This is a genomic window from Falsiroseomonas sp. (genome assembly GCF_051859025.1).
In the GTDB taxonomy this organism is placed as follows: Bacteria; Pseudomonadota; Alphaproteobacteria; order Acetobacterales; family Acetobacteraceae; genus Falsiroseomonas.
Window position 1 is genome coordinate 1 of record NZ_JBHYGL010000024.1, and the last position, 41,342, is coordinate 41,342.

General features: G+C 70.6%; 36 protein-coding genes and 2 pseudogenes. 19 read left to right on the forward strand and 19 right to left on the reverse strand.

The features are described from left to right. Positions 1-75 precede the first annotated feature (75 nt). From ACTIE5_RS19995 to ACTIE5_RS20005, 3 genes are all read right to left on the reverse strand, one after another. Entirely contained in the window at positions 76-1,698 is a 1,623-nt protein-coding gene (locus ACTIE5_RS19995) for a carboxyl transferase domain-containing protein (protein WP_439551516.1), read from the reverse strand. A gap of 178 nt (positions 1,699-1,876) precedes the next feature. Beyond that, a complete protein-coding gene (locus tag ACTIE5_RS20000) occupies positions 1,877-3,013 on the reverse strand; it encodes an OmpA family protein (RefSeq protein ID WP_439551482.1) in 1,137 nt (378 codons plus the stop codon). 118 nt (positions 3,014-3,131) lie between these two features. Next, positions 3,132-3,944: an HpcH/HpaI aldolase family protein gene (locus tag ACTIE5_RS20005; protein WP_439551483.1), complete on the reverse strand. Its 813-nt coding sequence runs from the start codon at positions 3,942-3,944 to the stop codon at positions 3,132-3,134. Positions 3,945-4,286: 342 nt separating this feature from the next. On the opposite strand from ACTIE5_RS20005, the pseudogene ACTIE5_RS20010 reads away from it, so the two are divergent. Continuing rightward, positions 4,287-4,526: pseudogene (locus ACTIE5_RS20010) on the forward strand (IS21 family transposase); the annotation flags it as partial. Between the two features lie 153 nt (positions 4,527-4,679). Here the strand turns inward: ACTIE5_RS20010 and ACTIE5_RS20015 are convergent. The 8 genes and pseudogenes from ACTIE5_RS20015 to ACTIE5_RS20050 form a co-directional block, all read right to left on the reverse strand. Further along, positions 4,680-5,063 (reverse strand): hypothetical protein, encoded by a 384-nt coding sequence (locus ACTIE5_RS20015; protein ID WP_439551484.1) that lies wholly within the window; start codon positions 5,061-5,063, stop codon positions 4,680-4,682. Positions 5,064-5,218: 155 nt separating this feature from the next. Next, the gene (locus ACTIE5_RS20020) at positions 5,219-6,097 is read right to left on the reverse strand and encodes an NAD(P)-dependent oxidoreductase (protein WP_439551485.1); all 879 of its coding nucleotides are present in this window, start codon (positions 6,095-6,097) and stop codon (positions 5,219-5,221) included. Continuing rightward, positions 6,094-8,463, reverse strand: a complete 2,370-nt coding sequence (locus tag ACTIE5_RS20025) for a xanthine dehydrogenase family protein molybdopterin-binding subunit (protein ID WP_439551486.1) — start codon at positions 8,461-8,463, stop codon at positions 6,094-6,096. Before ACTIE5_RS20025 ends, ACTIE5_RS20020 begins: the two co-directional genes overlap by 4 nt. Continuing rightward, the gene (locus ACTIE5_RS20030) at positions 8,460-9,536 is read right to left on the reverse strand and encodes an ABC transporter ATP-binding protein (RefSeq protein WP_439551487.1); all 1,077 of its coding nucleotides are present in this window, start codon (positions 9,534-9,536) and stop codon (positions 8,460-8,462) included. The genes ACTIE5_RS20025 and ACTIE5_RS20030 overlap by 4 nt, the downstream gene beginning before the upstream one ends. Before the next feature lie 2 nt (positions 9,537-9,538). Next, positions 9,539-10,459, reverse strand: coding sequence for a carbohydrate ABC transporter permease (locus ACTIE5_RS20035; protein WP_439551488.1), 921 nt, complete (start codon positions 10,457-10,459; stop codon positions 9,539-9,541). Beyond that, complete coding sequence (locus tag ACTIE5_RS20040) at positions 10,459-11,367, reverse strand: carbohydrate ABC transporter permease (protein WP_439551489.1); 909 nt, start codon at positions 11,365-11,367, stop codon at positions 10,459-10,461. Before ACTIE5_RS20040 ends, ACTIE5_RS20035 begins: the two co-directional genes overlap by 1 nt. A 1-nt stretch (position 11,368) precedes the next feature. Next, the gene (locus ACTIE5_RS20045; protein WP_439551490.1) at positions 11,369-12,709 is read right to left on the reverse strand and encodes an ABC transporter substrate-binding protein; all 1,341 of its coding nucleotides are present in this window, start codon (positions 12,707-12,709) and stop codon (positions 11,369-11,371) included. A gap of 355 nt (positions 12,710-13,064) precedes the next feature. After that, a pseudogene (locus tag ACTIE5_RS20050) lies at positions 13,065-13,225 on the reverse strand (IS481 family transposase); the annotation flags it as partial. Positions 13,226-13,515: 290 nt separating this feature from the next. Here ACTIE5_RS20050 and ACTIE5_RS20055 point away from each other — a divergent pair. From ACTIE5_RS20055 to ACTIE5_RS20100, 10 genes are read left to right on the forward strand one after another with little or no spacing between them, the layout of a single operon-like run. After that, complete coding sequence (locus tag ACTIE5_RS20055; RefSeq protein ID WP_439551491.1) at positions 13,516-14,184, forward strand: GntR family transcriptional regulator; 669 nt, start codon at positions 13,516-13,518, stop codon at positions 14,182-14,184. Between the two features lie 35 nt (positions 14,185-14,219). Further along, positions 14,220-15,539 carry an amidase gene (locus ACTIE5_RS20060; protein ID WP_439551492.1) on the forward strand — a complete coding sequence of 440 codons (1,320 nt, stop codon included), beginning with the start codon at positions 14,220-14,222 and terminating at the stop codon, positions 15,537-15,539. Next, positions 15,536-15,691, forward strand: coding sequence for a hypothetical protein (locus ACTIE5_RS20065; RefSeq protein WP_439551493.1), 156 nt, complete (start codon positions 15,536-15,538; stop codon positions 15,689-15,691). The genes ACTIE5_RS20060 and ACTIE5_RS20065 overlap by 4 nt, the downstream gene beginning before the upstream one ends. Beyond that, positions 15,684-17,240, forward strand: coding sequence for an ABC transporter substrate-binding protein (locus ACTIE5_RS20070; protein ID WP_439551494.1), 1,557 nt, complete (start codon positions 15,684-15,686; stop codon positions 17,238-17,240). Before ACTIE5_RS20065 ends, ACTIE5_RS20070 begins: the two co-directional genes overlap by 8 nt. Beyond that, complete coding sequence (locus tag ACTIE5_RS20075; RefSeq protein WP_439551495.1) at positions 17,240-18,181, forward strand: ABC transporter permease; 942 nt, start codon at positions 17,240-17,242, stop codon at positions 18,179-18,181. The genes ACTIE5_RS20070 and ACTIE5_RS20075 overlap by 1 nt, the downstream gene beginning before the upstream one ends. Then, positions 18,178-19,077, forward strand: a complete 900-nt coding sequence (locus ACTIE5_RS20080) for an ABC transporter permease (RefSeq protein ID WP_439551496.1) — start codon at positions 18,178-18,180, stop codon at positions 19,075-19,077. Before ACTIE5_RS20075 ends, ACTIE5_RS20080 begins: the two co-directional genes overlap by 4 nt. Beyond that, positions 19,074-20,057, forward strand: coding sequence for an ABC transporter ATP-binding protein (locus ACTIE5_RS20085; RefSeq protein WP_439551497.1), 984 nt, complete (start codon positions 19,074-19,076; stop codon positions 20,055-20,057). The genes ACTIE5_RS20080 and ACTIE5_RS20085 overlap by 4 nt, the downstream gene beginning before the upstream one ends. Continuing rightward, on the forward strand, positions 20,054-21,085 hold the full coding sequence (locus tag ACTIE5_RS20090) for an ABC transporter ATP-binding protein (protein ID WP_439551498.1): 1,032 nt from the start codon (positions 20,054-20,056) through the stop codon (positions 21,083-21,085). Before ACTIE5_RS20085 ends, ACTIE5_RS20090 begins: the two co-directional genes overlap by 4 nt. A 12-nt stretch (positions 21,086-21,097) precedes the next feature. After that, a complete protein-coding gene (locus ACTIE5_RS20095) occupies positions 21,098-21,739 on the forward strand; it encodes an N-carbamoylsarcosine amidohydrolase (RefSeq protein WP_439551499.1) in 642 nt (213 codons plus the stop codon). A 17-nt stretch (positions 21,740-21,756) separates the two neighbouring features. After that, positions 21,757-22,563 carry a DinB family protein gene (locus tag ACTIE5_RS20100; RefSeq protein ID WP_439551500.1) on the forward strand — a complete coding sequence of 269 codons (807 nt, stop codon included), beginning with the start codon at positions 21,757-21,759 and terminating at the stop codon, positions 22,561-22,563. Between the two features lie 111 nt (positions 22,564-22,674). Here ACTIE5_RS20100 and ACTIE5_RS20105 read toward each other — a convergent pair whose 3' ends face one another. Continuing rightward, a complete protein-coding gene (locus ACTIE5_RS20105) occupies positions 22,675-23,418 on the reverse strand; it encodes a maleate cis-trans isomerase family protein (RefSeq protein WP_439551501.1) in 744 nt (247 codons plus the stop codon). A 262-nt stretch (positions 23,419-23,680) separates the two neighbouring features. On the opposite strand from ACTIE5_RS20105, the gene ACTIE5_RS20110 reads away from it, so the two are divergent. After that, the gene (locus ACTIE5_RS20110; protein WP_439551502.1) at positions 23,681-23,866 is read left to right on the forward strand and encodes a hypothetical protein; all 186 of its coding nucleotides are present in this window, start codon (positions 23,681-23,683) and stop codon (positions 23,864-23,866) included. Positions 23,867-23,883: 17 nt separating this feature from the next. Here the strand turns inward: ACTIE5_RS20110 and ACTIE5_RS20115 are convergent, their stop codons facing one another. Continuing rightward, positions 23,884-24,285 (reverse strand): winged helix-turn-helix transcriptional regulator, encoded by a 402-nt coding sequence (locus ACTIE5_RS20115; RefSeq protein ID WP_439551503.1) that lies wholly within the window; start codon positions 24,283-24,285, stop codon positions 23,884-23,886. 149 nt (positions 24,286-24,434) lie between these two features. Between ACTIE5_RS20115 and ACTIE5_RS20120 the strand changes: the two genes are divergently transcribed. Beyond that, positions 24,435-25,322, forward strand: coding sequence for an NAD(P)H-binding protein (locus tag ACTIE5_RS20120; protein WP_439551504.1), 888 nt, complete (start codon positions 24,435-24,437; stop codon positions 25,320-25,322). 145 nt (positions 25,323-25,467) lie between these two features. Here the strand turns inward: ACTIE5_RS20120 and ACTIE5_RS20125 are convergent, their stop codons facing one another. Together ACTIE5_RS20125 and ACTIE5_RS20130 are read right to left on the reverse strand one after the other, a co-directional pair. Next, positions 25,468-27,420, reverse strand: a complete 1,953-nt coding sequence (locus tag ACTIE5_RS20125; RefSeq protein WP_439551505.1) for a lysylphosphatidylglycerol synthase domain-containing protein — start codon at positions 27,418-27,420, stop codon at positions 25,468-25,470. After that, positions 27,417-29,072: a lysine--tRNA ligase gene (locus ACTIE5_RS20130; RefSeq protein WP_439551506.1), complete on the reverse strand. Its 1,656-nt coding sequence runs from the start codon at positions 29,070-29,072 to the stop codon at positions 27,417-27,419. The genes ACTIE5_RS20125 and ACTIE5_RS20130 overlap by 4 nt, the downstream gene beginning before the upstream one ends. 165 nt (positions 29,073-29,237) lie before the next feature. Between ACTIE5_RS20130 and ACTIE5_RS20135 the strand changes: the two genes are divergently transcribed. From ACTIE5_RS20135 to ACTIE5_RS20155, 5 genes are all read left to right on the forward strand, one after another. After that, entirely contained in the window at positions 29,238-29,948 is a 711-nt protein-coding gene (locus tag ACTIE5_RS20135) for a carbonic anhydrase (protein ID WP_439551507.1), read from the forward strand. Between the two features lie 103 nt (positions 29,949-30,051). Beyond that, a complete protein-coding gene (locus tag ACTIE5_RS20140; protein WP_439551508.1) occupies positions 30,052-31,062 on the forward strand; it encodes an aspartate-semialdehyde dehydrogenase in 1,011 nt (336 codons plus the stop codon). 112 nt (positions 31,063-31,174) lie between these two features. Next, entirely contained in the window at positions 31,175-33,970 is a 2,796-nt protein-coding gene (locus ACTIE5_RS20145) for an ATP-dependent DNA helicase (RefSeq protein WP_439551509.1), read from the forward strand. 10 nt (positions 33,971-33,980) lie between these two features. Next, the gene (locus ACTIE5_RS20150) at positions 33,981-36,044 is read left to right on the forward strand and encodes a prolyl oligopeptidase family serine peptidase (RefSeq protein ID WP_439551510.1); all 2,064 of its coding nucleotides are present in this window, start codon (positions 33,981-33,983) and stop codon (positions 36,042-36,044) included. 74 nt (positions 36,045-36,118) lie between these two features. Continuing rightward, positions 36,119-36,553: a tellurite resistance TerB family protein gene (locus ACTIE5_RS20155; protein ID WP_439551511.1), complete on the forward strand. Its 435-nt coding sequence runs from the start codon at positions 36,119-36,121 to the stop codon at positions 36,551-36,553. Between the two features lie 27 nt (positions 36,554-36,580). On the opposite strand, the gene ACTIE5_RS20160 is transcribed toward ACTIE5_RS20155, so the two are convergent. Both ACTIE5_RS20160 and ACTIE5_RS20165 read right to left on the reverse strand, forming a co-directional pair. After that, positions 36,581-37,765 (reverse strand): amidohydrolase family protein, encoded by a 1,185-nt coding sequence (locus ACTIE5_RS20160; protein WP_439551512.1) that lies wholly within the window; start codon positions 37,763-37,765, stop codon positions 36,581-36,583. After that, a complete protein-coding gene (locus tag ACTIE5_RS20165) occupies positions 37,762-38,715 on the reverse strand; it encodes a threonine dehydratase (protein WP_439551513.1) in 954 nt (317 codons plus the stop codon). Before ACTIE5_RS20165 ends, ACTIE5_RS20160 begins: the two co-directional genes overlap by 4 nt. Positions 38,716-38,787: 72 nt before the next feature. On the opposite strand from ACTIE5_RS20165, the gene ACTIE5_RS20170 reads away from it, so the two are divergent. Next, positions 38,788-39,342: a hypothetical protein gene (locus ACTIE5_RS20170; RefSeq protein WP_439551514.1), complete on the forward strand. Its 555-nt coding sequence runs from the start codon at positions 38,788-38,790 to the stop codon at positions 39,340-39,342. A 142-nt stretch (positions 39,343-39,484) separates the two neighbouring features. Here ACTIE5_RS20170 and ACTIE5_RS20175 read toward each other — a convergent pair whose 3' ends face one another. Together ACTIE5_RS20175 and groL are read right to left on the reverse strand one after the other, a co-directional pair. Next, positions 39,485-39,688: a cold-shock protein gene (locus tag ACTIE5_RS20175; protein WP_092955136.1), complete on the reverse strand. Its 204-nt coding sequence runs from the start codon at positions 39,686-39,688 to the stop codon at positions 39,485-39,487. Between the two features lie 330 nt (positions 39,689-40,018). Further along, positions 40,019-41,342 (reverse strand): chaperonin GroEL (gene groL, locus ACTIE5_RS20180; RefSeq protein WP_439551515.1); only part of this gene is annotated, 1,324 nt, incomplete at its 5' end.

The following is a 41,342-nucleotide window of genomic DNA, read 5'->3' on the forward strand; positions in this document are numbered from 1 at the left end:
GCCGACGGTCCAGGGGCGGTTCGCCCCTGGCAGGGGGTGCAGGGGGACGGCGTCCCCCTGCAATGACATGACCCCTCACGTCCGGAACACGCCGAACCGCGCCTCCCCCTGCCAGCCCGGCACCGGGTTGTTGCGGGCCGCCGAGAGGCACAGCGCCAGCACCATCCGCGTATCCTCCGGCGCGATCACGCCGTCATCCCAGAGCCGCGCGCTGGCGTAGGTCGGGTTGCCCTGGGTCTCGTACTGCGCCTCGATCGGGGCCTTGAAGCGCGCCTCCTCCTCCGCCGGCCAGGTGCCGCCCTTGGCCTCGATCGCGTCGCGCCGGAGGGTGGAGAGCACGCTGGCGGCCTGGGGGCCGCCCATCACGCCGATCCGGGCATTGGGCCACATGAAGAGGAAGCGCGGGCCGTAGGCGCGGCCGCACATGCCGTAATTCCCGGCGCCGAAGCTGCCGCCGATGATGACGGTGAATTTCGGCACGCGGGCGGTGGCGACGGCGGTCACCATCTTGGCGCCGTCCTTGGCGATGCCCCCGGCTTCGTATTTCCGGCCGACCATGAAGCCAGTGATGTTCTGGAGAAACACCAGCGGGATGCCGCGCTGGTCGCAAAGCTCGATGAAATGCGCGCCCTTCTGCGCGGATTCGCCGAACAGCACGCCGTTATTGGCGACGATGCCGACGCGGTAGCCCCAGAGGCGGGCGAAGCCGGTGACGAGGGTGGTGCCGTAGAGCGGCTTGAACTCCTCGAACTCGCTGCCATCGACCAGGCGGGCGATGACCTCCCGAACATCATAGGGCTCCCGGAGGTCGGCGGGGATGACGCCGCCGATCTCGGATTCGGGATGCAGCGGCGGGCGGGGTTCGGCGATGTCGTCATGGCCCGCCGGCTTGGCGCGGTTCAGGCCGGCGACGATGCGGCGCGCCAGGCCCAGCGCATGGGCATCGCTGTCCGCCATATGGTCCGTGACGCCGGAGGTGCGGCTGTGGAGGTCGGCGCCGCCGAGGTCCTCGGCCGAGACCACCTCCCCCGTCGCGGCCTTCACCAAGGGCGGGCCGGCCAGGAAGATGGTGCCCTGGTTGCGGACAATGATCGCCTCATCCGACATGGCGGGGACGTAGGCGCCGCCGGCGGTGCAACTGCCCATCACCACCGCGATCTGCGGGATGCCGGCCGAGGACATGCGGGCCTGGTTGAAGAAGATGCGGCCGAAATGGTCGCGGTCCGGGAAGACCTCGTCCTGGTTCGGCAGGTTGGCGCCGCCGCTGTCCACGAGATACAGGCAGGGCAGGCGGTTCGCCTCCGCGATCTCCTGCGCCCGCAAATGCTTCTTGACCGTCACGGGGTAGTAGGTGCCGCCCTTCACCGTGGCGTCGTTCGCCACGATGACGCATTCGCGCCCCGACACGCGGCCGATGCCGGTGATGAGGCCGGCGGCCGGTATCTCCCCGCCATACATCCCCTGCGCCGCGAGTTGGCTGAATTCGAGGAAGGGGGAAGCCGGATCGATCAGGGTGCGGATGCGGTCGCGCGGGAGGAGTTTTCCGCGGTCCGTGTGGCGCTTGCGGGCGACGTCCCCGCCGCCGAGGCGGATGCGCTCCACCGCCGCGCGCAGATCGGCGACGAGGGCGGCCATGCGGGTGGCGTTGGCGCGGAAGCTGTCGCTGCGCGGGTCGGCGCTGGTCGGGATCACGCCCATGGCGGGCTCGCCCGGAATCCCCCGCACCTTGCCACGCCGCGCCTCCCCTTTGGTTTCGGGGCGCTAGTGCCGCACGGCGGGCCGCAGGCCGTCAATCCTGCAGGGTAGTCCACAAAAGGAAAGGGGCGCCTTTCGGCGCCCCCAACCCGTAGCCTTGTTCGCGAAGGTCGCGCGCTGATCAGCGCAGGACGATCTCGACGCGGCGGTTCTGCGGCTCGCGCACGCCGTCCGCGGTCGGGACGAGCGGGCGGCTCTCGCCGAAGGCCTGGATGGCCATGGCGGATCGGGCAACGCCACGGCGCTCGAGTTCCGCGGCCACCGCGGCGGCGCGGCGCTCGGACAGGCGCTGGTTGTACTGCGGCGTACCGGAACGGTCGGCGTGGCCGGAGACTTCGATCCGGGTCGTGCCGGTGCGGCTGTTGGTCGCGGCCTCGCCGATGATCTGGCGAGCACGATCCGTCAGGTCGGCGCGGTCGAAGTCGAAGAACACCAGGTAGGTGCGGGCGGCGACCGGCGCGGCGGCCGGCGTCGGGGCGACGATCGGGGCCGGCGGCGGCGTCACGCCGAAGGCGTAGCGCAGGCCGATGAGCAGGCTGTGGTTGTAGTTGTCCACATCCGTCGAACCGCGGGTCGTGCCAGAGGAGCTGGCGCGGGCGTCGATGTTCGCCTGCAGCGTGCCCATGAAGCGGTATTCGGCGGTGATCGCCAGGCCGGGGGCCGCGGCAATCGGGAAGGCCGCGCCGACGATCGCCTGGTAGGCGAACTGGCCGTCGTCACCGTCGATCGTCACGGACGCGCCGTTGGAGGCGCGGGCGCGGACGCCGTCATAGGAATGCCACTGGTAGCCGGCACCGACGCCGACATACGGGGTCATGAAGGAGCCGGCGCCCAGGTCGAAGTCGTACAGGGCGTTCGCCATGATGCCGTAGGACGTGGCCGTGCCGCTGGAGCGCAGCGGGCGGGTGTTGAAGCCCGTGATGCTGTCGACTTCGTTGGTGCGGTAGCTGCCCTCGATTTCCGCGCGGACGCCGTTGCCGAAGCCGTAGCCGAGGCTGACGACGCCAACCCAGCCATAGCTGAACTCGACGGTGGCCGAGCGGTCAGCGCGGGTCAGGCCAGCGGCCAGCGGGCCGCTGAGGGAAACGTCCGACTCCTGCAGCAGGTTCACGCCGGCGCCGGCGCCGACATAGAGGCCGCTGATCGGCTGGGCCTGGGCCGCCAGCGGCAGCGCCAGGAAGGTCGCCGCCAGAAGGGCGTTGCGAATACGCATCATCATCGCTCCTTTGTCCCCGACTTCGCCGGGGGGGTCGGTCATTACCGCTTGCGCGGTTGCCGGATCGACACCTGTCTAGAACGGCGCGGCGCGCAAAGCGAGAGGGACGTGCCGAGAAGCTCGCGGGTCACGTGTGCCTGTGGCGCATGGGACACAGTCCTTAAGCGCCCTTGTCACACAAGGCCTTCACCTCCCGCGCCTTCGCCGCGCAGGTCGCCACGAGGAAGCCCAGATCCGTGCCGGTGGAGACGTAGCGCGCGCCCATGCCGACGATCTCCGCCACCAGATCGGGGCGGGAGGCGAGCCCCCCGACCCCCACATGCTTGCCCCGCCCCCGGGCGGCATCGATGATCCGGCGATAGGCGTCGCGGACCCGCGGATCGTCGTAGCGGCCCGGGATGCCCATTTCCGCCGTCAGGTCGTTGGTGCCGACCAGCACCATGTCCACCCCCTCCACCGCCACGATCTCCTCCACCCGGTCCAGCGCCTCCAGCGTCTCGACCATCGGGATCACCATGGTGGCGGCGTCCAGCACCGGGTTGGCCAGGCTGGCCGGGAAGGACCGGAAGCCGAAATGCGGCAGCGGCGCGGCGGCGGAACGCGTGCCGAGCGGGGCGAATCGGGCCATGGCGACCACGGCCTTCGCATCCTCCGCCGACCGGACATGGGGGGCGATGATGCCGAGCGAGCCGGCATCCAGCACGCGGCCGACATACTCCGGCGTCAGCGCGGGCACCCTGACGAAGGGGGTGATGCCCGCCGCCAGCGCCGCCATGCAGACCTGCCCCGTCATGTCGAGCGTCAGCGGGCTGTGCTCCATGTCCACATAAAGGCTGTCGAAGCCCGCGCTGGCGGCGATCTGGGCGATCTCGACCCCACGCACCAGGCGCACGGTCATGGAGGCGACGACCTCGTCCCGGGCCAGCTTCTCCCGCACCAGGTTGCGCAGGATGTCGGCGGGCTGGACGGTCATGCGGCGGGCTCCGGGATGGCGGGCGGGGCCGGGCGGCCGGATGGCGGCGGCCGCGGGCGATCCCTCCCCTTGTTGGCGGAAGCCTAGGCCCCGGTCCTCATGCGCCGCAATCCGCGCGGGCGATGCGATCGGTGGCATCACCGGGATCGCATATCGATCCGTGAGATTGAGCGGCGGAAGAGCCTGTCGCGGAACACGATCCGCAGTTACCTGCGGCCGGACATCGTGGAGGCAAGGTTCAAGGTTCCCGAGCGACCGAGCCGCCTGGACCCGTTCGCCGACAAGCTGTCGGAATGGCTCCGGGTGGAGGCGGGTAAGGGCCGCAAGGGGCGCCGGACGGTGCGGCGGGTCTGGCAGGGCATGCCATCGTTCGAGGATCTGCCCTCCCTGAACACGTGGCTGGAGGCCCGCTGCATCGAGCGCTGGAGCGAACTCCAGCACGGGGTACTCCCGGGCAGCGTTGCCGGGGTGCATGCCTTGGAGCAGGCGAGCCTGATGCCGGTAGGGCGGGCATTCGACGGCTTCGTCGAGCATGCCAAGCGGGTGTCGCCGACCTGCCTCGTGCACTTCGAGAGTAAGAGACCGTTCGAGAACACCGGCGGGTCGGTTTCGCTGGGCTTTTCCGCGCTGGGGTCGTGCCGGAGGCACGCCTGCGGCGCGTCTCCGGACTGGCCGATGCAACCAGCATCGGCTGCGTCCGGCTCCTACCCAGCACAAAAAATCCCTCGCGCACCCTCAGCCGCCGGCATTCTCAAACGGACTCGAACCGCTACAGCGTTCCGGCCTCATTCGCCAATCGGCCGGCCATGCGGACGAAGGCGGCAGCGATGCGGCAGTGCCGCTCGAAGTCGCGGGCGAGACGGAAATTGCGGCTGCTCGAAGCGCTGCTTCGAGGCCGATGCTTCGCTCCACGATCCAAGGCTTCGGCAGCACGACGATTTTTGTGTCGGTCGCAGCGGCGGACGATGTCGATCCCCGATAGCCTGCATCGTCGATGATGCGCTCGACGAAGGGGAACAGCCGCCGCGCGTGCCGCAGCAGCGGCTCGGCACCGGCGCGGTCTTGCACGCTGGCGGGATGCACGATCACCGCAAGCCGCAAGCCGGTGGTGTCGGTCAACAGGTGCCCATTCTGCATCGGTCAGGCCAGACGGATGGCGCAGGCCACGCCGACCGGTCGCTCATCGGTGCTCTGCCGTCCACGCCACACGCCTGCGCCCGCGGATCACATCTGATCCCGGCGATTCCCTTTCTTTCCGGATGGGCTCTCCGGGACTACCGGTATGCTTCGATGATGGCTTGTGTGCCAACATCACCGCCGAGTTCCGCGGCAATGCGCTCAAACAGCCGGCGCGATTGCGCGATGCCGGGTAGCGCGAGGTCCATGGCCTCCGCTTCCGCCACGGCGATGCCGAGGTCCTTCAGGAAGTGCTTCACCATGAAGCCTGGTGCGAAATCGCCAGCCAGCATCTTCGGCCCAAGCGCCGTGAGCTGGATCGACCCGGCCGCGCCAGGCGCGAGCGCCGCCACAAGCGCTTCGCCGTCGAGCCCCGCACGCCGGCCATAGGACAGCGCCTCCGCCACGCCCATCACGGCGGAGGCGATGGCGATCTGGTTCGCCATCTTCGTGTGCTGGCCGGCCCCCGCGCCGCCCATATGGCGGATAGCCTTGCCCATCCGCGCGAAGACCGGCTGCGCGCGATCGAAGCTGGCGGCATCGCCGCCCACCATGATGGAGAGTGCGGCGTTGCGGGCGCCCATCTCCCCGCCGGAGACCGGCGCATCCAGCGCGGCACAGCCCCGCGCCGCGGCTGCCTCCGCCAGCCGAACGGCGAGGCGCGGCGAGGAGGTGGTCATGTCGATCAGCAGCGTGCCGGGCTTCGCCCCGGCCAGCAGCCCATCCGTTCCAAGCCAGACCTGTTCCACATCCTGCGGGAAGCCGAGGACCGTGATGACGATGTCGCTCTCGGCGGCCAGCGCGGCCGGCGTGTCCGCCCAGGTCGCGCCAACCGCGAGCAACGCGTCGACACGCGGGCCGCGGCTGCGGTTGGCGATGGTCAGCTTGTGGCCCGCGGCCTGCAGATGCCCGGCCATGGACCCGCCCATGATGCCGATGCCCATGAAGCCGATACGGGGAAGCGGAGTCTCGTTCATGCGGTGTCCTTCGCGGCCTGCAGGGCGGCCCAGATGCGGGCGGGCGTGGCGGGCCCGCTGTCGAGATGCGCGCCGGCCCGCGCCAACGCGTCGTTGACGGCGTTCATCAGCGCGCCGATGCCGCCCATCGTCCCGCCCTCCGCCATGCCCTTGATGCCGGCCGGCGTGGAAGGGCTGGGCGTGTCGTGGTGGGAAAGCTCGAAGGCCGGCAGGTCATCCGCCCGCGCGATGGCGTAGTCCATGAAGCTGCCGGCGACGGCCTGGCCATCCTCGGCATAGGCGGCGTGCTCCATCATCGCACCGGACAATCCCATGGCCGTAGCTCCATGCGTCTGCCCCGCGACGATCAGCGGATTGATGCGGGTGCCGCAATCCTCCGCGACGACATGGCGCAGGATCCGCAATGCGCCGGTCGCCGGATCGATATCCACCGCGCAGGCATGGGTGCTGTTGGCGTAGGTCATCGCCGGCGGGTCATAGGCAAGGACGGCGTGCAACCCCGGCTCCATGCCCGGCGGCAGGCGCAGCGGATCGAGATGCGCAGTGCGCGCCACCTGCGCCAGGCTCAGCCCGGTCTCGACCCAGGCGCCCTCCACCAGGCGCAGCACGACACCATCGCGCAGGTCGAGCCCGGCCGCGCTGTTCAAATCCAGCATCGCCGCCGCGATCGCCAGCACCTTCGCCTTCAGCCTTTGTCCCGCCATGTACAGCGCGCCGCCGCCCGCCGCCGCGCCGCGGCTGCCGCGGCTGCCCATGCCGTAGGGCGCGATGTCGCTGTGGCCGATCTGGATCACCAGATCGTCGAAGGCGGCGCCAAGCCCCGCGGCGGCGGCCTGCGCCAGCGATGTCTCATAGCCCTGGCCCGATCCCATGAGGCCGCAGGATGCGATGACAGCGCCGGAAGGCTCCACGCGCATCGTCGCGACCTCATGCCCCGAGCCCGGGATGCCGGCGGCGCGGTAGAAGGCGGAGCCATAGGTGGTGCTCTCCACCACCGTGCAGAGGCCGATGCCGAGCAGCCTTTCGCGCCGCTCCGCCTGCCCTGCCCGCAGCGCGTCGTAGCCGATGGCGGTGGCCGCCGCATCCAGCGTGGCGCGCGGCGTCAGCGCGTCGTAGCGCTCCCCGGTCGCGGTGGTGAAGGGCAGGTCGGCATCCCCGATGGAGTTGATCCGCCGCACCGCCAGCGGATCGAGGCCGAGTTCGCGCGCCACCGCATCCATCGTGCCCTCCATGACCCAGGAGGTGACGGCCATCGGCGCGCGCATGGGGCCGGAGGGGCATTTGTTGGTCAGCCAGACCTGTACATCGTAGCCGTAGTCCCGCAGCCGGTACGGCCCGGGCAGGATCATCGCGACGACGCGGGCCATGTAGTTCGCGGGAAAGAACGACCAGGCGCCGAAATCCACCTCCATCGCGCAGGCCAGCCCGAGCAGGCGGCCATCGGCGGCGACGGCGGCGCGGGTGACGATGCTCTCCTCCCGCGCCATCATCGCGGTCATCAGGTTCTCTGCCCGCGTCTCTCGCCACCGCACGGGGCGGTTCAGCAGCCGCGATGCGGCAGCGATGCACAGATCCTCGCGCAGCGGGATGATCTTCTGGCCGAAGCCGCCGCCCATCTCCGGGCTCTCGACCGTGACCTGGAACTCCTTCAGCCCCAGCCGCGCCGCGACGGCGCTGCGATAGGGGTGCGGCGCCTGGGTTCCGACGCGCATGGTCAGGTGTTCCCGCCCCGCATCCCAGATCGCCAGCACGCCGCGCGGTTCCAGCGGCACATGCGTCTGCCGCTGCTGCACGAAGCGGGTTTCCACTACGCGGTCCGCCCGGGCGAAGGCAGCATCCAGGCCCGGCGTCGCGAAGCCCTGGCGGGAGACGCGGTTGCCCGGCACGGCGGGATCCACCAGGGCAGCGGCCTGCTTCGCCTGGCCGATGCCCGCGATGGCGGGCAGCGGGTCCCACGCCACCTGGACCAGCTCCGCCGCATCCTCCGCCGCGCTCCGCGATGCGGCCAGCACCAGCGCGACGGGATCGCCCACGAAGCGCGCAATGTCCGTGGGCAGGACCGGCATGTCCATTGGCAGCAGGCCCTCGATGGGCGGCGCCATGCGAAGGGGCGCGACGAGGGCACCGAGTTCCCGCCCGGTCAGCACCGCGGCCACGCCCGGCACCGCGCGGGCCGCCGCCGTATCGATGGCGCCGATCCGCGCATGCGGGTGCGGGCTGCGGACGAACACCGCGTGCAGGCAGCCCGGCGGCGCGGCGATGTCGTCGAGGAAGCGGCCCTGGCCCTTCAGCAGGCGCCGGTCCTCCCGCCGCCGCAGCGCCTTGCCGAGCGGGCCGCCCGGTTCGGGGGGCGGCGGGACGATCACAGTCGCGCTTCCGTCTGCCGGTCGAACAAATGCAGCCGCGCGGGATCGATGCCGAAGGTCATGCTGTCGCCACTGCGCACGCGCCATTCCTTGGGCACCCGCAGCGTGAGCGCGACGTCGCCGGGTGCCACCACTTCCAGCAGCGTCTCCGACCCGAGCGGGGAGACGAGGCCGACCCGGGCTTCGAGGCTGGCCAGCCCCGGCGCGGGCGCGCCGACATCCTCCGGCCGCAGGCCGAGCGTGACGGCACGGCCCGTTTCAAGGCCGCCGGGCGCGGCGGCGCCTTGGGGCAGGTCCAGCCGCAGCGCGCCATGAACGAAACTGCCATCGGGCGCGACCTCGCCCTCGACCAGATTGATCGGCGGACTGCCGAGGAAGCTGGCGACGAAGGTGTTGGCCGGGCGGCTGTAGATGCCGTCGGGCGTGTCGAGCTGCTGGATCAGCCCGCCGCGCATCACCGCGATCCGATCGGCCAGCGTCATCGCCTCCGCCTGGTCATGCGTGACATAGACGAAGGTGGCCTGCAGGCGCTGGTGCAGGTGCTTGATGAGGCTGCGCATGGAAAGCCGCAGCGCGGCATCGAGGTTCGACAGCGGCTCATCCATCAGGAAGACGCTGGGCTTGCGCACGATGGCGCGGCCGAGTGCCACGCGCTGCCGCTGCCCACCCGAAAGCTGGGACGGATGGCGGTCCAGCAGATGCGCGATCTCCAGCTGCTCCGAGACATCGGCCACGGCGCGCTCGACCTCCGCGCGCGGGGTCCGGCGGAGTTGCAGGGGGAAGGCGATGTTCTCCCGCACGGTCTTGTTCGGATAGAGCGCGTAGGATTGGAACACCATCGCGACCTCCCGCTTGTGCGGGGGCTGCCAGGTGACGTCGGTGGCGTCGAAGCGCAGCGTGCCGTCGCTGATCTCCTCCAGCCCCGCGATCATGTTCAGCGTCGTCGTCTTGCCGCAGCCGGATGGGCCCAGCAGCACCATGAACTCGCCATGGCCGATGGCCAGGTCCAGCCGGTCCACGGCGGTGACGCTGCCGTAGCGCTTGGTCAGTTTCTCGCAGGTGATGGCAGCCATGGTTATCCCTTCACCGCGCCGGCGGTGAGGCCGGAGACGATGTAGCGCTGGAACAGCACCGCCATCAGCACCGGCGGGATGATCGCGATGACCCCCGCCGCATTGACGAAGGAGAAGCTGGTGGTGAAGTCCATCACGAAGCCGGAGATGACGATCGGCAGCGTCTGCGCCGCGACATTCTGCGTCAGCACCAGCGCGAAGACGAATTCGTTCCAGGAGGTGAGGAAGGCGAAGGTCAGCGATGCCACCAGCGCGGGCAGTGACAGCGGCAGGTAGACATGCCGCAGCGCCCCCCAATGGCCGCAGCCATCGATCCGCGCGGCGCGGTACAGGTCGCGCGGGATGCCCTCGAAGTAGGAGATCAGGATGAAGATCGTGAAGGGCACCGTGATCGCGAGATAGGTGACGACCAGCGCGCCCAGCGTGTTGATCAGCCCGAGGTTCCGGATCACCAGGAAAAGCGGCACGATCAGCGCGATATCCGGCACCACGCGGGTTGCCAGCACGGTGTAGAGCGTCGCGCGCCGGCCGCGGAAATCGATCACCGCGATCGCGTAGGCCGCAGTGACCGAAAGCAGGAGGTTGAGCGCCGCGACCCACAGCCCGACCGTCAGGCTGTTCCAGAGCGACGGGATCAGGTTCGCCGCGCCGGAGGGCAGGAAACCGCCGGTGGCCGGGTCGCCCTGGCGCCTCGTTTCATAGGTCACCTGCCGTTCCGCAGCGTTCAGGATGGCGTCGAAATTGCCGAGATTGACCTCCGGCGGCAGCCAGTTCGGCGGGATGGCCGTGATCTGCGCCTCGGTCTGCAGGGAGGAGGAAACGAGCCACGCCACCGGCCCCGCGACATACAGCACGAACAGCGCGGAGAAGAACGCCAGCATCAGCGACCGGCCGATGCGGGGTGCGAGAGGACGACCGGCCATCAGATGCGCTTCCCCAGCCAGCGGATCACGGCCCAGGACAGCAGGAAGGTCGCCATCGCCAGCACGTAGCTCATCGCCGCGCCCGTGCCGAAGCGAAGCGACCGGAAGGTCTCGACGTAGATGAGCCAGGACAGGGTGAAGCTGGCATCGCCCGGCCCGCCCTGGGTCATGATCAGGAACAGGTCGAAATGGCGGATGCTGATCATCGTCTCATACACCAGGACCAGCATCAGCCCCGGCCGGAGCGCGGGCAGCGTCACATGCAGGAAGCGCTGGACGACATTGGCGCCATCCACCTTGGCGGCGCGGTAGAGATCGTCCGGAATGGCCTTCATGGTGACGATCAGCAGCAGCGCGGCCAGCGGCATCTGCTTCCAGATTGCGGCATTGGCGATCAGCATCAGGGTCAGGTCGGGATCGCCGAGCCAGGCACGGTACCGCTCGATCAGGCCGACCTTCAGCAGCAGTGCGTTCAGCAGCCCATAGGTCGGATCGTAGATCCACTTCCACATCAGGCCGTTGACGACGGAAGGCGTTGCCCAGGGCACCAGCAGAAGCGCGGAGAGGAAGCGCTGGCCCGGAAAGCTCTCGTTCAGCAGCAGCGCGACCAGCATGGCGAGCAGCGTGGTCACGGCAACCGTCGCCACCGTGTAGACGGTGGTGCGCGACACGGCCAGCCAGAAGCGCTCATCCCCGAAGATGCGGAGATAGTTGTCGCCACCCACGAAGGGCCGGCGCAGGGGGCGCGTCAGGACGATGTCGTGCAGGCTGACCCAGAAGGAATACAGGATCGGGTAGGCCGCCACGACCAGCAGCACCGCCACCACCGGGAAGACCAGGATGGCGGCGCTGCGCTCGTCGTAGCCGAACCTCCGGTTCAGTCGGGCCAGCACGTCAGCGGCCGGCACGTCAGCGGAAGGCGCGACGGAGTTCCGTCCACTTCGCCGCGGCGGTGCGCATCGCCGCTTCCGGCTCCGCACGGCCGAGGCAGACGGCCTGCCAGGCCTGGTTCGACGTCTCGACCCATTCGCCGAACCAGGGCGCGATGGTGTCCTTCTTCTTCGCCAGCATCGCCTGCTGCGCGATCACCGCGCCGCCGCCGGCCCAGCGGTCCCAGAATACCTTCACATCGGCATCCTCGTTCACCGGCAGGGCGCAGCTGGGCAGGCCGACATCGGTCAGCAGCAGCTTCTGCATGGAGTAGTTGCCGCCGGTGTCGCGGCCGCCGAAGAATTCCATGAAGCGCACGGCCCGCTCCCGCCGCGCGCGGTCCGCCTTCGCGGCCGGCGTCATGCCGTAGAAGCGGATCCAGCCGAGCGTGTTGTTCGTGCCATCCGGCCCGCCCTTCGGCATCAGCGCGATGCGGATCTTGCCAGCGGCCGATGCCTGGGACGGATCATTCAGCGCACGGATGCGATAGGTCGGCACGATGGCGAAGGCGTGCTGCCCGCTGCCCATCGCGCGCAGGCCGTTGATCTCCCCCGTCTCCACCGCGCCGGGCGACAGGATGCGATGCGTCGCGATCGCCTCGCGGATGAAGCGGGCGGCGCGGACCGAGCCACGATTCGCATCGGCCATCACGGCATTGCCGGCATCGTCCACCATGCGCCCGCCGAAGGCGTAGGTCAGCGCCGAGACGAATTCGATCAACCAGGTATCGGCGGCGAGGGAGAGCAGCAGCGGGAAATCCACGATCCCCTGCTGCTTGATGCGCAGCGACTGCTGCACAACCTCCTCCCAGGTCGTCGGCGGGGTGGTGATGCCGGCGCGCTGCAGGATCTCCGTATTGTACATGAAGCTCATGTGGTCGCCGTAATAGGCAAGGCCGTACTGCTTGCCGCGATAGACCATCGATTGCGTGCAGTAATCCGCCGCATCCGTGTTGTAGCGCATGAGCTGCGGGACATCGTTGATGTCCGCCAGCCACCCGGCCTCGACGAATTCAGGAAGCCAGGCGTCGGAAATCCAGGACACGTCGATCGGCGCATTCCCGACCAGGCGCGTGACCAGCGCGGTGCGGAACTGCGCCCAGGGAAAGTTCTCGTAGTTCACACGGACATTGGTCGCCCGCTCGAAGGCGGAGATCTGGGCGCGCACCTGGTCCACCGCGGCGGACCAACCGATGAAGTTCACCGTGCCGCCGGACTGGGCGGCGGCGTCCCCGCCCGACAGCCCGGCCAGCAGCGCGGGCGCGCCAACGGCGCCCGCGAGCAGGCGGCGACGGGAAAACGGGGATGCGATGGTCTGCATGGCTCGGCCTTCAGTTTGCGGCTCTTCACTATTCGCGCGCGTCAAGGACGTGTCCAGCGTGCGCGGCCGGAACCTTGCGCGTGCACGGGGACTGCCGTCAATCAGCCTTGCGGAAACGGGTATGGCGACGGGACCCGGCAGCATCCAGGGCGGACTTCGCGAATGATGTCCAGGTGTTTGGCCCCGGGATGAGTGGGCGCGGGTTGATCTTGAAGGTGCACGGGATCTTGGACCAGGCGTCGCCGATGGCCTGGAACGGAGTTCTCCACGTCAGCGCCTTGCGGTGCCTGGCGACGGTGAATGCTCGCACGAGAACAAGAGCGTGCGGTTCATCCGCTCTGCCTGGCCATTCGTCCATGGGATCGTCTGCGGTGCCGACCCGGCGCCGCCACGTGACGACGGTTTGTGGTTCATCCCGCAGCGGGCGGCCAGGGCGCGGGTCGGCGCTTTCGTCGCTTGGCGCTCGGCTCGAACGCGCGGCGTCGGTCGGGCTGAGCCGTGAAGACCTGCTGCCATGGGGCGTCCTCCTGTTCGCGAGCGAACGCACCATCACACACCGGGACCGCACATCCAGGACGCGGCCAGCAAGTGCCTGGAGCGTATGAAACCGGCCGGAGCAGCGGTCGGAAACGAGAGCTGGCTTTCTCCGGGCGAAGCGCCTGGTGACCTCATGGAACCCGGAGACAGATCAGGGTTGCGGCCGGTCATGGGTCGGCTTGCGCCGGCGCTCCACGTTGCATACAATTAATGGGTGGATGCACGGGGTAGGAGGGCCTTGGCGGTCTTCTCCCCGGTCGGGAGACAGGATGGCGACCGCCTGGGAGCAGGCCTATCTGACGCTGCGCCGGCGGCTGGCCGACGGCACCTACCCGCCCGGGTCGCACCTGCGGGAGGAAGACCTGGCCGCGCAGCTCGGCGTCAGTCGCACCCCGGTGCGGGAGGCGTTGCGGCGCCTCGACGCGGAGGGTTGGTTGCGCGTCGTGCCGAACCAGGGCGCCTTCGCCGCCGATTGGTCGCAACGCGACATCGAGGAGATCTTCGACCTCCGCGCGCTGCTGGAGACGCATGCCGCCGAACGCGCCGCGACCGCGCCCGACCGCAGCGCCCTGGCCGTCATGGAAGCGGCCTGCGACGAGGCCGAAGCCTCCCTGCCCGGCGGTGACCTTGGGAGGCTGGAGGTGATCTCCGACGCCAATGTCCGCTTCCACCAGACACTCTGGGAGATGAGCGGCCAGACCCGCTGCCGCGCCATCCTGGCGAGCCTGGCGGTCGCGCCGATGGTGCTGAAGAACTTCCAGAACTTCGACAAGGCGGGCCTGCGCCGGAGCCTCGACCAGCACCGGGAGATGGTGGCGGCGATCGCCGCCGGCGACACCGCCTGGGCGGGCGCGGTGATGCGGGCGCATGTGCGGGCCGGGCGCGCCGTCTTCCTCGCTGCCATGGCGCAGCGCGGCATCGGCAGGCGCGCGGCATGAGTGCCAATCCGGCTGCTCGTTGCATACAATCGGGCTTGACCAGCCTGGCCGATGCGCTGGCCGCGATGGAGGCCGGGCGCCTGACCCCTGCCGCCCTTCTCGACCGGTGCCTGGACGCCATCGGCCGGCGCAACGGCGAATTGCACGCCGTCCTGCACCTGGATGAGGCCGCGGCCCGACAAGCCTCCTCCATGCCGCGCCGCGGCGCGCTCGGCGGCATTCCCTGGGGCATCAAGGACACCTTCGACGTCGCTGGCCTGCCCGCCACGGCGAATTCGCGCCTGCGCGCGGGGCGGATCGCGCCGGCCGATGCCGCGCTCGTCGGCCGGCTGCGCAGAACGGGCGCGGTGCTGCTCGGCAAGCTCGCCACCTGGGAATTCGGCACCGGGACGGGCGCGGAGCATTTCGACCTGCCTGCCCCGCCCGCGCGCAATCCGTGGGACACCACGCGCTTCACCGGCGGCTCCTCCACCGGCGCCGGTGTCGCGGTCGCGACGGGCATGGCGCTGTTCGCGATCGGGTCCGACACCACCGGCTCCGTCCGCCTGCCCGCGGCCGCCACGGGCTGCTGCGGCGTGGTGATGACGCCGGGGCGGCTGCCGCTGGATGGCGCGCTGCCCAACACCTTCTCGATGGACCGCCCCGGGCCGATCGCCTGGACGGCCGAGGATGTGGCGATCGTGATGGATGCGGTCTGCGGCACCAGCCTTCGCCTGGCCGGCGCCGCCGGCGTGGCGGGCCTGCGCGTGGGCGTGCTGCGCGACCCCGGCCCCGGCTTCCCCGCCCCCGATGGCGAATTGGCCACGGCGCTGGAGGATGGCCTCGCCATCCTGTCGCGGCTCGGCGCGCGGATCCGCGACGCGGCGCTGCCCTGGCCGGCGGCCATGTGCCTGGACGCCGCGCGGCTGATCGGCGCGGCGGAATCTGCTGCGATCCATGAGCGTGAATTGCGCGAGAGCCCTGACGTGATGGGCGCCGCGCTCCGCGACAAGCTGCTGGCCGGCAGCGGCGTGCGCGCGGTGGACTACCTCGCCGCGCAACGCTTCCGCCGCGCCTTCACGGATGCGGTCGAGGCGCTGTGGGAGGAGCATGACGTGATCCTGAGCCTCGGCGCCCTGCACCTGCCGCCGCTTCTCGGCGTGGAGCCGGAAAGCACCGCCTATACTAGCGAGACGATGCTGACGCCGGCGAGCCTCGCCGGCCTGCCGGCACTCGTGCAGTGCAACGGCTTCTCGGGCGGCGGGCTGCCGCTTCACTGGCATGCGATGGCGCGCGCCGGGGGAGAGGCCGCGCTGTTCCGCCTGGCCATGGCCTATGAGGCCGCGACCCCCTGGCGCGAGCGGCGGCCCGCATGATCCCCGATCACCACGCCGCGCGCGCGGCCGAGCTGGCACGCGCGATGGCCGCGGCCGGCGCACGCCTGCCGCGCGACTGGCCCAAGGAACTCCGGCCGGCCGACCCGGCCGCCGAGCCAATGCAGAACAAGGGAGAATTCAGGGATGGTTGAGATGCGGACGCCGCCCGGCTTCGGCCGGCGCGGATTGCTGGCGGGCGGGGCGGGCATCGCGCTCGGCGGCGCCTTCGGGATGCCGGTGATGGCGCAGGGCGCGCGCACGCTGCGCGTGCGCTTCGGCTCCGACATCTCCCAGCTGGATCCGGCACGGATCTTCCAGAACGAGAACCAGTCCATCGCCAGCCACATCTACAGTGGCCTGGTGCAGTACGACCAGGCGACGAACGCCATCGTGCCGGACATCGCCACGGGCTACGAGGTTTCGGCCGACGGCACGACCTGGACCTTCCGCCTGCGTCCCAACGTCACCTGGCACAAGGGCTACGGCGCCTTCACCTCCGACGACGTCAAGTTCTCCTTCGAACGCGTGCTCGACCCCGCGACGGGCAGCCTCTATCGCGGCCAGCTGGCCGGGCTGCGGGAGGTCCAGGCGCCCGATCCACTGACCGTGCGCTTCGTGCTGGAGGCGGCGAATTCCGGCTTCCTGCACAAGCTCTGTGCCTTCAACCAGGGCTGGCTCGTCTCCCGCCGCGCGGTGACGGAACTCGGCGAACGCTACAGCATGAACCCGATCGGCACGGGCCCCTTCGTGTTCGAGCGCTGGACCACGGGCAACGAGGTGCGGCTGTCGGCCAACCCCGACTATTTCGGCGGCCCCTCCACCCTGTCCGAGGTCATCTTCCGCATCGTGCGCGACGAGACGGCGGCGGCCATCGCGCTCGAGAACCGCGAGCTCGACATCTTCTACGCGCTGCAGACGCCTGAAGTGATCGAGCGCCTGCGCCGCGTCCAGGGCGTCTCGGTGCTCGACCGCCCGGCGAACAACACGGTCAACCTGGTGCTGAACACCACCGCCGGGCCGCTGCGCGACCCGCGCGTGCGCCGCGCCATGATGCACGCCATCAACCGCCGCGCGCTGATCGACGGCTTCTTCCGCGGCACGAAGTTCGAGGCGACGAGCGTGCTGACCTCCACCTTCCAGGAGTTCAGCGAGGAAGGCGTGCCGCGCTACGCCTTCGACCCCGACCGCGCCCGCGCCCTGCTGCGGGAGGCCAATGTCTCCAACTTCCGGTTCGAGATCACGACGGTCGGCCTGAACCCCTTCGACCGCTTTCCCGTCGCCGTGGCGAACGACCTGCAGCAGGTCGGCATCCAGGCGACGGTGCGCGTGCTGGAGCGCGGCGCCTATGTGCAGGCGCGCAGCAGCGGCAATGTGCAATCCTGCATCACCGCCGTCGTCGGCCCGCCCGACCCCGACAGCCCGCTGGTCACGCTGTACCACACGCGCAGCCATCCGCCGGGGCTCAACACGTCCCGCTACGACCGCGCGGACGACCTGCTGGCGGAAGCCGCGCGCGCGCCCGATGCCGCGGCCCGGCGCGGCGTTTATGGCCGCCTGCTGCGGCAGACCATGGAAGACCTGCCCGTGATCCCGCTCTACGCGGACCGGCTGTTCATCGCGCATGGCCCGACGGTGGCGGGCTTCGTGCAGAACAGCCTGTTCACGGTGAACGTGGCGCCGGTTTCGCTGCGCGGCGCCTGATGCTGTTCCACATCGCCCGTTGCGCCGGCCAACTGGCGGTGGCGCTGGTCGGGATCGTCACGGTGGCCTTCTTCCTGATGAGGGCCATTCCGGGCGATCCCGCCCTGTACATGCTGGGCGACTTCGCGACGGTCGAGGCGCTCGCGACGTTGCGCGCGCGCCTCGGCCTCGACCTGCCGGTGTGGCAGCAATACTTCGTCTTCCTGGCCGGCGCGGTGCAGGGGAATCTCGGCACCTCCGTCGTCACCGGGCAGCCGGCGCTGACGGAGATCTGGGCGGCGGTGCCGCCCTCCGCCGCGCTCGCCGTCTCGGGCATGCTCGTCGCGGTGGTGGTGGGCGTTCCGCTCGGCGTGGTCGCCGCGGTGCGGCAGGGCAGCGCGGTGGATGTCGCCGTGATGCTGGTCGCGCTCGGCGGCATCTCCTTCCCGGTCTTCTGGGTCGGGCTGGTGGCGATCCTCACCTTCTCCCACGCGCTTGGCCTGTTCCCGGCACTCGGCGCACCGAGCGGCGCGGGGTTCTGGACGGCGCTGCACCACATGGTGCTGCCGGCGAGCGTGCTCGGCCTGTCGGTTTCGGCATACATCGCACGCCTGACGCGATCGGCGATGCTGGAAGTCCTCGGGCTCGATCATATCCGCGTCGCGCGCGCCATGGGCGTGCCGGAACGGCGCATCATCTGGAAGCTGGCCTTCCGCAACGCGCTGATCCCGGTGCTGGCGGTGATCGGCGTGACCTTCGCCTGGTCGCTCGGCAACGCGATCCTGGTGGAGGCGGTGTTCAGCCGCCCTGGCCTCGGCTCCACCATCCTCAAGGCCATCCTGGCACGCGACTACCAGCTGGTGCAGGCCGGCGTGCTGGTGCTGGCCGCGGCCGTCGTGCTGCTGAACACCGCGCTCGACCTGCTCTATGGCGCGATCGACCCGAGGCTGCGCCAGGGATGAGCACCGCCGCCGAACTGATCGACGCAGAAGCCGAGGCCGCCGCGCGCCGCCGCGCCGCCTTCCGCCGCTACACGCGCCATCCCGGCTTCATGATCGGCTCCATCGGGCTTGCGCTGCTGGTGCTGGTGGCGCTGCTCGCGCCCTGGATCGCGCCGCATTCGCCGACCCGCACGGACCTGATGAACAATCTGGCGCCGCCCTCGGCGACCTACTGGCTCGGCACCGACCAGTTCGGGCGCTGCGTTGCCTCGCGCCTCATCCATGGCGCGCAGGTCTCGTTGCAGGTCGGCTTCTTCGTGGTGCTGATCTCGCTGAGCCTCGGCACGGTGATCGGCGCCGTCGCGGGCTATGCCGGCGGCTGGGTGGAACGCGCGCTGGTCGCGGTGATCGACATCCTGCTCGCCTTCCCCTCCTTCCTGCTGGCGCTGGCCCTTGTCGCGGCGCGCGGCAACACGCTGGATTCCATCATCCTCGCGGTCGCGATCGCCTATACGCCGCGCATCGCCGCGGTGATGCGATCCGTGGTGCTGACGATCAGGCCGCGCCCGTTCATCGAGGCGTCGCGCGCCATCGGCCTGACGCCCTGGAAGATCGTGCTGCGGCACGTCATCCCCAATGCGCTGCCGCCGGTGATCGTGGTCGCGACGGTCAGCGCGGCGACGGCGATCCTCGCGGAAGCCGGGCTGTCCTTCCTCGGGCTCGGCGTGCAGCCGCCGACGCCGACCTGGGGCAATGTGATCGCCGAGGGCCAGACCTCCATCACCTCCAGCCCGCTCATCTCCCTCTCGGCGGGGCTCTGCATCGCCTACACGGTCGTGGTGCTGAACCTGCTCGGCGACGGGCTGCGCGACACCTTGGATCCCCAGATGCGCCGCAACACGGGCAAGCTGCTGTGACCGCTGCCTTCGAGCTTCGTGGCCTGACCGCCGCCGTCCCCGGGGAGAAGGGGGCCGTGCGCCTGGTGGATGACGTCTCGCTCTTCGTCAGCGCCGGCGAAACGCTGGCGGTGGTGGGGGAAAGCGGGTCGGGCAAGACCGTCACCTTCACCTCCGCCCTCGGCCTGCTGCCGAAGCCCGGCCGCGTCATCGCCGGCCAGGCGCTGCTGGAAGGGGAGGACCTGCTGGCGCTGCCGCCGGAGGAGTTGCGGCGGCGCCGCGGGGCGCGGATCGGCATGGTCTTCCAGGACCCGCTGACCGGCCTCAACCCCGTCTTCACCGTGGGCGAGCAGATCGCCGAGGTGCTGCGCGCGCATCTTCCCATCTCCCGTCGCGCTGCGCGCGACCGGGCGGCCGAATTGCTGACGCGCGTGCAGATCCCGGATGCCGCGCGTCGCGTGGACGATTATCCCCACCAGTTCTCCGGCGGCATGCGCCAGCGCGTGCTGATCGCGATGGCGATCTCGCTCGGCCCGCGCGTGCTGATCGCGGATGAACCGACCACCGCGCTCGACGTCACGGTGCAGGCGCAGGTGCTTGACCTGCTCGGCGACCTGCGTGGCGCGGAGGGGATGGGGATGGTGCTGATCACGCATGACCTCGGCGTCGTCGCCCGCCAGGCCGACCGCGTCGCGGTGATGTATGCCGGCCGCGTGGTGGAAACCGGTACGGTGGCCGAGGTGTTCCGCGCGCCGCGCCACCCCTACACGATCTCGCTGTTCCGCAGCATCCCGGAGATCGACGCACCGGCGGGGACGAAGCTCGCCCCCATCGCCGGCAGCCCGCCCGATCCGGCGCGGCGCCCACCGGGCTGCGCCTTCGCGCCGCGCTGCTTCGCGGTCTCCGACGATGCGGGCTGCCGCAGCCTGCGGCCCGATTTGGTCGGTGCCGGCCACGCGGCCGCCTGCCATCGCCAGGGCGCGCTGGAGGTCTCGGCATGACCCCGCTGCTGGAAGTGCAGGACCTGCGCCGAAGCTTCGGCGGCGGCCGCACGCTGTTCGGCCCGCGAAAGCCGGAGGTGCGGGCCGTGGATGGCGTGTCCTTCACGCTGGCCCGCGGCGAGACGCTGGGCCTGGTGGGGGAGACGGGCAGCGGCAAGAGCACGCTCGGCCGTCTCGTGCTGCGCCTGATCGAGCCGGGCGCCGGGCGCGTCCGCTTCGACGGCCAGGACGTGACCGCCGCTTCATCCCGCGCGTTGCGCGCGCTGCGGCCGCGCATGCAGATGGTCTTCCAGGACCCCTATGGCTCGCTCGACCCGCGCATGACAGCGGCCGAGATCATCGCGGAACCGATGACGGCCCATGGCGTGAAGCGGGCCGAAGCCGTGCGCCGCGCGGCGGACATGCTCGGCCGCGTCGGCCTTTCGCCCGCCATGGCCGCGCGCTACCCGAACGAATTCTCCGGCGGCCAGCGCCAGCGCATCGGCATCGCGCGCGCCATCGCGCTCGACCCCGCGCTGGTGGTGCTGGACGAACCGGTCAGCGCGCTGGATGTCTCGGTGCAGGCGCAGATCCTGAACCTGCTGGCGGAGATCCAGGCACGCTCCGGCGTCGCCTTCCTGTTCATCGCGCATGATCTGGCAGTGGTGCGGCACGTCAGCGACCGCGTCGCGGTGATGTATCTCGGCCGCGTGGTGGAGATGGCGCCGCGCGATGCGCTGTATGGCGCACCGCGGCATCCCTACACCGTGTCGCTGCTTTCCGCCGTGCCGCGCCCCGACCCGGAGAAGGAACGCGCCAAGGCGCGGGTTCGCCCGATCGGGGAGATCGGCAGCGCCGCCGCCCTGCCCTCCGGCTGCCGCTTCCACCCGCGCTGCCCGCGCGCGCGCCTGGTGGCCGCGCGCATCGGCGATACGCTGGAAGCGGCCGGCACGCGGCTGCCGCGCGCCTGTGTGGAACACGACCCCGTCCTGGCACCCGCTGGCGCCACCGCGCATCTCGCGGCCTGCCATTTTCCCGACGAAGCCTGAGGAGCCCCCGCCATGAGCGCGACGCGTGAGCAGAACTACGTCGGTGTCTTCGACGGCAAGGTGGGCTTCGGCGCCAAGCCGGCCGTCATCGTCATCGACTTCACCCTCGCCTACACCACGCCGGGGTCGCCCTTCTTCGCCGAGGGCGTGGTGCGCGCCGTGGCCGATACCGTCCCGCTGCTGGCCGCCGCGCGCGCCGCCGGCGTGCCGGTGATCCATACCCGCGTCGAGTATCACCCCTCCGGCGCCGATGGCGGCTGGTTCGTGCGCAAGGTGCCGGCGCTCCGGAAGATGGTCGCAGGCGAGCCCCTCGCGCAGATCGACCCCAAGGTGGCGCCGCTGCCGGAGGAGGTCGTGCTGGTGAAGCAGTATCCGAGCCCCTTCTTCGGCACGCCGCTCGCGCCCATGCTCGCCGCGATGGGCATCGATACGCTGATCCTCGCGGGCTGCTCCACCAGCGGCTGCGTGCGCGCGGGTGCGCTGGACGGCGTGCAGCACGGCTACCGCGTGATCGTGCCGCGCGAATGCGTGGGCGACCGGCATGACGGGCCGCACGATGCCAACCTGTTCGACATCAACGCCAAATACGGCGATGTGGTGGCCCGCGACGAGGTGATCGCCCATCTGGGCGGCCTCGCGAAGAAGGCCGCGTAAGGGAAGGAAAACGAGTGATGGAAACGACCACGGCTGACGACGCGATCCGCGTCTACTGGATGACGGGCTGCTCCTCCTGCCTGCGGACGAAGGAATTCCTGCAGAAGCACGGCGTGCCCTTCCTGTCGCGCAACGTGCTGGCGGATGAGGATGCCTATGCCGAGCTCGAGCGTTTCGGGCTGAAGCAGGTGCCCATCGTCACCCGCGGCGACACCTGGGCGAATGGCCAGGTGCTGCGCGACGTGGCGCAGCTCTGCGGCATCGCCTACGGCCCGCCGCGCATGCTGCCGGTGGAGGAGATGCGCCGCCGCCTGGATGCGGTGCTGGCCGGGGCCGCGCGGTTCATCGCGCAGATGCCGGACGAGGCGCTGGCGCGCGACCTGCCGAACCGGCCGCGCACCTTCGGCCAGCTCAGCTGGCACATCGCCAACATCGCCGACGCCTTCCTGGAGCACGAGGACGGCATCCCGCTCACCTTCGACAGCTACATGCGTGTCCCGACCGATGAACAGGGCAGCCGGGCCGCACTCATCGCCTATGCCGAGGCGATGCGCGGGCGCATGTCCGACTGGTTCGATGGCCCCGGCCGCGACTGCGACTGGACGCGGCGTGCCGATGTCTATTACGGCGAGCAGACGATGCATGAGTTCCTGGAGCGTACCGTCTGGCATGCCGGGCAGCATGTGCGACAGCTGATGTGGGTCCTGGAGGGACTCGGCATCGCACCGGACCGCCCGCTCGGGCGCGAGACCTTCGAGGGCCTGCCGATGCCGGAGAAGGTCTGGGACGAGGCCGACCCGGCCAAGGTCCGACGCGCTTCGTAGATGACGTTGCCAGGGACGTTGTCCCTGTCGATGCGGCTGAGGGGCGGTTTTCCCTTCAGGGTGGCGCGCGGCCTTGCAGGCCAGCGCCGACTGCGCCGCCCCCCCCCCCCGCTACAGGGTGAACAGCCGGCCGTGCTGCGGCATGGCGTCGGCGATGCCTTCCTGGCGCAGCGCCCGCCAGTAGAGGACGGGGTTGGCGGCCAGGACGGGCGTGCCCAGTTCCGCCTCCATCTCCCGCGCCAGCGCCCGGAAGGAGGAGTTGGTGCCGACCTGGATGATGGCCTCCACCTCCGGCCCCGCCAGGTCACGCACGGATTGCAGGATGCGTTCGCGCGGGATGCGCGCGATGGCGGCGGGGCCTGGCGCCTTCAGGCCGATCAAGCGCACCACCTCATGCCCCGCATCCTCGAACAGGGCCCGGGCGGCGGCATCGCCGACCGGCATGAAGGGCGTCAGCAGCGACAGCCTGATCCTCCGCCCGAACATGACGTCCAGCGCGGCGAGGATGGCGCTGGTGTAGTCCGTCACGCGGCAGCCGATGCGGGCGGCGCACTCGGCGACGAGCTTCTGTCCGGCCGCCCCGCCGCCCACGAAATTCTCCGCCATCACGCCCAGCACGACATGGCCGGGGGCGGCCGGGGCCAGCGTGTCCAGCGCGGCGTTCAGCCCCGCCACCATGGATGCCCGCACCGCGAGCGTATCGGCGTCGCTGGTGACCGCACGGTCGGGGTTGGGGATGCGCGCATGGGCGTTGATGACGCCGGGCGGGCGCAGCGCCTCCATCTCCGGCTGGACGGAGATGTTGGTGGCCGGCGCCACCACGCCCATCAGCAGTCGCGGCTGTTCTTCCTGCATGGCGCGACGTTAGGTCAGTCCCGGAACCGAGGGAATGATCCGGGCGGAGCGACGCGACAATCAGGATGAGCGGTGACGTGAAGGCCCGTCTTCGACGGAACGCTATCGTCGCAGCCCTGGATGCGCCATGCTGCGCCATCAGCGCCGCCGCGGCCCCCGCAGCTTGCCCGCCGTGCCGCCACCCCCGAGAGCTTCCCTGCACAGCCAGGCCGCCCGCCGCAACTCCGGCCGGCGACCCCGTCCTGAAAGGACATCGTCCACCATGGCCAACCTCCCCCCCCTTCCCGCCGCCGGTCGTGCCCCCCAGGGCGGCAACAACCCGGGCGGCAACAACCCCGGCAAGGCCAATCCGAAGGATGCCCGCACCGGGTCGAAGAACAGCGGCGCCCAGAAGCAGGGCGGCGTGAACAAGGCGACGCAGGCCAGCCGCAAGCACGGCGACCGCTAAAGGCCGCGCCGCCGCGCTCAGCCGGCGGCGTCGAAGCCGCGCCGCGCGTCCCGGATCGCCCCGTGGTGGCGATCCGCCCAGCCGATCAGCGGCCGCACGGCCTGCACCAGCGACCGCCCCAGGTCCGTCAGCGCGTACTCCACGCTCGGCGGCACGGTCGGATGCACCGTCCGCGTCAGCAACCCGTCGCGCTGCAGGTCTCGCAGCGTGATGGTCAGCATGCGCTGGGAGATGTCGCTGATCGCCCGGCGCAATTCGCCGAAGCGGTGCGGCCGTTCATCCAGCGCCAGCAGGATCAGCGCCGACCATTTGCCCGACAGCCCGGCGATCACGTCGCGAATCGGGCAATCCGCGATCGACATGCCGGAAGCCTTGGCCTCCGCCAGCGTCTTGTGGCGCGGCGCCGCGCTTTCAGTCATGGGGTGGTATCCTTCCGGTGCCCTGGGGTGATTCCGGTGCCTTCTTTACGGCGCCCGGAGCCTGTTCCACATCCAATGGGCTACTTTCTAGCCCTGCTTCCTTAAGGGAACCAGTGCGCGAGAGAGCCATCGCGAAGGATCCCTGGACCATGCCCGAAACCCTCCTCGTCACCGGCGCCGCCGGCCAGCTCGGCCGCCTCGCCGTCGAACACCTCGCCACCCTGCATGGCGGCCCCGTCGTGGCCGCCAGCCGGGACCCCGCGAAGCTCGCGGACCTCGCCGCGCGCGGTATCGCGACGCGCCGCATCGATTTCGAGGATGCCTCCTCCCTGGCCGAGGGCTTCCGCGGGGTCGACCGCGCCCTGATCATCTCCACCGACGCGATCGAACGCCCGGGCCAGCGCGCCGCGCAGCATCTGGCGGCGGTGGAGGCGGCGGCGAAGGCCGGCGTGGGGCGCCTGGTCTATACCTCCATGCCGAAGCCGGAGCCCGGCTCCCCGATCGTCTTCGCGGCCGACCACCATGCGACGGAACAGGCGATCCGGCGCAGCGGCCTGGCGCACACCATCCTCCGCGTCAGCTGGTACCAGGAGAACCTGCTGGGCTCGCTCGGCGGCATCCTCGCCTCCGGCAGCTGGGCCACCGCCGCCGGGGATGGTCTGGTGCCCTATGTGGCGCGGGAGGATGCGGCCCGCGCGGCCGCCGCGGCCCTCGCCTCCGACAAGGCGGCGAACGAGACGCTGGACGTGACCGGCCCGCGGGCCTGGAGCACGGCGGAGCTGGCTTCCCTCATCGCCCAGGTCTTCGGCAGGCCGATCCAGCTTCTGCAGATGGACGACGCCACGCTGGCGGCGCAGCTGGACGGCTTCGGCCTGCCCGGTTTCCTGGTCCGGATGCTCGTCTCCATGGACCGCAACACCCGGGAAGGCCGCCTGCCGCCGGTGACGGATGTGGTCGCGCGGCTGACCGGCACGCAGCCGCGCCCGCTGGAGGCCTTTCTACAGGCCCAGAAGGCGGGTTTCCCGGTCGCGGCGTAGCCTGGCGACTGGCGGGGCGGCGCACCAGCCGCCCCTTCCGCCCGGCAACGACATGGCGAAGCGGTCGGATCATCGATGAAGCGCGCCGATATCGCGCGCTGGGCCGGCCAATTCCACCTGGCCGGCATCGAGCCGATCCGGGAGCCTAACGCTCCTCCGCTGCCGCCGGCGCCTGCCCCGGCAGCAGCGCCAGCAGCGATTGCAGGTCGCGTTCCGCCCGGCAGGCGAGGTAGCGGTCGCCTTCCCCACCCTCGATCGGAAACACGGTCAGGCCGACATCGCCATAGACGCGCAGCAGGCCGGGGCCGACGCGCCAGAAGGCGGCGTCCACGCCCGCGCGGTCGCACATGTCCCGGAAGCGCCAGATGGCGGAGACGCGGTCCCTTTCCTCCCCCGCCGGATCGCCGAGCGCGAGCCAGATCCCGTCGCGCTTGACGAAGGCGAAGCCGGCGCGCCCGGCCTCCCCGAAGACGGCGCCATCCGCCGTCTCCGGCGCCGTGGCGCCGAGGGCCAGCAAGCGGCCGCGCACCTCCTCCCCATAGGGTTCCGGCGCCAGCCGCGCGGGCCGCAGCAGCCGCGCCGCCGCCACCAGCAGCAGCACGGCGGCGAGGCCCACGGAAAAGCGCAGGCTGTCCGGCGCCAGGGGGCTGGCGACCACTTCCCACCAGCTCTCGCCGCCGACCTTGCCGCCATAGCTCACCATCGCGAGCATGATGGCGCAGGCGCTGACCACGGCGAGTGGCAGCACCGTCTCCACCCCCATCGGTTCGCGCATCAGCCTTGCGTCACGGTAGAAGGCGCTCCGCATGGCGGCCAGCAGCGCCGCCACCAGGATGAAGGCGCCCCAGAGCCACCAGCTGTCGGCACGCAGCCAGCAGATCAACGCGCCGTTCAGCAGCAGGATGATCCCCGCGCCCCAGGCCAGCGTCAGGCGCCGCAGCAGCCCGTAGCCCATGACCAGCAGCAGCGAGCCCACGACGGAGGCCGCGAAATGGGACGCGACCGCGGCTTCGTATCCCGCCCAGAGCGCCACCGCGCTGTCCCGCGTCGGCAGCGCGCCCAGGAACAGCAGCAGCGTGCCGCCAAGGCCGACCAGCCCCGCGATGGCCGGCACTTCCAGCGCATCCGTCACCCGCTGGTCCGCCACGAAGCGCGCCAGCACGGCGCGGCGCTGCGCGATCTCGAACCCCGCGAACAGGATGCCGGCCAGGAACAGCGGGATGATGTAGTAGTAGAGCCGGAACAGCAGCAGCGCGCCCACCACCTGGGCCGGCGTCAGCCAGGGCGCCAGGCCAGCCAGGATCGCGCCGTCGAAGACGCCGATGCCGCCGGGCAGGCTGGCCGCGATACCGGCGGTGTAGGCGGTGATGTAGATGCCGAGGAAGCGGAGGAAGGTCAGCCCCTCCGCCGGCGGCAGCAGCGAATAGAAGATCATCGCCGTGATCGCGACATCGACGCTGGCCAGCACCGTCTGCGCCACCGCCATGCGGAAGCCCGGCAGGTCGATCCGGTAGCCGAAGATGGTGATGTGCGACCGGATGCGGGACATGGTGACGTAGGCGATCACCAGCGCCCACATCACCAGGCCGATGCCCTGCATGATCCAGTGCGGCACATGCTCGCCAAGCCCCGGCACCACCTCCGGCTCCACCACCAGCACCATGCCGCCCAGCGCGAAGCCGCCGAGCCCGAAGGTCAGGGAGGTGAAGGCCACGACCTTGGCGATGGCGACCGGCGGCAGCCCCCAGGCCGCGTAGAAGCGGTAGCGCACCGCCGCCCCGGACACCGCCGCGAAGCCGAGGTTGTGCGCCAGGGTGTAGGCGCAGAAGGACGCGAGCGAGGTGCGGGCGTAGCTGACGGGATACCCCGCATAGACGCTGCCCAGCCGGTCGTAGATGGTCAGCACCGCATAGGCGAGCAGCGTCCACCCCGCCGCGATCCACAGCGTGGCGGGCGGGATCGCCGCCAGCGCCGCCTTGATGTCGGCGACCGACAGGGTGCGGAACTTGTCCTGCACCACCCAGATCGCCGCGCCCAGCAGCAGCAGCCCGAAGACCGCGACGCCGTGGCGGCGCGCCAGCGACAGGAAACCCTTCATGCCGTCTCGGCGCCGGTGGTTTCGACCGTCGCTTCCCTCGCCAGCGCGCCCTCGATCAGCGCGATGGTGGAGGCGATGCCATACAGCGCCACGAAGCCGCCGAAGCGCGGTCCCTCCGGCTGGCCGAGCAGCACCTGGTACAGCGCGTTGAACCAGGCGCGGGAGACACCCGGCCTTCCGCCGTCCTTGGCGGGTTCCAGGAACGGCTCCCGCCGCCCGGCGTCATAGACCAGGTCCTGGATGGCCCGCGCCTGGTCTTCCGGCGGCAGCGCCTCCAGGTCCGCGATCCGGTCGCGCAGCGATGCGGCCAGCGCCGCCAGCGCCACGCGCTCCCCTTCGGTCGGCGCGCGGTGCTGCTTCGTCGGCAGCACGCGGTCGCGGTAATAGGCGACGGCATATTCGATGAGGCGCGCCAGCAGCGGATGCGTCTCCCCGCTCGCCTCGGGGGCGTAGCGGCGCAGGAACCCCCACAGCATCTCCGGCTGGTCGGCGTTGATCACGCTGGCCAGGTTCAGCAGCATGGTGAAGGACACCGGCGTGCCGGGGTCGTTGCTCGGCCCGCCATGGATGTGCCAGGCGGCATTGTCCGGCGTCGGCGCCGCGCGCAGGCGGTCCAGGTTCTGGACGTATTCATCCACCGCGCGGGGAATGACATCGAAGAACAGCCGCTTGGCACGCTGCGGCTGGTTGTACATGAACTGCGCCAGGCTTTCCGGCGGCGCGTAGTGCAGCCATTCGTCGATGGTCAGCCCGTTGCCCTTGGACTTGCTGATCTTGCCGCCTTCCTCATCGAGGAAGAGTTCGTAGGTGAAGCCGATCGGCGGCTCCCCCCCCATCACGCGGCAGATGGCGCCGGACAGCTTCACGCTGTCGATCAGGTCCTTGCCCGACATCTCGTAATCCACGCCGAGCGCATACCAGCGCAGCGCCCAATCCGCCTTCCACTGCGCCTTGCAGTGGCCGCCGGTGATCCGCGTGCCGAAGCGCTCCCCGGTCTCGGGGTCCTTCCACACCAGCAGATCCTCGGCCGGGCGCACTTCCTCCATCGGCACCTGCATCACCACCCCGGTCTTCGGGTGGATCGGCAGGAACGGCGAATAGGTGGCGCGGCGGTCCGGCCCGAGCGTCGGCAGGATCACGCCCTTCACCTTCTCATGCCGCTCCGCCATCCGCAGCAGCGCCGCGTCGAAGCGGCCGGAGCGGTAGTAGTCGGAGGAGGAGGCGAATTCGTAGTCGAAGCCGAACTGGTCCAGGAAGGCGCGCAGCCGGGCGTTGTTGTGGTGGCCGAAGCTCTCATGCGTGCCGAAGGGGTCGGGGATCGCCGTCACCGGCCGGCCCAGGTAGCCCGCCAGCATCTCCCGCTGCGGCACGTTGTCCGGCACCTTGCGCAGGCCGTCCATGTCATCGGAGAAGGCGATCAGGCGGGATTGCAGCCCGGTCAGCCGCTCGAACGCCCGGCGCACCCAGGTGGTGCGGGCCACCTCCCCGAAGGTGCCGATATGCGGCAGGCCGGAGGGGCCGTAGCCCGTCTCGAACAGCGCGGCGGGCTTTCCCCCCCCTGGGGCCCCGGCCTTCACACGCTCCGCCACTTTGCGCGCTTCCTCGAAGGGCCAGGCCCTGGTGGCGGCGAAATCGGCGGCGGAGGCGGACATGCGCGGGGCACCTCAAGCGGGAAACGGTCCGGGGTTATAGGGGGGGCGGGCCGGGCAGGCGACCCCGGGGCTTTGCATGGCCGGCCACCGGCATGGGGCGACCGTAACCCTTTGGGATGAATTGGGGGTGTAACGTCCCGGCGCCATCATCCTGGAACTGTTGTGATGAACGCCTGCCCCTGTTGCCGCCCGGCCGGCCTCGGTCGCCGTTCCCTGCTGGCCGCCGCGGCGCTGGCCTGCCTGGCGGCCGGCCCCGCCCGCGCCGCGACGCCGGCCGCCGGCCCGCGCCATTCGCCCAACCAGGCGCTGGCCATGCTGATGGCAGGCCATGCCCGCTACCTCGCCGGTGCGGCCGTGCCGGTGGCGCACAGCGCCGAAGCCCGCGCCGCCCGCGCCGCCGGCCAGGCGCCCTTTGCCGCCATCCTCGGCTGCGCCGATAGCCGCGCGGCGCCGGAACTGCTGTTCAACACGGGCCTCGGCGAGCTGTTCGTCGTCCGCAATGCCGGCAACGTCGCCGATACGGGCGCGGTGGGCAGCCTGGAATACGCCGTCGCCAATCTCGGCGTGTCGCTCATCATGGTACTCGGCCATGAACGCTGCGGCGCCGCCGATGCCGCGGTGGCCGCCGCCCGCGCGCCCCTCGCCCTGCCGCCCCAGCTCAGCGACATGCTCCAGCCCCTCATCCCCTCCGCCCTCGCCGCGCTCCGCGCCGGCGGCGACGTGCTGGATGGCACGATCCGCGCCAATGTCGCCCGCAGCGCGGCCCGGCTGGCCGAGGTCAGCCCCGTTCTCTCCGCCGCCAGCACCGCCGGCCGGCTCCGCATCGTCGGCGCCCGCTACGACCTGGATGATGAAGCCGTCACGCTGTTGAGCTGACGGGAGGGCAGCCCTGCGCCACGGTTGTTTGGCGCCGGCGCCGCTTTCCGCTATGCGATCCCGGTTTGCAGCAGGGCTTGCAGCCCAGAAGGAGCAGCGTGCGATGCGTGTCGGAGTGATCGGCGCCACCGGAGCGGTGGGGCGGGAGCTGGTGGAGGTCCTGGGGCGTCGGCGCTTCCCGGTGACGAAACTCCGCCTCTTCGCCTCCGGCCGCAGTGCCGGCACGCGGCTCCAGACACCCTTCGGCGAGGTGACGATCGAGGAATTCACGCCGGAAGCGGCGCGGGACCTCGACCTCGCGCTGCTCGCCGTCTCGGGCGATTTCGCCAAGAAGTATGCGCCCGGCCTGGTCGCGGCGGGGGTGACGGTGGTCGACAATTCCTCCGCCTTCCGGCTGGAGGACGACGTGCCGCTGGTGGTGCCTGAAGTGAACGCTTCCGCCATCGGCGATGCCCGGCTGATCGCCAACCCCAACTGCACCACCGCCATCGCCGTCGTTGCGCTGGCGCCGCTGCACAAGGCCTTCGGCATCAAGCGCGTCATCGTCTCCACCTACCAGGCGACCAGCGGCGCGGGTGCCGAGGGCATGGCGGAGCTGGAACGCGAGACCCGCCGCGTGCTCGTTGACGGAGAGAAGGCGCAGAACGAGGTCTTCGCCCACCCCATCGCCTTCAACGTCATCCCCCACATCGATACCTTCCAGCCCAATGGCTACACGAAGGAGGAGATGAAGGTTGTCTGGGAAACCCGGAAGATCATGGGCCTGCCCAACCTTCCCGTCTCCTGCACCGCGGTCCGCATCCCGACCATGCGCGTGCATGCGGAAGCCATCACGATCGAGACCGAGCGCCCCGTGACGCCCGAAGCCGCCCGCGAAGTCCTGCGCGCCGCCGCCGGCGTGAAGGTGGTGGATGACGTCGCCAACAAGCTCTACCCGATGCCGCTGACGGCCACCGGGCAGGATGATTGCGAAGTCGGCCGCATCCGCCAGAACCTGGTCTTCGGCGACCACGGCCTCGACCTGTTTGTCTGCGGCGACCAGTTGCTGAAGGGCGCGGCGCTGAACGCGGTGCAGATCGCGGAGCGCATCCCCGCCCTGCGGGTGCCTGCCTGACCATCATGCATCGGGGGAAGATCGGTCGGATGGCCGTCATTGCGGCGCTCGAACGATTTTCCCCCTTTGTTCCCCCCTTTGTTGAGCGGGGCGCCGCCGCCACATTGGCGGCATGAGCCCCCCGCGCCCCGCGGACGCCGCCCGGCCCCCCCGCCTCCTGCTGCCGGACAGCCCCGCCCTCATCGCCGGCTTCGGGCGCGGCACGCTGCTGACCCCGGATGGGGAGCTTTTCGCCGGCCCCGCCATCGAGATCGGCCGCCGCCTGCGGGACATGCCCCCGCCCATGGTCGTGCACGCGCCGGCCACCGCGAAGCGCCTTGGCATCGGCGCCTTCCCTGCCTGTGACCTGCTGGAACTCTTCGCCTTCTGCCTGCCCGCCCGCCCGGTGGCACCGACGCCGCGCGGCATGGCCATCGCGCTGGAACGCGACGCGCCGGCGGATGAGGAAGCGATGGCGGCCATGCTGCCGGACCTCGCCACCATCCTGCTCCGCCACCTCGCCGCCGGGCGCAACGCGCCGCTGAACCGCGATGCCGCCATGCTCGCCGCCAAGCTGCGGGCGGAGGTGGAGTGGCCCTGGGCGGACAGCGTCCTCGCCGCCCTCGGCCAGCCGGATGCCCGCCCGTCCCTCGACCCGCTGAAGGTCTGGCGCCGGCTTCCCGACTGGGAGGAAGTGGCCCCCGCCCCGCCCCCCGCCCACCACCCCGTCTCCCCCGCCGATGCCCGAAGGCGGCTCGCGGAAATCCTGGGCGAGGGCGCGGAACAGCGCCCCCAGCAGGCGGACTATGCCTCCGCCGCCGCCGGCGCCTTCCAGGCGCGGGACGCCAAGGGCGCGCCGAACCTGGTGCTGGCGGAAGCCGGCACGGGCACGGGCAAGACGCTGGGCTATGTGGCGCCCGCCAGCCTCTGGGCGGAACGCAACGGCGCGCCGGTCTGGATCTCCACCTTCACCCGCAACCTGCAGCGCCAGATCGACCAGGAAACCGCGCGGCTCTACCCCGAGCCCAATGAGCGCCGCCGCCGCGTCGTCGTCCGCAAGGGGCGGGAGAACTACCTGTGCCTCCTCAACATGGAGGAAGCGGTGGGCGCCGCGGGCATGGCCGGCATCCTGCTCCCCCTCGCCCTCGTCTCCCGCTGGGCGCTGGCGACGCGGGACGGGGACCTGATGGGGGGTGACTTCCCGGGCTGGCTGGCGGAGCTGTTCGGCACGCATTCCGTGCTGCCGCTGGCGGACCGCCGCGGCGAATGCATCCATTCCGCCTGCGGCCACTACAAGCAGTGCTTCGTGGAGCATTCGATCCGCCGCGCCAAAACCGCCACGCTGGTCGTCGCCAACCATGCCCTGGTCATGGTCCAGGCCGCGCTGGGCGGGGGGGAGGATGGCCGCCCGCTGCGCCTCGTCTTCGACGAGGGCCACCACCTGTTTGACGCCGCCGACGCCGCCTTCTCCGCTGATCTGACGGGCGGGGAGACGGCGGAGCTGCGCCGCTGGCTGCTGGGCGCGGAGGGTGGCCGTTCCCGCGCCCGCGGCCTCGCCCGGCGTCTTGAGGAACTCATCGGCGATCGCCCGGATCTGCTGCTGCCGCTGGAGGAAGCCCTCCAGGCCGCGCGCGCCCTGCCCGGCCAGGGCTGGCCCAACCGCCTCTCCGATGAACGCGACGAACCCCGCGGCGCGACCGAGGCCTTCCTTCGCGCCGTGCGCGGCCAGGTGCTGGCCCGCGCGCGGGACGAGGATGCGGGCTACGGCATCGAATGCGACCTGCACCCGCTGGCACCCACGGTGGCCGAGGCCGGGGAGGCGCTGCGCGACGCCCTCGCCCGCCTCCAGGCGCCGTTGCAGCTGCTGCGGGACCGGCTGAACGCCAGGCTGGATGATGAGGCGGAGGAGCTGGAGGTCGGCGACCGCATCCGCATCGAAAGCACCTGCCGCAGCCTGGAACGCCGCGCGCTCATGCCGCTCGGCGCCTGGGGCGCCATGCTGGGCATGCTGCGCGAACCGCCCCGCCCGCCCGGCGTGCGGCCGGACTATGTGGACTGGTTCGCGCTGGAACGGCGGGAGGGCCGCGAATTCGATTGCGGCATGTTCCGCCACCACCTGGACCCGACCCAGCCCTTCGCCATGGCCGTCGCCGCGCCCGCGCATGGCGTGCTCATTACCTCGGCCACGCTGCGCGACCAGGCCGAATTGTCGGAGGATGACCCCGAAGCCGCCTGGCGCGCGGCGGAGGCCCGCACCGGCGCCAGCCACTTGGCATCGCCCGCCATCCGCGCCGCCGTCGCCTCACCGTTTGACTACGCCACGCGCACCCGCGTCCTCGTCGTGGAGGACGTCAACAAATCCGACCCCGCCCAGGTCGCCAGCGCCTATCGCGCGCTGTTCACCGCCTCCGGTGGCGGGGCGCTCGGCCTGTTCACGGCGGTGCGGCGGCTGCGGGATGTCCATGCCCGCATCGCCCAGCCTTTGGCGGAACGCGGCATCCCCCTCTACGCCCAGCATATCGACGCCATGGACAATGCGACCCTGGTCGATGTCTTCCGGGCGGAGGAGACGTCCTGCCTGCTCGGCACCGATGCGATGCGGGACGGGGTGGATGTGCCGGGCCGGTCGCTCCGTCTGCTGGTCTTCGACCGCGTGCCCTGGCCGCGCCCTTCCATCCTGCACCGCGAACGCCGCACGCATCTCTCGGAAGGCCAGCCCAAGGCGCATGACGACGCCATCGCCCGCCACCGGCTGCGCCAGGCCTTCGGCCGGCTGATCCGCCGGGGCGACGACAAGGGCGTCTTCGTGCTGCTCGACCGTTCCTGCCCCAGCCGACTGCTGGCCGGCCTGCCCGCCGGCACCACGGTGCGTCGCCTCGGCCTGGCCGATGCCGTGGCGGAAACCCGCCTGTTCCTGGACGAAGACTGAGAGGATCACCATGGACCTCCGCCCCACCATCGCCGCCCCGGATGACGACCCGTATCTGTGGCTGGAGGATGTGGAGGGCGAGGCCGCCATCGCCTGGGTCGCGCAGCAGAACGCCCGCACGCTCGCCGCCTTCGCCGATGCGCGGTTCGACGCGGATCGCGAAGGGCTGAAGACCGCGCTGGACCGGCCGGACAAGCTGCCCATGGTGACGCGGCGCGGGCCGCACCTCTTCAACTACTGGCAGGACGCCGCCCATCCCCGCGGCCTCTGGCGCCGCACCACCCTCGACAGTTTCCGCACCGCGACGCCGGAGTGGGAGGTGCTGCTGGATCTCGACGCGCTCGCCACGGCCGAGGGTGAGGATTGGGTCTGGGCCGGCGCCGCCACCTACCCCGTCACGCATGACCGCGCGCTTCTGCGCCTGTCCCGTGGCGGCGGGGATGCCGTGGTGATTCGGGAATTCGACCTGGCGGCGCGCGCCTTCGTCGAAGGCGGCTTCGTGCTGCCGGAAGCCAAGGGCAGCGCCGATTGGCTGGACCGGAACACGCTGCTGCTGTCCTCCGCGCTCGGTGGCACCACCAGTTCCGGCTATGCCAGCACCATCCGCCGCTGGTCGCGCGGCACGGACCCGATGCAGGCGCCGGTGCTGTTCGAGGTGCCCGCCGACCACCTCTCCGCCTGGGCCGGCGTGGATCGGGAAGGCGGCGTGGAGACGGTGGTCTTCCGCGACGGCATCGGCTTCTTCGATGCCACCATCCATATCGGCGACCGCAACGGCCCGCGCACCCTGGTCCCCCTGCCGACCGACGCCCACTACACCTGGCAGCACGGCTTCATCGCGGTGAAGCCCCGCACGCCCTGGACCGTGGGCGACACCACCTTCGCGCCGGACACGCTGCTGGGCCTGTCGCTGGCCGATCTGCTGGCGGGCAAGGTCGAACCGCTGGTGCTGTTCACGCCGGAACCCCGCCGCGCGCTGCAGGGCTTCACCTGGTGCGATGGCCGGCTGGTGCTGTCGATCCTCGACGACCTCGCGCCCGTCTTCACCATTCTGACCCCTGGCCTGACCCCCGGCGCGGGCGAATGGGCAGCCGCCGAAATCCCCGGCCTGCCGCGCATCGGCGTGGTCAACCTCTGGCCCTTCGACGCGGAGGCCGAGGAATCGGACGGCACCCTGCTGGCCCTGGCGCAGGACCCCGTGACGCCGCCGGAACTGCTGCTGACCAGCGTAGCCCCCGCGACGCCCGCGCTGCTGAAGGCCTCGACCCCCGCCTTCGATGCGTCGGGGCTGGCGGTGACGCGGCACGAAGCGATTTCGACGGATGGCGAACGAATCCCCTATGTCCAGGTCGGACCGCGCGACAACAGCGGCCGCGCGCCCGTCCACCTCTCGGCCTATGGCGGCTTCCAGGTCTCCCGCCTTCCCGTCTATTCCACTGTCTCCGGCCGCCTCTGGCTGGCGAAGGGCGGCACGGCAGTGGTCGGCCAGATCAGGGGCGGCGGCGAATTCGGCACCGCCTGGCACGAGGCCGGGCGCGGCGCCCGCAAGGCGCGAAGCCATGATGATTTCGCCGCCATCGCCGCCGACCTCGTCGCCCGCGGCGTCACCATCCCCGCCCGCATCGCGGCGGAGGGCGGTTCGAATGGCGGCTTGCTGATCGCCAACATGCTGACCCGCTACCCCGATCGCTTCGGCGCGCTGTTCTGCACCATCCCGCTGATCGACATGCGCCGCTACACGAAGCTGCTGGCCGGTGCGTCCTGGATCGCGGAATATGGCGACCCCGACAAGGCCGAGGATTGGGCCTTCATCCAGCACTTCTCCGCCTACCACGCCGCCGAGCCCGGCCGCCCCTATCCGCCCATCCTGCTGGCCACCACGCGCCGCGACGACCGCGTCCATCCCGGCCATGCCCGCAAGATGGCCGCCAAGCTCCAGGCGCTGGGCTACGATGCGCGCTTCTATGAGCCCGAGGCCGGCGGCCATGGCTATGGCAAGGACAATAGCGAGGTCGCCCGCTTCGCCGCCCTCGGCGCCGCCTTCCTGCGGCGATCCATCGGCTGGGATGCCTAAAGCCTGAACCCGGCGCGGCTTGACCCCCGGGCTGCCCCGCGCGACGACGACCCACACGCCTGGAGACGATTGAGATGCCGACCCGCGCCCCCGACCGCCTCGCGCCCTTCACCGCGCAGGAAGCGCTGGTCTGCGCCATGGTGCTGATGTCCGTCGCCGATGGCCCGATGTCCGACGCCGAACTCGCCATGATGACCCGCCTGGTGCAGGGCCTGCCCGCCTTCTCCGACTTCCACAGCGCGGAGATCGAGACGGTGACGGAGGTCGTCTCCAACCTCCTCGGCCGTACCGATGGCCTCGACGATGCGCTGACCATGATCCGGGAGGCGCTGCCCATGCGCCTGCGGGAAACCGCCTACCTGCTGGCCTGCGAGGTCTGCGCCGCGGATGGCGATGCGACGCAGGAGGAGTTGCGCCTGCTGCAGGACCTCCGCATCGGTCTCGACCTGGACCGCCTGATCGCCGGCGCGATCGAGCGCGCCGCCAAGGCCCGCTACCAGGTCATCTGAAAACCGGGGGGCGCGAGGCCCCCGGCCTCAGCCCTCCATCAGCACCCCATCGCGCGCGACCACGCGCCCATGGCTGATGACCGTGCGCTTCGGCGGCGTGGCCACCACTGCCTCCTGCACATTCTCGGCGTCCAGCAGCACGATGTCGGCGCGAGCCCCGACGCCGAGCCCGTAATCGGCGAAGCCGCAGCCCTCCGCCGCCCAGTCGCTGACGGTGGCGAAGGCCAGTTCCAATTCGTCGTCGCGACGGAACTCGTTCTTCAGCCCGATCAGCATCGCGCGTTGGAGCATGTCCGGCATGTTGTAGGGGGTCCAGGTATCGCGGATGCCGTCATTGCCGCCGAAGATCGAAACCCCCGCCGCCCGCGCCTTCTTCACCGATGGCACGGGCCGCGACGGCGGCGCGGTGGTGGCCAGCCCGATTCCCGCCTCCCCCAGCGCCGCATAGAGCGCATCCGCCCGCGCGACATCGCCCAGGCAGAAGGCGTGGCTGACCACGACCTTCCCCTGCATGCCCAGCGCCACCGTCCGCTCGATGATCAGATCCATCGCGAAGGCGCCAAGCTCACCGGGTTCATGCAGATGGATATCCACCGGCACGCCATGCTTGGCCGCCATGGCGAAGATCAGGTCGCAATGGCCCTTGGGATCGCGATCGATGCCGGAGGGATCGAGCCCGCCGATGATGTCCGCGCCATTCCGCAGCGCCTGTTCCAGCAGCTCCGCCGTCCCAGGCCGCACCAGCACGCCGGATTGCGGGAAGGCCACCACCTGGATGTCCATCGTGCCGCGCAGCCTGTCGCGCAGCGCCACCAGCGCGTCGCAATGCGCGGTGCCGATTTCCGTATCCACATCGGCGAAGCTGCGGATGCGCGTGGTGCCGCGCTTCAGGAACTCCTGCGCCAGCCGGTCCGATTGCCGCGCGGGGTCCAGGCCGAGCTTCTTCCGCTCCGCCCGTTCGCCATCGATGCGGTCGATCAGCCGCGGCCCGACCTCGTTCTTCCACCACCCCATGCCCCAGAGCGACTTGTCGAGGTGGGTGTGCCCCTCCACGAAGGCCGGAAGTGCCAACAACCCGCCCGCATCCTCCACCACCGTCCCCTCGGGCGCGGCAAGGCCGGGCGCCACGGCGGCAATGCGCCCGCCTTCCACCAGGATGTCGGTCGCCGTCCCACCCATGGGCCGGCAGTTGCGGATCAGCAGCGCGCTCATGCGAGAATCCAGTTCCGGAACAGGTCGAGGTCGATATTGCCGCCGCAGAGGATCGTCGCCACGCGCTTGCCGCGCATCCGCTCCCTCTCCTGCATCAGCGCCGCCAGCGGCGCGGCGCCGGCACCCTCCGCCAAATTGTGGGTATCCTGCCAATAGGCGCGGATGGCCTCCGCCACCTCGTCATCCGTCACCGTCACGATGCGCGCCGCGCCCTTCATGATGATGGCGAGCGCCCCGGGGTCCGGCACTCGCGTCGCCATGCCATCGGCCTGCGTCACTGCCGCCTCCGTCGTCACCACCCGCCCGGCCGCGAAGCTCCGCGCATAGGCATCGGCGCCCGTGCTCTGCACGCCGATGATGTCCGTCGTCAGCCCCAGCAGGTCCCGCGCCATGATGCAGCCGCAGATGCCCGACCCCAGCCCGATCGGCACATACAACGCATCCAGCTTCGGCGCCGCGCGGAACAGTTCCAGCGCATAGGTCGCGACGCCGCAGACCAGGTCCGGCGCGAAGGAGGGTGCGAATTCCAGCCCCCTTTCGCCGGCCAGCCGCATCGCCTCCTCCCGCGCCGCGTCGAAATCCGCACCGTGCTCGACAAGGGTCGCCCCCTGCGCGCGCATCGCCGCGTTCTTCTCCGCGCTGTTGCCGCGCGGCACGACGATGGTGACGGGCACGCCGCTGCGCGCCCCCGCATAGGCCAGGGACTGCCCGTGATTGCCGCGGGTGGCGGAAATCACGCCCGCCACGCCCGGCCTCTCCCTCGCCAGCCGGTCCATGTACACAAGCCCGCCGCGCACCTTGAAGGCGCCGGTCGGCGTGTGGTTCTCATGCTTCACCCACACCTCCGCCCCCGTGCGCGCCGCCAGCAGCGGCCAGGCGTATTGCGGCGTCGGCGGGAAGACGCCGTGCACCAGGCGGGCAGCGGCTTCGAGGGCGGGCAGGTCGAACACGCGGTCACTCCGATCGGAAACGAGGCTGCGCCGGTGGCGTTCAGCCCCGGAACCATAGCGGAGGGCGTGACCATGGCCATCACCGTGGACAGCAGCCAGTGGACGGGACAGAGCGACGACAAGCCGCCGGCGGTGCCGGTGGTGTGGGGTGAATTCGCCGATGAGGCCGCGCGCGACGCCGCCATGGCCCAACTCCGGGCCGGCGGCGCGCGGGACGAGGTCGGCGCGACGGAGGCCGCGACACCCGAGGCCCCGGCGATGAACGACCAGGTCGATCCGCCGGATGAGCATCCGGAACAGGCGGATCGCCGCAACCAGCGCCAGCTCGGCGTCGGCACCGCCATGGCGGCCACCTCCATGGCGGCCGCCGGCATCGTGATCGCCAGCGGCGGCGCCCTGCTGCCCGCCATCGCCGCGGCCGCCGCGGCCGGCGCCGGCACGGGCGCGGTGGGGGAGGCGGTGGCCAATGCCGTGGCCCCCGCCGCGACGGAAACCCATGAACCGCCGCCGGATGCCGCGGGGCCCGTCATCGGCCTGCGCGCGCCCGACGACACCGCGCGCCGACAGGCGGAGGAAGCACTCCAGGCGCTCGGCGCACAGCGCATCTTCGTGCAGGAAGCCGGCTGAAACGCGATCGGCCAGCCTGGAGGTCCAGGCTGGCCGACTCGCGAAAGGCACAGGAGGCACGGATCGTGTCGGCACAGGCACCGTCGCGCCTGGGCCCATCGCGCCGGAACCCGGGCGTGCCGGGTTCCGCCAGTTCAACTGCTCACATGGGTCGCAGGTTGGTGGCGGCGGCCTTGCCGCGTTCCATCGCCACTTCGTAGGACACCTTCTGGCCTTCGTTCAGGCCCTGGAGCCCGGCCTTCTGCACGGCGGTGATGTGGACGAACACGTCCTTCCCGCCATCCGACGGGACGATGAAGCCGAAGCCCTTCGTCGCATTGAACCACTTAACGGTGCCGATCGCCATGCGATCCGCGCTCCTTCTGACAAGCAACGCCCTGACGCCGATCGCCCGGGCGGGGGCGCCATGCGATGGCGAGGCCAGAAGTCGCCCGGGGAATAGCCCGGGAGGCACGGCGGAAAGCCAGGACGCAATGACACGTGAAGGATGCTCAACCGCCCATCCAGGTGTCAAAGCCCCGCAGGCCCTGGTCACGGCGTTGTCAACTTTGTGACAAAATTCGCGAAGACGGGGTGCAGGCAACGAAAAAGGGGGCGGACCCGCAGGTCCGCCCCCCCTTCCAGACGTCCGGAAATCGGACCGCGTCCCGGCCGGGTTTCCCCGGCCGGTTCGGGATCAGAAGTCCATCCCGCCCATGCCGCCCATGTCGCCACCGCCGGCCGGGGCCGACTTCTTCTCGGGGCGCTCGGCAACCATGGCTTCGGTCGTGATCAGCAGGGACGCGACGGAAGCCGCATCCTGCAGCGCCGTGCGCACGACCTTGGTCGGGTCGATGATGCCGGCGGCGACCAGGTCCTTGTACTCGTCCTTCTGGGCGTCGTAGCCGAAGGTGTAGGTATCGGTGCGCAGCACCTCACCGGCCACCACGGCGCCGTCCTTGCCAGCGTTCGCGGCGATCTGCTTCGCCGGCGCCTGGATCGCCTTGCGGACGATCTCGATGCCGACCTGCTCGTCGTTGTTCAGGCCCTTGACGGAACCCAGGTTCTGGCTGGCGCGCAGCAGCGCGGTGCCACCACCGGGGACGATGCCTTCCTGCACGGCGGCGCGGGTCGCATGCAGCGCGTCGTCGACGCGATCCTTGCGCTCCTTCACCTCGACCTCGGTCGAGCCGCCGACGCGGATGACGGCGACGCCACCGGCCAGCTTCGCCAGGCGCTCCTGCAGCTTCTCGCGGTCGTAGTCCGAGGTGGTCTCCTCGATCTGCGCCTTGATCTGCTCGCAGCGGCCGGTGATCTCTTCCTTGGAACCCGCACCATCGACGATGGTGGTGTTTTCCTTCTCGATCTTCACCAGCTTGGCGCGGCCGAGCATCGCGAGCGTCACGCTCTCGAGCTTGATGCCGAGGTCTTCGCTGATCACCTGGCCACCGGTCAGGATCGCGATGTCTTCCAGCATCGCCTTGCGGCGATCACCGAAGCCCGGCGCCTTGACGGCGGCGATCTTCAGGCCGCCACGCAGCTTGTTGACGACGAGGGTGGCCAGGGCCTCGCCCTCGACATCCTCGGCCACGATGACGAGCGGACGGCCGGACTGCACCACGGCTTCGAGCAGCGGCAGCATCGGCTGCAGCTGGGACAGCTTCTTCTCGAAGATCAGGATGTAGGGGTTGTCCATCTCGGCAACCATCTTCTCCGCATTCGTGATGAAATACGGGGAGACGTAGCCGCGATCGAACTGCATGCCCTCGACGACGTCGAGTTCGGTCTGGATGGACTTGGCTTCCTCGACGGTGATGACACCCTCGTTGCCGACCTTCTCCATCGCCTTGGCAATCATCTCGCCAATCTCGGACTCGCCGTTGGCGGAGAGGGTGCCGACCTGCGCCACTTCGGCGGAGGAGGTGATCTTCTTCGTCTTGGCTTCCAGCTCGGCGACGACATGCGTCACGGCCTTGTCGATGCCGCGCTTCAGGTCCATCGGGTTCATGCCGGCGGCCACG

Coding starts and splice junctions, on each gene's coding strand:
- ACTIE5_RS19995 (WP_439551516.1), bottom strand. CDS start 1,698: ATGGGCGTGATCCCGACCAGCGCCGACCCGCGCAGCGACAGCTTCCGC.
- ACTIE5_RS20000 (WP_439551482.1), bottom strand. CDS start 3,013: ATGACCGACCCCCCCGGCGAAGTCGGGGACAAAGGAGCGATGATGATG.
- ACTIE5_RS20005 (WP_439551483.1), bottom strand. CDS start 3,944: ATGACCGTCCAGCCCGCCGACATCCTGCGCAACCTGGTGCGGGAGAAG.
- ACTIE5_RS20020 (WP_439551485.1), bottom strand. CDS start 6,097: ATGAACGAGACTCCGCTTCCCCGTATCGGCTTCATGGGCATCGGCATC.
- ACTIE5_RS20030 (WP_439551487.1), bottom strand. CDS start 9,536: ATGGCTGCCATCACCTGCGAGAAACTGACCAAGCGCTACGGCAGCGTC.
- ACTIE5_RS20035 (WP_439551488.1), bottom strand. CDS start 10,459: ATGGCCGGTCGTCCTCTCGCACCCCGCATCGGCCGGTCGCTGATGCTG.
- ACTIE5_RS20045 (WP_439551490.1), bottom strand. CDS start 12,709: ATGCAGACCATCGCATCCCCGTTTTCCCGTCGCCGCCTGCTCGCGGGC.
- ACTIE5_RS20055 (WP_439551491.1), top strand. CDS start 13,516: ATGGCGACCGCCTGGGAGCAGGCCTATCTGACGCTGCGCCGGCGGCTG.
- ACTIE5_RS20065 (WP_439551493.1), top strand. CDS start 15,536: ATGATCCCCGATCACCACGCCGCGCGCGCGGCCGAGCTGGCACGCGCG.
- ACTIE5_RS20070 (WP_439551494.1), top strand. CDS start 15,684: ATGGTTGAGATGCGGACGCCGCCCGGCTTCGGCCGGCGCGGATTGCTG.
- ACTIE5_RS20075 (WP_439551495.1), top strand. CDS start 17,240: ATGCTGTTCCACATCGCCCGTTGCGCCGGCCAACTGGCGGTGGCGCTG.
- ACTIE5_RS20080 (WP_439551496.1), top strand. CDS start 18,178: ATGAGCACCGCCGCCGAACTGATCGACGCAGAAGCCGAGGCCGCCGCG.
- ACTIE5_RS20090 (WP_439551498.1), top strand. CDS start 20,054: ATGACCCCGCTGCTGGAAGTGCAGGACCTGCGCCGAAGCTTCGGCGGC.
- ACTIE5_RS20095 (WP_439551499.1), top strand. CDS start 21,098: ATGAGCGCGACGCGTGAGCAGAACTACGTCGGTGTCTTCGACGGCAAG.
- ACTIE5_RS20100 (WP_439551500.1), top strand. CDS start 21,757: ATGGAAACGACCACGGCTGACGACGCGATCCGCGTCTACTGGATGACG.
- ACTIE5_RS20105 (WP_439551501.1), bottom strand. CDS start 23,418: ATGCAGGAAGAACAGCCGCGACTGCTGATGGGCGTGGTGGCGCCGGCC.
- ACTIE5_RS20110 (WP_439551502.1), top strand. CDS start 23,681: ATGGCCAACCTCCCCCCCCTTCCCGCCGCCGGTCGTGCCCCCCAGGGC.
- ACTIE5_RS20115 (WP_439551503.1), bottom strand. CDS start 24,285: ATGACTGAAAGCGCGGCGCCGCGCCACAAGACGCTGGCGGAGGCCAAG.
- ACTIE5_RS20120 (WP_439551504.1), top strand. CDS start 24,435: ATGCCCGAAACCCTCCTCGTCACCGGCGCCGCCGGCCAGCTCGGCCGC.
- ACTIE5_RS20125 (WP_439551505.1), bottom strand. CDS start 27,420: ATGAAGGGTTTCCTGTCGCTGGCGCGCCGCCACGGCGTCGCGGTCTTC.
- ACTIE5_RS20130 (WP_439551506.1), bottom strand. CDS start 29,072: ATGTCCGCCTCCGCCGCCGATTTCGCCGCCACCAGGGCCTGGCCCTTC.
- ACTIE5_RS20135 (WP_439551507.1), top strand. CDS start 29,238: ATGAACGCCTGCCCCTGTTGCCGCCCGGCCGGCCTCGGTCGCCGTTCC.
- ACTIE5_RS20140 (WP_439551508.1), top strand. CDS start 30,052: ATGCGTGTCGGAGTGATCGGCGCCACCGGAGCGGTGGGGCGGGAGCTG.
- ACTIE5_RS20145 (WP_439551509.1), top strand. CDS start 31,175: ATGAGCCCCCCGCGCCCCGCGGACGCCGCCCGGCCCCCCCGCCTCCTG.
- ACTIE5_RS20150 (WP_439551510.1), top strand. CDS start 33,981: ATGGACCTCCGCCCCACCATCGCCGCCCCGGATGACGACCCGTATCTG.
- ACTIE5_RS20155 (WP_439551511.1), top strand. CDS start 36,119: ATGCCGACCCGCGCCCCCGACCGCCTCGCGCCCTTCACCGCGCAGGAA.
- ACTIE5_RS20160 (WP_439551512.1), bottom strand. CDS start 37,765: ATGAGCGCGCTGCTGATCCGCAACTGCCGGCCCATGGGTGGGACGGCG.
- ACTIE5_RS20170 (WP_439551514.1), top strand. CDS start 38,788: ATGGCCATCACCGTGGACAGCAGCCAGTGGACGGGACAGAGCGACGAC.
- ACTIE5_RS20175 (WP_092955136.1), bottom strand. CDS start 39,688: ATGGCGATCGGCACCGTTAAGTGGTTCAATGCGACGAAGGGCTTCGGC.